The sequence below is a fragment of the Bradyrhizobium sp. ORS 285 genome (genome assembly GCF_900176205.1).
GTDB lineage: Bacteria > Pseudomonadota > Alphaproteobacteria > Rhizobiales > Xanthobacteraceae > Bradyrhizobium.
The window spans coordinates 4530415-4587079 of the sequence record NZ_LT859959.1; the positions used below are offsets into that span (position 1 = coordinate 4530415).

Below are 56665 nucleotides of genomic sequence, written 5' to 3' on the forward strand. Positions count from 1 at the left end.
CAGCGAGCCCGGCTGCACCAGGCCGCCCAGGCGGAAGCGCTTGCCCGGCCCGACGTGCTTCTCCGCGACCATGGTCGGCGTCGAGAAGAACACGATGGAGTCGCGCAGCGCGTTGAGCACCAGCCCGGCTGCGACCGCGAGCACGAACAGCGCCCCGCCGATGATCGTCAAACGCCTCTGCTTGCGTGTCATCCCACTATCCCGTTCGCGGCAGACGCGCCGCTTCTCATCCATCCAGCCCGAAGGTCTTCACGCCCTCGTTGAGCTGGCGCAACCGCTCGGCATCCTTCACGGCCTGCCGCGCATCCGATAACGCCGACTTGGCCTTGTCGAGATCACCCATCACGACATAAGCGCGCACCAGCCGCAGCCAGCCCTCGACGTCGTCGCCATTCTGCTTCAGCCGGGTGGCGAGACGATCGACCATGCCGCGGATCATCGCGTCGCGATCGTCAGCGCTCATGTCCTTGGCGGCGGCCATCGCCTCGTTCGGCAGCGCCGGCGCCTCGCCGCCGCCGACCCGGGCGAGTGCGGCCACCACCAGCGGCCGCCACGGCGCATCCGCCGGGCCCTTGCTCAGCATGGCGCGCCAGATGGTGGCGGCGTCGTCCTTGCGGCCGTCCTGCTCGGCGGCCAGGCCGAGATAATAATTGGCCTTGGGCTCGTCGGCGTCGAGCGCATGGCCGCGCTCGAACTCGGCCTTGGCCTCGGCCGTGACCACCCCGCCCGCCGCGGCCGTCATGACCTCGCCGAGGTCGGCGCGTTTGGCGGCGCCGTCGCCGGCATAGTTGATCATGTTGCGATAGGCGCGGATCGCGTCCTCGGTGCGGCCGAGCCGCGCCAGCACCGGGGCCAGCACCGTCCAGCCGCGGCCATCGGTCGGGTTCTTCTGCAGATGCTGCTCGACCTGCGACACCAGGTTTTCCAGCGGCTGCGAGCCGTCGGCCGGCTTGGCGCGGGCGGTGAGCGGAAAATCCGGCAATTGCGGCGAGCCGAGCGGCAGGTAGACCGCGAGCGCCACGATCGGCACGCCGATCAGCGCCAGCACCGCGGCCACCCGGCGCAGACCGACGCTCGGCTTGGCCGATGGCTCGTTCTCCTGGTCCGCGGCGGCAAGCAGCCGGCGGCCGATCTCGACCCTGGCAGCCTCGGCCTCGACCTTGCCGATCAGGCCGGTTTCGACGTCGCGCTCGATCTCAGCCAGCTGGTCCTTGTAGACGGCGGCTTCGCGGCCGTCCGAGGCGTTGCGCGCGCCGAGCCCGAGCGGCAGCAGCACGGCGAAGATCGCCGCGGCCGTCATCACGGCGAACACGAACCAGAGCGTCATCGACAGAGTTCCAGGCAGCGCCCACCGGCGGACGCGCGTTGCGCAGCTTTTAACCAGCACCGTTCCCGGCGGCAATTCACAATTGCCGCCCTGGTACCCCAGCCGCCCGCGCCGAAAAACTCAGGAGGATTACGTAATTAGCGGACCTCGAACTCGGCGCTCTTGGCGAGGTAGCTGCCATGGCCGTTGAGCGCCATCAGGAAATAGGTCCCCGGCCGAACCTCCTCGGTCAGCCGGATCCGGAGCGAGCCGGCCGGGACCGGCGAGGCGATGGTGGTGACGGGATCGGGCAGTTGCGTCCCGCTCGTCTTGTCGACGAGCACGACCTTGGCCTTGATCATGAGGTTGCGATAGGTCGCGCTGACCACGCGATTCTCGACTTCGACGAATCTGATGACGGAAATCATGGTCTTGATGAAAAAGATGGAACCGGCGGGAACCTATGCATGCCCCCGTGTGGGGTCAACCTAAAATTGCACAATCGAAAACGTCGACAGAATAGCAGAAAAACTCAGCCGGCGCGCGAGGATTTTCGCTCGCCGTTCATTGCATTCTCGGCCGCCCGGCTCATCAATTGGGCGTAGTCGTTGCCGAACAGAACATGGCAGAAGCGGATCGCCGCCGACACCTGGGACTGTCGATAGGCGCGTGCCCGAGCATCGCCCGAGCGCAGCGACTGCACCAGCGCTTCCGTAGCCTTTTCGACATATTGCTGCAGGTCGGTATAGGTCCGCAGCGTGACCTCGTTGATCGCGAGCTCGCTGGCATAGTTGCGGCACACCGCGACGAACTCGATCAGCGCCGCGACCTCCTCGACCTCGCTGGCATCGACGCCCGCGCCGGCCGGAATGTCCTTGTCGGCGCGCTGGCGCAGGATGCGGCGGGCCCGGCCCGGCACGCTGTCAATCTCAGATTGCAAGGCGTTGGAGATGTCGGCGCGGATGGCGGTGAGCTGCTTGCCCCAGTTCGACTCTGACCGCAGGTCGAGCTCGGTGCGCAGGCCTCGGACGCCGTCATGCAGCGTCTTCAACGTGTCGCCGAGATTGGAGAAATGCCCACGGCGAATGTCGGCGCGCAGCACCGAGGCCAGGTTCGCGAGATCGTTGAGCGCAATGGTGACGGCGACGCCGAATGGGGTCGCAGCCACGCGAATCTCATCGTCGGACGCCGCGATCTTGGTGGCCAGTCGGATGATCTGCCAGGGCGCCGCGAGCCGCTGCATCACCAGCGACAGCGCAAACGGCAGCATCGCTGGCGTCTGCAGCGACGGCACGTTGATGGCATCGGTCACCGAGGCGATCTGGGAGTCGCCGAGCGCGCGGATGATGCCGGGCAGCCGGCCGTTGAGGCCGTCGAGCGCCTCGCGATTCTGCAGCACCAGCGCGATCGGCAGCAGGTCCTCGATCACGCTGGGCGCACCGATGCGGGCGAGCAGGCGCTGGCGGTCGCCGGTCGCATTGGGACCGACCAGCTTCATCAAGGCCTCGGCGGCGGCGAGCTGCAGCTTGCGGGCGGCCATCTCGACCTCGCGCGAGCTGTCGCTGCCGGCCGACATCGCGGCCTCGAAGTCCGCATAGCGCTCGGGCGCGCCTTCGCGGCCGAGCCACTGCCAGACGGCCAGCAGCGAGGCGCGGCGGATCTGACCGGGCCGGAGAGAACCGGTGGAATCGGTGAGGAACGGCTCGAGCGGCCGGAACAGCCGGCGCGGGCCATCGCCGCTCTGGCGGCGCTCCTCGCGGGCCTGTGGACGGGCGACCTCCACCGCTGCTGGCGGACGAACCGGTTCGGCTGCAGGGGGCGGAGCGGCGGCGGGCGTTGCGGGACGCACCACCTTGCGCAACTGCTCGAGCACCATCGTGGCCACGGCCACATCCTGGCCGCGCTCGATCGCGCGCTCGAACTCGCGCATCAAGAGCGACTGCGCGCTCGGCGGCAGCTGCCCGAGATATTCCCTCAACCGTTCGTGAGCTGTCTGACCCATGCGCCGGCGTGCAAATTTCCACGGCGAGAGCGCACATCGCGCACCCCGGCCTCCACCATAGCGGCCGCGGTATTAAGAACACCTTTAGGATGGCGGAATTCGCCGGCCCGTTAAACGCCGGGCAAGACCAGCTCCGCCCGCAAGCCCCCGATCGGGGCATCGCCCAGGGTCAGGCGGCCACCATAGAGCGCAGCCAGATCGCTCACGATCGACAGGCCAAGCCCGGACCCGGGCTTCGACTCGTCCAGCCGCTGACCGCGCCGCAACACCTGAGCGCGTTCGGCCGCCGACAGGCCGCGACCGTCATCATCGACGACGATGCGGAGCATCGGGGAAGCCCCCGCCTGGGCCGGCGGCTGCACCGCGACCTCCACCGACACCCGCGACGCCGCCCATTTGCAGGCGTTGTCGACGAGATTGCCGACCATCTCTTCCAGGTCCTGGCGCTCGCCGCGAAACCGGGCCGCGGGGTCGGCGGTTGCCTCGACCGCGATGCTGCGCTCGCGGTAGATCTTTTCCATGGTGCGGCGCAGCGCCTCGATCGCCGGGGCGACCTCTGTCACCGTGGACACGATGGTGACGCGCGCCGCAATCCGCGCCCGCTCGAGATGATGGGCGACCTGGTCGCGCATCACGTCCGCCTGCTCCATCACCTTCGCCGCGAACGGATCGGCCGCATGGGTGGTCGCTTCGTTGACGATGACCGACAGCGGCGTCTTGATGGCATGGGCGAGATTACCGACATGGGTCCGCGCCCGCTCAACAATCTCGCGATTGGCGTCGATCAGCGCATTTGTCTCCCGCGCCAGCGGCGCGATCTCGACCGGAAACTCGCCTTCGAGGCGCTCGGCCCGGCCGGAGCGGATATCGGCAATCGATTCGGAGATGCGCTTCAACGGCGCCAGACCATAATTGACCTGGAAGACCGTGGTGAGCAGCAGCACGATGCCGAGCGCGGTGAAGGTGCCGCCGAGGTAATAGTCGAAGCTGCGGGTCTCGTCGAAAATCTCCGAGGCATCGCCCGCGACGCTGACAAGGAATTTGCCGTCGGAGCCGAGATCGACGGGGCGCTCGACCATGCGCAGATCCTGATTCTCCGGTCCCTCGACATAGCCGATCCGGATACCAGCGGCGGTCAGGTCGATCCCCTGCTCTTCCAGCTTGGGCAGCTTCTTGTCCCAGAGCGAGCGCGAGGCTCGCACCTCCGGCTTCTCGGTATCGGTACGGGTGATCTGCCAATACCAACCGGACAGCGGCAGCTCGAACAAGGGCTCGCCGAGCGACTGGAATTGCCGGTCCGGCGGGTCGTCCGGCGTCGCCACCTCGGCAATCAGCGTCCGGAGATAGAGATTGAGCCGGCGATCGAAGGCGCGCTCGGTCGCATTGCGATAGACCGAGGACAGCACGATGCCGGTTATGGCGAGGATGACCACGAGCCACGCGGTCGCGGACAGGAACAACCGGGTGGCAAGTGAACTTTGGCGCATGACCGCAAATTAGCGAAACGGCCGGCGCCCGGCCACCTCTATGGCGGGCGCCGGTTCGGATCAGGCGCCGGCGGCCGGCGGCGGGGTCAGGAGATAGCCGAGGCCGCGCACGGTCTGAATGACGTCGCAGTCGAGCTTCTTCCTGATTCGGCCGACGAACACCTCGATGGTGTTCGAGTCGCGGTCGAAGTCCTGGTCGTAGAGATGCTCGACCAGCTCGCTGCGCGACACCACGCGGCCGGAATGATGCATCAGGTAGGACAGCAGGCGGTATTCGTGTGAGGTCATCTTGACGGGATTGCCCGACACGCTGACCTTACCCGTGCGGGTATCGAGCGTCACCGGGCCGCAGGTCAGCTCACTCTGGGCATGGCCGGCCGAGCGGCGCAGCAGCGCGCGGATGCGGGCCAGCACCTCCTCGAGGTGGAACGGCTTGGCGACGTAGTCGTCGGCGCCGGCGTCGAAGCCTTGCACCTTGTCGCTCCAGCGGTCCCGGGCGGTCAGGATCAGGACCGGCATCGCACGGCCGTTGCGCCGCCACGCCTCCAATACCGAGATGCCGTCCATCTTGGGCAGGCCGATATCCAGCACGACGGCGTCGTACGGCTCGCTGTCGCCCAGATAGTGCCCCTCCTCCCCATCGAACGCACGGTCCACGACGTAGCCGGCGTCGCTCAGGGCCGTGGTGAGCTGACGGTTGAGATCCGGATCGTCCTCGACAACGAGCAGACGCACGCTTGCCTCCAAAGCTGAACTGCACGATTTCTGCCCTCAAGATGAACCGGAAGGCCGTGAACCGCGCATGAACGGAACCCGACCGACGGGGTTACTTTTTGGTCATCTCGGTCGGGGCCGCCGGCAAGGGCCGACAGAATTGAGGCGGATATAAGCTCTGGGACACCACGATGAAAAGCCCGGCCATGGGGATGGCCGGGCTTGGCTTGCGTGCGAAGCGATGGACGCCGGCCGCGCGTCACGCGGCCCGTCAACAATCTCGATGCGGCTCTCAGGTGTGGAAGAACACGAACCACACGAGGCCGAGGACCAGGAGCGCCAGTCCGGTGGAGATGGCCAGCATGGCCAGGACTGACGGGCCGGGTTCACCCTGCCGCGCTTCGGTGGGATTTTCGACGATCTGCGACCCTCGTCTTGTTGCCATGGCGCCCTCAGCTCGCTGCTACGATCTCGAACGCGGTATCGCGTTCTCTCATTTGCTGATTGGCAACGTCGCCCCCCGAACGATGTTCCGGCCCGGCCCCCTGCTGCGACCAGTTAACGCCGCTCTCAGAATCTGCAGGCCAGCTTGTTGAATCCGGGGGCTGCGATGTTATCCTCGCGGCTGTCAGCGACAACTACGTCCGCAGCGGCCCGGTTCGGGAGAGTCCGCCCGTCAGTTTGCAGTTGAGTGGAGTTGAGACATGGCCCCGCGCGCCAATTGGAAGGGTTTTCTGCGGCTGTCGCTCGTGACCTGCCCGGTCGCGCTCTATCCGGCGACGTCGGAGTCCGAGAAGGTCTCCTTCAACCAGATTAACCGCAAGACCGGCCATCGCATCAAATACAGCCGGGTCGACGCCGAGACCGGTGAGGAAGTGGCCAACGAGGACATCGTCAAGGGCTACAAGGTCGACACCGACACCTACATCGAAGTCACCAAGGACGAGCTCGAGGACATCGCGCTGGAATCGACCCACACGATCGAGATCGACGAGTTCGTCCCGTGCACCGACATCGACAGCCGCTATCTGATCCGCCCCTATTATCTCGTGCCCGACGGCAAGGTCGGCCATGACGCCTTCGCCGTGATCCGCGAGACCATCCGCAGCATGGACAAGGTTGCGATCGGACGCGTGGTGCTGACCAATCGCGAGCACATCATTGCGCTGGAGCCGCTCGGCAAGGGCCTGATGGGCACGCTGCTGCGCTACCCTTACGAGGTGCGCAACGAGGACGAATATTTCGACGACATCCAGGACGTGAAGATCACCGGCGACATGCTGGATCTTGCCAAGCACATCGTCGAGAAGAAATCGGCCGAATTCCAGCCGGAGAATTTCGAAGACCATTACGAGGCCGCGCTGGTCGAGCTGATCAACAAGAAGCGCAACGGCGTGACCATCACCGCCAAGGCCGCGCCGAAGTCGAGCGGCAACGTCATCAACCTGATGGATGCCCTGAAGCGCAGCCTGGCCAACGAGGGCGACAAGGCGCCCGCCGCGTCCGCCCCTGCTCCGAAGGCCAAGCCCAAGAAGGCGAAGAAGCGTGTCGAGGGCCAGCGCGAGATGCTGCTGCCGATCAGCGGCAAGAAGGCCAAGGACGAGCCGAAGAAGGCGGAGGAGCCGAAGAAGGCCGAGAAGCCGGTTCGGCCGACCGCGCGCTCGCGCAAGGCGAGCTGACACGCCGAGACGATCCCGTCGTCTTCGAAACACGCTGCACCGCTCTCCCAGTTCCCGGCGGGGGGCTGACGAGCGGGGGCTCGCGAACTTCCAGGTCCCCGCCCCCTCGACCTGGGCAGCCACCAGGCGACTCCGCCTCCCCATCATCTGCCATCTGCGAGCAGCAGCCGTCGTTGCCTAGCCCCCTGGAAACACCTGAGTCGATCAGCCATTTGCCATCATCAGACGCGGATTTGTGATCACCGCGACGCGGCATCGATGCTTGCGCAATGTGCACATGGCGCCTAGCTCTGCGGCGCGGGTGAATGATCAGACGCGTGTCGAATCGGTGCGTCTGGTCCGGATGGTGGAACGATCTTGGCGGAGTCGTTTCGGTTGCACCGACGCGGTGTGTCAGGGGGTGTGCATGTTTCAGCGCGATGAGAGACAGGATCAGGCGCGGCACGACTAGGGCATGGCGCGAGTTCAATTGTCCGAGCTCTCGGCGTTCGCGGCGGTCGCGGACACACTGAGCTTCACCAAGGCGGCCGCTCACATCGGCTGCTCGCTGCCGACCATCAGCCAGACGATCAAGGGTCTCGAGGAGCGGCTGGACGTCAGGCTGTTCAACCGGACGACGCGCAGCGTCGCACTGACCGAAGCCGGCGAGCGGCTGCTCGCGGAAATCCAGCCGGCTCTTGAGCGGGTGGATCAGGCGATCGAGAGCATCAACGCTTTCCGCGACAAGCCTGTGGGTACGCTCAGGCTAGCGGTATCGCGCGTGTTTGCCCTCAGAGGGCTTGGGCCGCTGATCAGGTCGTTCCTGACCGAATATCCGTCCATTCAACTCGAACTCGCCGTCGACGATACGAACAGCGACATCGTCCGCAATCGCTTCGATGCTGGTATCCGTTCCGGTCATCGGGTCGAACGCGACATGAAGGTGATCCGCGTGGTCGACGATTGCAATTTCATCGCCGTCGCCTCGCCGGACTATCTCGCCAGCCGTCCGGCGCCATCCAGCCCCGAAGAGCTTCAGACTCACAATTGCATCCGCCACCGCTTTCCCGCCGATGACACGTTGCAGCCGTGGATCTTCGACAAGGACGAGCAGCGGGCCGAGATCGCGGTGGACGGCTCGCTGATCGTCAACGATTTCGATCTGGCCCTGAATGCTGCGCTGGACGGCGTCGGCATCGCCTATCTGGTCGAGCCGATGGTGGATCCGCATCTGGCCGATGGACGCCTGGTGCGTCTGCTGCCGGACTGGAGCTACGCGACTCCAGGACTGTTTCTCTATCATCCGAGTCGACGGCAGCCGCCGATGCCGCTGCAGGTGTTTCTCGACTTCGTGAAGCGATGGCGAAACGACAGCATGCGCCAGGCGATGACGCCGATCACGAGATTCGGCGGCAGCGCACTTGTCGTACCAACGTCACATTGCCCCTCGGTTCAGATCGAATCGAGCCAGTGAGACCACGCGCAAGACGACTATTTCCGTGGGCAGCTCAGTGACTTGCCCACGCACGATGATGTGCGCAGCACCACCCCCGGGATTGTTCGGGATTCCCATCTACCCTATTCACGAATAACGTCATTAACAAATTGCCACCGAGAGGCCAGAAGGGTGGCGTGATCGCGTCGAAGCGCGTGCGAACCAACGGCACGTTAACGACGATGGAGCGGAACCCGAGCAAACGAGCAACTTTCATCAAATTGAAATGGGCTCGTGGACAATTCGTTCACGCGATCCGAGAGCCGAGCGTATCGGTGTGGGGACTTTAAGTCTGGCGACGCCAGAGGCGACACGCGGGGGGCCGTGTGGGCGCCGATCAACCGGAGACATAGAATGAAGACGATGAGGGGCCTGCTTCTCGGGACGGGAGCAGTGATTTTGTCAGCCGCGGCGGCTCAGGCCGCAGATCTTCCGATCAAGGCCAAGGCCGTCGAGTATGTGAAGGTGTGCTCGCTGTACGGCACGGGCTTCTACTACATCCCCGGCACCGACACCTGCATCAAGCTGGGTGGTTATGTGCGCGCGGAAACCGCGATGTGGACCAACAGCAATTATGGCGGCGCCTATTCCGCCCAGGCCGGCGCGGACAATCGCCTCAGCAACCGGCTTCAGACCCGCGCACGCCAGGACCTGAACATCGATACGCGCACCGCGACCGAGTACGGCGTGGTCCGTACCTATTTCGACGCGGTGTTGACCTGGACGTCGGGCACCTATGCCGGCGTCGGCAACGGCGGCACCCAGTATAACACCGGCGCGGCCAGCACGACCCCGCTGACCTCCGTCAACGGTCTCAGCAATGACGGCATTTCGGGCGGCTCGCTCGGCGTATACTACGCCTTCATTCAGTTCGCCGGCTTCACCATGGGCAAGGCGGTGTCGACCTTCGACGCGCCCTGGACCAACTACCCCGGCAACAATTTCGACGGTCTGGTCGGCGGCAGTGGCTCCAACAACGGCGTCAACCAGTTCACCTACACCGCCGATTTCGGCCAGGGCATCACGGCGGCGATCTCCGCCGAGGACCAGAGCCAGTTCTTCACCAGCAACATCTGGAACACGTCCGGCATCACCTCGTCCGGCGTGCTGGGCGGCGCCTATGGCACGAACAGCATCGGCGGCAACGTGGCGCCCGACATCATCGGCATGGTGCGCATCGATCAGGCCTGGGGCCTGTTCCAGGCGTCGTTCGCTGCGCATGACAACCACGCCGGCTACTACTCTCCGGGCGTCGAGACCGCCGGTCATCCGTCGGACAAATGGGGCTGGGCCGGCCAGCTGTCGCTGTCGATCAAGAACATCCCGACCGGTCCGGGCGACGTCCTGAACCTGCAGGCGGTCTATACCGACGGCGCGAGCCGCTACAACTTCCAGAGCTTGGCTTCGACGTCCTACTCGATGTACGGCAGCACCGGCGTCGCCGGCGCCTACCAGAGCATCGGCTTCGCCGGCGTGGCCGATGCCGTGTTCGGCAACGGCACCGGCCTGTCGACCGTGCAGACCTGGGGCATGCGCGGTGCCTTCACCCATAATTGGGATCCGCACTGGAACACGGCGCTGTACGGCGCCTATGCCCAGGTTCGCTACGGTCAGACGGGTTCGGACCTGATCTGCACCCGCATCGCCGCGACCGGATTGCTCACAGCGGGCTCGACCTGCAACCCCGACTTCAACCTGTCGCAGATCGGCCTGATCACGCGCTGGGTGCCGGTCAAGAACCTCACCTTCTCGGCCGACGTGACCTACAGCCATCTCGACCAGAAGTTCTCGGGAACGGCGAACGCTCCGACCATCGCGAGCACCGCGAAGCCGGCCGCGATCTACCAGCTCAAGGACCAGGACACCGTGAGCATGCTGCTGCGCGCCCAGCGTAACTTCTGACGCTGGACGACCGAACCTCCGAACAGGCCACGAGCTTCCGGCGATGCCCCGCCGGAAGCTCGTGCTTCAAACGGACGGGAGTTCGATGGAACCAAGACATTGATCGAATAAAGAGGTCGATCGCATCAGGAGATATGAGCAGGCGCGTGCGTTCCGGCAGCGAGGCGATTACTTGATCGAGCTGTTGATCGACGTGAACTTGCTGCTGAGACCAGATCCCAGGCCGTTCACGGCCGCCAGGATCACGATGCTCAGGCCGCCGGCAATGATGGCGTATTCGATCGAGGTCGCGCCGGCCTGATCTTTGAGAAAGCTCGCAATCAACTGCCGCATCTACCACTCCGGTCGGGCTCGATCATCTGATGCGCCGGAAGGGCGCGCCAAGGCCGGGACGGACGCCCCGCGGAAACCCTGCGTGATCGGCTTGAAAAATCGGTTAACCCGATCGGAGAGCCGCGGCGTCCGGATATCGAGGCGCGAGGCCAAGGCGAGTTCGCGCCTGCGTTGTCGCGGCATCGTCAAAAGACATCACAAGCATTTGACGTTATTGCGCTTTTGTTTTTTGCTCGCCGGCTCTTCGCGATCCCCGGACGCATTCGCTGCTTCCGAATTCTCATCCGATACATTTAGAAAAAATTCGGCCTGTCCGGCGGATGCACTGGCATGATCTGGGTCAACGGTCGTGGCGGCCGCCCGCATAGGGTTTATCCTGATCACCATGACCGCCGCATCAGATCCCGCCCGCCCCCAGCTCAAGATCCGCAGCGTCGCGCTCGATACCGGGCGCGAGAACGTCGTCGTGATCTCACGGCGCTCGCGCGCGCTGCGGCCAGAGGTGTTCAGCGGCTTTTCCCGCGTCGAGCTGCGCTGCAATTCACGCACCCTGCTCGCCACCCTGCTGATCACCGATGACGACGCCCTGGTCGGGCCCGACGAGATCGGCCTGTCGGAGCCGGCGCTGCGGCGTTTCGCCGAGCCGACCGGCACGCTCGCCACGGTGTCGCCGGCGACCCCGCCCGAGAGCCTGGAATCCGTCCGCGCCAAGATTCGCGGCGAGACCTTGAGCGATCAGGCGATCGCGGCGGTGATCGACGACCTCGCCCACTACCGCTACTCGGACATGGAGATCGCGGCCTTCCTGATCGGCTCGGCGAGCTTCATGAGCTCGGGCGAGCTGCTGGCGCTGACGCGCGCGATGGCCAATGCCGGCACCCAGCTGAAATGGCCTGAGCCCGTGGTGGTCGACAAGCACTGCATCGGCGGCATTCCCGGCAACCGCACCTCCATGGTGGTGGTGCCGATCGTCGCCGCCCATGGCCTGACCATCCCGAAGACCTCGTCGCGCGCGATCACCTCGCCGGCCGGCACCGCCGACACGATGGAGGTGCTGGCGCGGGTCAATGTCGGCGCCGAGGAGATGAAATCGATCGTCGCGGCCTGCAATGGCTGCGTGATCTGGGGCGGCCACGTCAATCTGTCGCCGGCCGACGACATCCTGATCTCGGTCGAGCGGCCGCTCAGCCTCGACACCCGCGAGCAGATGGTCGCCTCGATCCTCTCCAAGAAGCTCGCCGCCGGCTCGACGCATCTCCTGCTCGACCTGCCGGTCGGGCCGACGGCCAAGCTCACCAGCGGCGCGGAAGCGATGCGGCTGCGCAAGTTGTTCGAGTTCGTCGGCGACCGTTTCGGCCTCAAGGTCGAGGTGATCACGACCGACGGCCGCCAGCCGATCGGCAACGGCATCGGCCCGGTGCTGGAGGCGCGCGACGTGATGGCCGTGTTGGGCAACGAGCCCACGGCGCCGGCCGACCTGCGCGAGAAGTCGCTGCGGCTCGCCGCGCATCTGCTCGAATATGATCCGAAGCTGCGCGGCGGCGCCGGCTATGCAAGGGCGCGCGAGCTGCTCGACAGCGGCGCGGCGCTGAAGCAGATGCTGAAGATCATCGATGCGCAGGGGCCGTCCGAGTGCCGCAGCGAGCTCGGCGATCTCGCCTTCGACGTCAGGGCCGAGCACGACGGCATCGTGTCCGCGATCGACTGCCTGCGGCTCAACCGTCTGGCCCGCACGGCCGGCGCGCCGGTCAACAAAGGCTCCGGCATCAGGCTGTTCAAGAAGATAGGCGACCGCGTCGAGCAAGGTGAGCCACTCTACCGCGTGTTCACCTGCGATCCGTCGGAGCATGATCTCGCTGCGGCGGCCGCTGCCGCCAACCACGGCTACGCATTCGCAGACGGCCGGCCGTGACGAGCCATTGTCGTAGCGCTCCCCATTCCCTGGAGATTGCCGCATGAGTGTCAGCCTTCGCTTCTGCGGCGCCGCGCATACCGTGACCGGCTCCTGCTATCTGGTCCGGACCGACCAGGGCCAGATCCTGATCGATTGCGGCCTGTTCCAGGGCCAGAAGACGCTGAAGGAGCTCAACTACGGCGACTTCCCGTTTCGCCCCCACGACATCGATGCCGTGCTGCTGACGCATGCGCATATCGACCATAGCGGCCTGCTGCCGAAGCTGGTGCGGATGGGTTTCGACGGCAAGATCTTCGCCACGCGCGGCACCATCGATCTGTGCTCCTGGATGCTGCCCGACGCCGGCAACATCCAAGAACAGGAGGTGCTGGCGCTGAACCGCCGCAACATCGCGCGCGGCCGCGACGAGGTCAGCCCGATCTACACCCAGGCCGACGCAATCGCCTCGCTGCAATATTTTCAAGCGGTGCCCTATGAGACCTGGACAGACATCATCCCCGGCGTGCGCGCCCGCTATTGGAATGCCGGGCACCTGCTAGGCTCCGCCTCGATCGAGATCGAATTCGTCGGACAAAGCACCAGCGGCGCGCCGCTGCGCCTGCTCGCCTCAGGCGACGTCGGCCCCGACGCCAAGCTGCTGCAGCCCGACCCGAAGGCGCCGGAGGGCTTCGACTACGTGATCTCGGAAGCCACCTATGGCGACCGCATCCGCGAGCCGATCACGCCGGAGCAACGCCGGAGTCGTTTGGCCGGCGAGGTGCGCGACGCCTCAGCAGCCAGGGGCGCGCTGCTGATCCCGGCCTTCGCGGTCGAGCGGACGCAGGAGCTGATCGTCGATCTCGTCGGGCTGATGGAGCAAGGCGAGATTCCAGCGGCGCCGATCTTCCTGGACTCGCCGCTCGCCATCCACGCCACCGAGGTGTTTCGCGCGCACACCGAGAGCCTCGACGGCGGCAGCGCTGTCGGCCGCCTGCTGTCCTCGCCGCATCTGCGCTTCACCGAGACTGTCGACGAGAGCAAGGCGATCGCCAAGCTGACCGGCTTTCACATCATCATCGCCGCCAGCGGCATGTGCGACGCCGGGCGCATCCGTCATCATCTCAAGCGCTGGCTGTGGAATAACCGCGCCACCGTGCTGCTGGTCGGCTACCAGGCCAACGGCACGCTCGGCCGCTTCCTGCAGGACGGCGTCAAGGCGGTGCGCATCCAGGGCGAGGAGATCAAGGTCGGCGCCCGCATCCGCATGATCGACGATTACTCCGGCCACGCCGACGGCGCCGAGATCGCGCGCTGGATCGCGGCACGCCGTCCAATCGCGCGCGGACTCTTTTTGTCCCATGGCGAGGAGGCGGCGATCGCCGCATTGGCGACGCGCGTCGGCGAGCGGATCGTGCCGTCGGCCAAGGTGTTCTCGCCCCTGCTCGACGACGTCTATGAGTTGACCAACGCGGTGCCGACGCTGCTCGACGTCGCCCGTAGGCGCCGGCTCGCGCCGGAGGCCGTTACCCGGCTCGATTGGCACAACGACATGTCGGGCCTGCTGCTCGACATCCATGCGCGCATCGAGCAGGCCGCCGATGACCGCGCCCGCGGCGTCATCATCCGCCGCCTCAGGCGGGCGCTGGAGGAGTGAGGCTCCGCACGGCGGCGTGAAGACGGGGGCAGAAGCTTCGTCGTCGAACGGTCACAGTTCGATCGCACCCTCGTCCGATCAGACAAACATTGATCGACAAGCGAGCCGCGAGCACGGCTGCCGAAAAAGACGCCATCTGAGCTTGTGAATAGGAAACGGCACAACGCGCAGACGGCTGGTCTCCGGGAACTATTCTGTTACGCTCGACGGGTGGTTCACGACAACGGCACGATCCGGGTGAACCCGGCGCAGGTGGGGAAACGGGGGCTCTCACATGCATCAACCATCGAAATGGTGGACGGGACTGATTGCTGTCGCCGTGCTCTGGCTGGCGGCGGTAAGCTTCAAGACCGCAAGTGTCGAAGATGATATTGCACCGCGAGCGCGCGCCGCCGTCGCGGCAGCCGCACCCGATACCGCCGCGGCGCTGAAGGTCTCGGTCGCCGGCCGCGACGTTCGCATCGAGGGGCCCGAGTTCAGCGCCGACCAGTCGGAGCGGCTGGGTGACGCGGCGGCCGTTAACGGCGTCCGCCTGGTCGATGACAGCTACGACAAGCTGCCGACACCCAAACCCTATGCTTTCCGCGCCGCACGCAACGGCAACCAGCTCGTGCTCGAAGGCGGCGTGCCGACGCCGGCGGTCCGTCAGGCCGTGCTCGGCGCGGCCCGCGCGGCCGGTGGCGGCGAGGTTGTCGATCGGCTGGGCTATGCCCTGGGTGCTCCGGTCAACTTTGCCGCCATCGCAGGCCATGGCCTGGCCCAAGCCGCCAAGCTCAATGGGGGTGCCTTCTCGCTCGCGGACAAGTCCTATTCGATCGCGGGCACGGCCGCCTCGTCTGATGTCTATGAGACGGCTATTGCCGCGACGCGGCAGCTGCCGAGCGGCGCGGTGCTCGACAAGGTCGCGATCCTGCCGCCGGAGGCGAAGCCCTTCATCTGGAGCGCGGTGCGGGATGACAAAGCGGTCGTGATGTCCGGCGTCGTGCCGACCGACGACGTCAGGCGCGCGCTCGAGGGGACTGCTGCCAAGGCCTGGCCGGGGTCGTCGGTGATCCATCAGATGCAGATCGCGCGCGGCGCGCCATCCGGGGATTTCAGCGCCTACACGGCTTACGCGCTCGCCGAGCTGGCGCGGCTGAGCACGGGCCGCGTCGTCATCTCAGACGCCACCTACACGATCACCGGCGAGGCGCCCTCCTCTGCCGCCTACGACGAGGCCATCGCCGGCGTCGGCAAGCTGCCGGCCGGGCTGACGCTCGCCAAGGCGGACATCCTGCCGCCGGAGATGAAGCCGTATCGTTGGACGGCCGAGTTCGACGGCACCGGCGTGAGCCTTGCGGGTCTCGCGCCCAGCGCAGCCAGTCGCGAGGTCGTCATGGGCGCGGCGACCGGTCAGTTCGACGGCAAGCCGATCAAGAGCGCCATCGGCATCGCGCGCGGCGCCCCCGACGGCGACGTCGCCAAGGTCGGTGCCAGCCTGCTACAACAGCTCGCCAAGCTCTCGGGCGGCCGCGCCGAGATCAACGACACGCAGGTCTCGATCAGCGGCGTCGGGCTCGCCAATGTCACCGGCGCTGCGGTCCGCGAGCAACTGGCCGGCGCGCTGCCTGCGCCGTTCACGCTTGCCGCCGTCGACGTGCGCGACGGCCCGGTGTCGCCTTACGCCTTCAGTCTGCAGAAGCAGGACGGCCGCGTCCGGCTGAGCGGCTATGTGCCCGACGATGCGGCACGCCGCGATCTCATTAGTGCGGCCAGCTCGGCCTTCGTCACCGAGACGGTCGAGGATAGTTTGAAGGTCGCCGACGGCGCGCCGAAGGATTTCGTCAAGTCGCTGACGGCGACATTCCCGGCCCTGGCGCGGCTGTGGTCCGGCTCGCTGACGGCGAAGGACGCGACCCTTTCGGTCGACGCGCTCGCCATCTACGACAAGTCAGCCGATCAGGTGCGCAAAGAGCTTGCCGACGCGAGCGGCAATCTCAAGCTCGACGAGGTCAAGATCGGGGTCAAGCCGGAGAGCCCGCCGCTTCCCCTGGCCGAATGCCAGCCGGCGTTCGAGGGCCTGCTCGCCAAGGGCCGCATCCGCTTTGCGACCGGCAGCGCCGAGCTCAGCCGCGAGTCGCTGGCGCTGCTCGACCACATCGTCGACGTGGCGCAGCGCTGCAAGGAGGCGGAGATCGCGATCGAAGGCCATACCGACAATGTCGGCGACGAAGCTGACAATATCGACCTCTCGAAGCGGCGCGCGGCGGCGGTGGTGAGCTACATCAGCGAGGCCGGCATCGACACGTCGCGTATGACTTCGGAAGGCTACGGCCAGAACCGACCGGTCGCCTCCAACGACAGCGCGGAAGGCCGCGCGCAGAACCGCCGCATCGAATTCGTCGTGAAGTGAGGCTTACATCATGATGTACGACCTGACGACGTTCTTCTTCTGGATCCTGCTCGCCATCATCATCGGCGGCTTCGTCGGCTGGCGTACCTGGTCGGATGCGAAGCAACCGGACTGGATGAGAACGTGGCTGTTGCCGGCCATTCTGGCCTTCCTCATCGGCGCACTGATGGCGATGCTGAGCGTGCTGCCCGGCCGCGCCGGGCTGTGGCTCGAGGTCGCGCTGCTGATGGTCGGGGGTTACGTCGTCGGCTGCCTCGTCGGCGGACAGCTGAAGGAGTATGTCGGGATCGGTGACTCCAGCGCGATGTCCCCGGGCGGCCCGGGCAACGTCGCCGCGTTCACGGCACCTGCCCCCGCCCGTCCGTGGGCGGACAGCCCGTCGCCCGCCGCCCAGGCCGCAGCCCAAGTCGAAGCCGATCGCCTGGCTGCGGAGGCCGCAGCGAAGGCGGAGGCCGACCGGCTCGCTGCTGAAGCTGCCGCGAAGGCCGAAGCCGACCGCCTCGCCGCTGAGGCTGCTGCAAAGGCAGAGGCCGACCGTCTTGCTGCCGAAGCTGCTGCGAAGGCGGAGGCCGATCGGCTTGCCGCCGAGGCTGCTGCGAAGGCAGAAGCCGACCGGCTTGCTGCCGAGGTTGCCGCAAAAGCCGAGGCCGACCGGCTTGCCGCCGAGGCTGCTGCGAAGGCAGAAGCCGACCGGCTTGCTGCCGAGGTTGCCGCAAAGGCCGAAGCGGACCGTCTTGCCGCCGAAGCTGCTGCGAAGGCCGAGGCCGATCGTCTCGCCGCTGAGGCCGCCGCAAAAGCCGAAGCCGACCGTGCTGCTGCGGAAGCTGCGGCAAAGGCGGAAGCTGAACGCCTTGCCGCCGAGGCCGTCGCGAAGGCCGAGGCGGAGGCTGCACGCCTGGCCGCGGAGGCCACGGCCAAAGCCGAAGCGGATCGCCTGGCTGCCGAAGCGGCCGCCAAGGTCGAGGCCGAGCGTCTCGCCGCAGACGCCGCAGCCAGCGCGGAGGCCGATCGCCTCGCCGCCGAGGTCGCCGCGTCGGCGGCAGAACCTGCCCCGGACAACAGCAATGGCGCCGGTGGTGATGGCCGGCCCCCGGCCCTGCCTGCTCCCGATGGCGCGGCCGATGATCTCAAGCTCATCAAGGGCATCGGACCGAAGAACGAGGCCATCCTCAACGACATCGGCGTGCATCATTTCAGCCAGATCGCCGAGTGGTCGCCGGCGCATGCCGAGTGGGTCGGCCACCACATGGCCTTCCCCGGCCGCATCGAGCGCGAGCACTGGATCGCGCAGGCCAAGCTGCTCGCTGCCGGCCTCGACACCGCGCATTCGACCGCGGTGAAATCCGGCGCGATCACCATCGACGACCAGGCCGACGCGCCGCTGAGCGAAGACGAGGCCCGCTACCTCCTGGCCCACCTGCCGGCGCTGATGCCGCCGGTCGAGAACGAGGACGCCCACGCCGGCAGCCGGCCGCTCGGCCTCGCCGCGCCCCGTGGCGGACAGGCCGACGACCTCAAGCTGATCAAGGGCATCGGCAAGCAGAACGAGGCGCGGCTGCATGGCCTCGGCATCTGGCACTTCGATCAGGTCGCTGCCTGGACAAACGAGCACGCCAAATGGGTGGGCTCGTATCTGGCCTTTGCAGGCCGGATCGAGCGCGAGCAATGGATCTCGCAGGCGAAGGAGCTGGCCAGCGGCGGAACGACGGAGTTCTCCAGGCGCGCCGAAGCAGGCCTGGTGAAATCGTCGCTCGACGACGGCTCACGTGGGCAGGACAACATCGAGGTGGTGCAGCCGCGCGAGTAGGACGACCATCAGCCAAGTCCCAGCGCGCTGGCAGCTACGGCGCCCTCTCCCCTTGCGGGAGAGGGCATGCAAGGTCGCTGTGCAAGCTCGGTTGGGTGAGGGGTATCTTTCGGCGAACGCTACTCGCGGAGAGAACCCCTCACCCAAGCGCGCATGTGGACAGGCCGTACATGCCCTCTCCCGCAAGGGGAGAGGGCGCAATCGCTGGCACCGCGCTCACCCTCCGATGTACAGCGAGTAGCAGACAGCGCACGGTCTGTAGGGTGGGCAAAGGCGCTGCCGTGCGCTCTCCTCACGGGAAGTCGCGGTGGCGCCGTGCCCACCGTCTTGCCGCTTGCCGTGCTGGACAATGGTGGGCACGGCGCGCGACAGCAAGACTCAAACATCCGCCCTGCCCGGCGCCTTTGCCCACCCTACGCCTCTACTCAGCCAGCTCCACCGGCTCGTTGCGCGACGGGCCGGCCAGCGGGCGCTCCTCCATCAGGATCATGCACACCGAGGCGCAGGCCAGCATGAGCGTGGCCGCAGCATAGACGAAGCGGAAGGCGTGGATCATGTCGGCCTCCGCAATACCGCTGACGGCGCCGTGGGCGCCCTCGGCGAGCGAGATGTCGGCGCCGAGCACCATCAACAGGATGGCGCTGAAGGCTGCCACCGTGAACGAGGACATCATCGAGCGGAAGAAGTTCATGGCGCCGGTGATGGTGCCGATCTGCGAGCGGTCGACCGCGTTCTGCAGCGACACCACTGAGATCGGAAACGCGGTGCCGAGGCCGATGCCGAACACCGACAGCAGCACCATCAAGACCCACAGCGACGGGGTCGTCACCGTCATGACAGCGGCGGCGATCGTGCCGATCAACGTCCCGACAATGGCGACGCGCTTGTAATGCTTGACGCGCGCCATCGTACGGCCGGCGATCGCAGCACCAAAGGTCGAGATCGCCGCGATCGGGATGAGGCCGAGGCCGGCCTGGCTCGGCGTCAGGTGATAGACCAGCTCATAGTAGAGCGGCAGGTGCACGGTCAGGCCGATCAGTGCGCCCAGCGCGCAGCCGCTCGCGAGCATGCCATAGGGCACGACGGTGCCGCCCATCAGCGACAACGGCAGGAACGGCTCGTCGGCCCGCTTGGCGTGCCAGACGAAGGCGAGGCCCAGAGCCACGGCGCTGCCGATCATCGCCAGGATGGTCGGCGACAGCCAGGCCAGCTTATGGCCGCCCCAGGTCAGCACCAGCATGAACACGACGGCGGAAGCCATCAGCAAGAGCCCGCCGGCCCAGTCGACCTTGCGCAGCCGGTGATAGACCGGCAGCCGGCCCATCTTGGGCAGCAGCAGCGCCAGCGCCGCGATTGCCAGGGGAACGTTGATCCAGAAGATCATCGACCAGTGCAGGTGATCGGCAAAGAACCCGCCGATCACCGGACCCAACAGCCCCGCCAGCAGCCAGACGCCGCTGAAATAGGCCTGGTACTGGCCGCGCTCGCGCGGGCTGACCACGTCGGAAATCACGGTCTGCACGACCGGCATGATGCCGCCGCCGCCGAGGCCCTGCAGGCCGCGGGCAAGGATCAGCACCGGCATGTTCGGCGCGAGCGCGCAGACCACCGAGCCGACCACGAAAAGGCTGAGCGCGGTGATGATCATCGAGCGCCGGCCATAGATGTCGCACAGCGTGCCGAACACTGGCGCGACGGCGGTCGAGGCCAGCAGATAGGCCGTGATCACCCAGGAGAGATTGGTCACATCCTGGAACTCGCGGCCGATGGTCGGCAGCGCGGTCGCGACGATGGTCTGGTCGAGCGCGGCCAGGAACATCGTCAGCAGCAGGCTCATCAGGATGGTGCGGACCTCGGCCTGCGTCAGCGGCACCTGGGCCGCGAGCGGCGGCGCATCTTCGATCGCCTGCACCTGCGGCGGGATCGCCGGCAGCTCGGCTGCGAGCTCCTCGGGCAAGGATGGGGACGCGGCAGGGTAATGGCTCTGCCGATCAAACTTGTTCATGGGGATAAATTGCTACGCCGCGCGCGGCCAACGCCGCGCAGATTCGCCAGATAGCGAACTACTTAAGGCATAATTTTCCCTTGCGGCAGCGGGCCGTGCGCATGGGTGTATCCCGACAGCACGGGACTGGTCGCACCATCGTGACTTGCTGCGCGTGCGAAGTGATCGCGCCTATTTTGGCCGGCGCTTGAGCTTGGCGCGCTTGGGCAGCAGCACCGGCCATTGCACGATGTGATCCTCGAGCTGGTCGTCGGGAACGTCGTCCTCGGTGCCCTCGACCCGGCCGCGCACGGACACGCCGGCTTCATGCACCGTCTGAGGATCGCCCGAAATCAGCGGGTGCCACCAATAGAGGTCGCGTCCCTCCGCCGCCAGCCGGTAGCCGCAGCTCGGCGGCAGCCAGGTGATGGTACGGACATTCTCAGGCGTCAGGCGAACGCAGTCGGGCACCTGCTCGGAGCGGTTCGGGTAGTCCTTGCAGGCACATAGGCCGGCATCCAGAAGCTTGCAGGAAATGTGGGTGAAGTAGATGTCGCCGGTATCCTCGTCCTCGAGCTTCTCGAGGCAACAGCGCCCGCAGCCGTCGCACAGGCTTTCCCATTCCGCCTCCGACATCTCCTCCAAGGTCTTGGTTTTCCAGAACATTCCCTCCTGGCCCGAGGGACGTTTCAGCGGTGCGGTCATCGGGCGATTCCAAGGGGGCGCGGCGTGGCCGCCATCTAGGTGCCCGGCCCCTTCACGCGCAAGGGGCGCACGCGGCGGTTCATCAAGCACGTTAGCTTTGTGCATCAAATTGTGACGGGAACCCGTTGGTTTGTGCCACCTGCTCAGCTAGATATCGGCTACACAAGAGGCTTGAGTCACTCCGGCGGCGTGTGCAGGGCCATCCAGCCCGGTGCCTTGGGTTTGCCGCAACATACGCGCAAGACCCTTCGATGGCCCCCAGCCCCCATGCTGAGTGCTTTCGAAGCCCGCTGACACGCTTTCGAAACGACCAGGGTTCCCGTGCGGCAGATCATTCCAGACGATTGGAAGAAGCGGATCAACAATTTCCGCCTGGATCTCGACGCCCGATTCGATTCGGCGCTGTTCTCCTCGCTGCGCGGCACCCGCGAACTCTACGAGCGCTACTCGGCGTTCATGGACCGCTTCTATGTCGGCGGCTGGAAGCGCTGGGTGTTCGTCGAGCCGCTGTCGGAGGCGGCCACCATCGGCCTCGGCGGCCTGGTGCTGATGCTGGCGCTGGCCATCCCGGCGTTCCGGGAGACCGCCGACGAGGACTGGCTGAAGAAGTCCGATCTCGCGGTCACCTTCCTCGACCGTTACGGCAACCCGATCGGCAGCCGCGGCATCAAGCACAACGACTCGATCCCGCTGGAAGACTTCCCGGACAATCTGATCAAGGCGACGCTCGCGACCGAGGACCGCCGCTTCTACGACCATTTCGGCATCGACTTCCCCGGCCTCGCGCGTGCGCTCGTGACCAACGCCCAGGCCGGCGGCGTCCGCCAGGGCGGCTCCTCGATCAGCCAGCAGCTCGCCAAGAACCTGTTCCTGTCGAACGAGCGCACCATCGAGCGCAAGGTCAACGAGGCGTTCCTGGCGATCTGGCTCGAAACCCGCCTGACCAAGAACGAGATCCTCAAGCTGTATCTCGACCGCGCCTATATGGGCGGCGGCACCTTCGGCGTCGACGGCGCGGCGCATTTCTACTTCAACAAGTCGGTGCGCGACATCAACCTGTCGGAAGCCGCGATGCTGGCCGGCCTGTTCAAGGCGCCGACCAAGTTCGCCCCGCACATCAACCTGCCCGCCGCCCGCGCCCGCGCCAACGTCGTGCTCGACAATCTGGTCGATGCCGGCTTCATGACCGAGGGCCAGGTGTTCGGCGCCCGCCGCAACCCGGCCTTCGCCGTCGACCGTCGCGACGAAAGCTCGCCGAACTACTTCCTCGACTATGCCTTCGACGAGATGCGCAAGCTGGTCGACACGTTCCCGAAGTCCTATACCGAGCGCGTGTTCGTGGTGCGGACCTCGATCGACATGACCGTGCAGCACGCCGCCGACGAGGCGATCGAGAACCAGCTGCGCCAGTTCGGCCGCGACTATCACGCGACCCAGGCCGCGACCGTGGTGTCCGATCTCGACGGCGGTATTCGCGCCATGGTCGGCGGCCGCGACTACGGCGCGAGCCAGTTCAACCGCGCCACCGACGCCTACCGCCAGCCGGGCTCGTCGTTCAAGCCTTATGTCTACACCACCGCCCTGCTCAACGGCTTCAAGCCGACCTCGATTGTGGTCGACGGCCCGGTCTGCATCGGCAATTGGTGCCCGCAGAACTATGGCCACTCCTATTCCGGCTCGGTGACGCTGACCCAGGCCATCACGCGCTCGATCAACGTCGTGCCGGTGAAGCTGTCGATCGCGCTCGGCGGCAAGGACGGCCCCAAGGCCGGCCGCGCCAAGATCGTAGAGGTCGCCCGCCGCTTCGGCCTCAAGGCGCCGCTGCCGGACACGCCGTCGATGCCGATCGGCTCGGACGAGGTGACGGTGCTGGAGCATGCCGTGGCCTACGCGACCTTCCCGAACAAGGGCAGGTCGGTGACGCCGCATTCCGTGCTGGAGGTGCGCACCGGCGCCGGCGATTTGGTGTGGCGCTGGGACCGCGACGGGCCGAAGCCGAAGCAGGCGATCCCCGCCTCCGTTGCCGCCGACATGGCGGGCATGATGAGCCACGTCGTCAGCGAGGGCACCGCGCGCCGCGCCGCGCTCGACGGCATTCCGACTGCCGGCAAGACCGGCACCACCAATGCCTATCGTGACGCCTGGTTCGTCGGTTACACCGGCAACTTCACCTGCGCGGTCTGGTACGGCAATGACGATTATTCGCCGACCAACCGCATGACCGGCGGCTCGCTGCCGGCGCAGACCTGGCACGACATCATGGTCGCCGCGCATCAGGGCGTCGAGGTCAAGGAGCTGCCCGGCGTCGGCATGGGCGAGAAGCTGCCGCCGCAGCCGCCGTCCGCGGCGATGGCGCAGGCTGGCCAGCCGAAGACGCTGGAGATCAAGCCCGGTCCGCCGCCGATCCTGACGCGCCGCGGCGCCGAGGTGCTGGTGCAGGTGGAGAAGATGCTGGACGATGCCGCGCGCGTCGCCGAGAAGGCTGCGCCTGCCGATCCGAAGAAGCCCGGCAAGCCGGTGTCGTCGAGTGCGCTGGCGTTTCCCGAGAATTATGCCACGGCCACCGCCGACAGCGTGACCACCCCTGCCTTGCGCAAGAACTGACGACAGCGAATTCCCGTGCGGCTGCTCTTCATCACCTTGCTCGCGCTGCTGATCGCCACCGGCGTCGGCGTCGGCGCGACCTGGATCACCACCACCCGCGGCACCGAGTTCGGCACGCTGACGATCGGCGCCTGGACCGCGCGTCCGAAGACCGGCACCGCCGATGTCGACCCCTATGCGCGCGCCACCATCACCCGCAACGGCGAGCTGCCGATCGGCACCGGCGACGGCGTCGCCTTCACCGCCACCAAGGACGACAAGAACAAGCCGCTCGACGGCCGCTGCGACATCCTCGTCAGCGGCGTGACGCCACCGGCGCGCTTCTGGACGATCACGCTGTACGACCGCAAAGGCCATCTCGTCGCCAACACGCTGCAACGCTACGGCTTCACCAGCCAGGAGCTGGTGCGCGGCGCCGACGGCTCGTTCGAAATCCGGGTCGCCGCGCGCTCGCGCGCCGGCAATTGGCTGCCGACCGGCGGCATCGAGCGCTATTCGCTGATGCTGCGGTTGTACGACACTCCCGTCGGCGTCGCGACGCGCACCCAGCGCGATGCGCCGATGCCCGCGATCACCACCGTGGGCTGCCCGTCATGATCCGGCTGCTGTTCACGATTCTGGTCGGCGTGCTGCTCGGCGGCGTCGTCCATCTCGTCAGCGTGCTGGCCCTGCCCCGCATCTCGACGCAGGACGCCTATTCGCGCCTGACGCCGATGACCAAGCTCAACGCAGTCACGCCGCTGCCGCTCGCCGATCCCAACAACTCGCCGATGCCGTTCATGGACCCGGCTTTCGCGATGGCGATCTGCCGCTACGACCTCTCAGACGGGCCGATCAAGCTGACGGTGCCGGTGAGCCAAGCTTACACGTCGGTCTCGTTCTACACGCGCAACGAGATCGCCTATTACGCCATCAACGACCGCTCCGCGGGCAAGCGCGTCATCGAGCTCGACCTGATGACCGAAGCCCAGCACGAAGATCTGCCCGAGGACGAGGAGGTCACCGCGGCCGACCGGCTGATCATCGATTCGCCGACGACCACGGGGCTCATCGTGTTGAAGGCGCTCGCGGCCGAACCCGGCCTCATGCCCCAGGCGCAGGCCTCCCTTGCGTCGGCCACCTGCGGCGTGCAGGCGGAGGCGCCCGCCAAGGCTGAAAAGCCGCGCGGCAAGCGCTGAATGGTACGTCGCTAAGCGGACCTTCGATCAATTCAACAACGCGCTCTTCATCCTTCGTGGCATAGTGTTCATCGCGCTCCGTTGCTATGACGGTTCAGGACGGCGAAGTTTCGCTTATCAGCAGGTCATGCCCCTCGAAATCGAACGAAAGTTTCTCGTCAGGACCGACGCCTGGCGGGCTCAGGCGACGCACAGTGAACACCTTCGCGACGGACTCGTCGCGCGTCAGGACGGCCTCAAGGTTCGCGTGCGCTGCTACGGCAATCGAACGACGCTCTGCGTGAAGAGTGGCCGGCGCGGGCTGTCGCGCGAAGAGTTCGAATACGACATCCCGCGCGATCATGCGGAGGCGATCTTCGCGCATTGCGAGGGGCGCATCATGGAGAAGACGCGCCACTACGTGCCGGGGGACAGCGGCATCTGGGAGGTCGACGTCTACCATGGCGAACTCGACGGCATCATCATCGCCGAGATCGAGCTACTGAGCGAAACGACCGTCGTGACGTTGCCCGACTGGGTCGGCGACGAAGTCACGGGCGATCCCCGCTACAGCAAGGCCAACCTGCTGAGCGAGCGTCTGCGCGCCGCCAAGGTCCGGGAGCTGCGCCGCGCCTGCGTTGCAGGGCCTTAACCGGCACCAAGGCCGCCGAGCCTTGACCCCTGTCAAACCGCCGTCGAGAGGCCCAGCTTAAACAGCGCGGGACTTGAAGGGTGCGGGACTTGCGGTCTGAACGATCGCGCACGGAGTTGGCAGGATGAGTTCATCGCAAGTGATGTCGCAGGCGCTGCGCGCCAAGATCATGTCGGCGGATGATGCCGCCGCGCTGGTCAAGCCGGGCAGCCATGTCGGCATGAGCGGCTTCACCGGCTCGGGTTACCCGAAGGCCGTGCCGCTGGCGCTGGCCCGCCGCATCGAGGCGGCGCATGGGCGCGGCGAGCCGTTCCGCATCGGCGTATGGACGGGCGCCTCGACCGCCCCCGAGCTCGATGGCGCGCTCGCGAAGGCCAACGGCATCGATCTGCGCCTGCCCTATCAGTCCGATCCGATCACCCGCCAGCGCATCAATGCCGGCAGCATCGACTACATCGACCTGCATCTCAGCCATGTCGCGCAGTTCGTGTGGTTCGGCTTTCTTGGTCACCTCGACGTCGCCGTCATCGAATGCTCCGGCATCATGCCCGACGGGCGGCTGATCCCATCGACCTCGATCGGCAACAACAAGACCTGGCTCGATCTGGCGGACCGCGTCATCATCGAGGTCAATTCGTGGATGAACCCGGCGCTGCTCGGCATGCACGACGTCTATTACGGCACTCGCCTGCCGCCGCATCGCAAGCCGATTCCGATCGTGTCGCCGGGCGACCGCATCGGCGAGACCACCTATCGCTGCGATCCGGACAAGGTGATCGCGGTCGTCGAGACCCATGCGCCGGACCGCAACACGACCTTCGCCGCGCCCGACGAAGTCTCCAACGCGATCGCCGGACACATCCTCGAGTTCTTCGCGCACGAGGTGAAACAGGGCCGCCTGCCGCGCAACCTGCTGCCGCTGCAATCCGGCGTCGGCAATGTCGCCAACGCCGTGATGGCCGGGCTCGATGAAGGCCCCTTCCCGCATCTGACCGCCTACACAGAAGTCCTGCAGGACGGCATGCTCAATCTGATCCGCTCCGGCCGGATGGATCTGGCATCCGCGACGGCGCTGTCACTGAGCTCGGAGGCCGCGATCGAGTTCAACCGCGAGATCGAGTTCCTGCGCGACCGCATCGTGCTGCGGCCGCAGGAGATCTCCAACCATCCCGAGGTGATCCGGCGGCTCGGCGTGATCGCGATGAACGGCATGATCGAGGCCGACATCTACGGCAACGTCAATTCCACGCATGTCCGCGGCAGCAGCATCATGAACGGCATCGGCGGCTCCGGCGACTTCGCGCGCAACGCCTATCTGTCGATCTTCATGACGCCGTCGACCGCCAAGAACGGGACCATCTCCTGCATCGTGCCGATGGTGACGCATGTCGACCACACCGAGCACGACGTGCAGATCCTGGTCACCGAGCGCGGCCTCGCCGATTTGCGCGGCCTGTCGCCGAAGCAGCGCGCCCGCGTCATCATCGAGAACACCGCGCATCCGCGCTTCCGGCCGGCGCTCGACGATTATTTCGAGCGCGCCTGCCGCGACGCCACCGGCAAGCACACGCCGCATCTGCTCGAGGAGGCGTTCCGCCTGCTCAGGCCGGAATGACGGTCGCGAGGCCGGCGATCATCCCCGCGTCGTCAGCGGCCGCTGGATGTAGGGACGCGCCGCCACCGGCGGATTGGCGGTCTGGGCGGCCAGCTCGCTGATCAGCCGATCGGCCTCGGCGGCCATTCCGTCGGGCGCCTGCAGCACCAGGCGCTCCAGCGCCCAGCGATAGGACGAGACGCGCTGCTCCAGGCAGATCTGCACCCACTGCACGATCAGCGAGTTCTCCTGCATGCGCGCGACCGCATCGGCCTTCTCGCGCGGCGACAGCTCGGTCATGTACTTCATGCTGGCGTCGCGCTTGCGGTCGAGATCGATGACGCGGATGGCGGAGGCAAAGAACGGCTCGAAGCGCGTGAGGTCGTCGCGGACGTCGTCGGTCAGTTGCGCATAGCGCGAAGCATGCGACCGATGCGGCTCGTCGATCAAGGCGCGGCCATAGGCGGTGCGATCGAACACGACCTTCTGCCGCCAGGGTGACGCCGAGGGCTGATAGTCGCCGAACACGGCCTTCCAGGCGGGGCGCGAATGCGGCGGCTCGATCAGCGGATAAGCGAGATCGCGCAACTGACGCTCGCTGTCTGTCAGTTGGAACTGCGATGGCGCGACGCCCACGCTGGCGGTGGCTTCCGCTCCGATCCATTTGTGCATGTCGTCGTTGCGCATGTCGGCGCGGGTACGGCCGAAATCGCCGCCGCTGCAGGCGCAGAGCAGACTGCTGGAAAGAATGAGTGCGACGGCCGGAGCGGCTCGCCGGACCCGAACCATCACGTCCGGCATTCCCATTCCCCTGATGTCAGCGGCGACGCCGGCGTCGGCTCGGAGCGGTGCCCTCGCGGGGATCGCGATCGTCGGTCGTGCTCTCGCGCTCGATCCGAACGACGGGGAGAATCAGGATCGTTCCCATGCCCTCCTGCGGCGCGCCGGTCACGGCAGGCCGCGCACGACGCGCAATGTCCGCCGGAAATTCAATGATGGTCGCCATGTCTACTCTCTTTCGTGCCCGAAGTTCTTACCCCCCAAAACTCCCCGTTGCCCGAACTTCGCAGGCAAGAGAGCACGCAAAACTGACGATCAAGAATGCCCGCCGCACTAACAGGCGACGCGGCATCCAACGCGGCGAAGATCAGGCCGGCGGCGTGACGAGGCCAAGGCGAGATCATCGAACGGGTCGATTAAGATCAGGACGTGGTTAAGAGGATCTTAATGCGGTGCGATGGAACACGGATCGCGTGCAGACGTCGCGCAAATGGCACGCGGGCGTTGCGCCTTTGTCTCACCGGGAAAATTCGGCCGATCTTCACCGATTGTTTTCCTTAACGGCCCATTAAAACAACTGCGGTCTAATCGGCGCAACGATTGCCGAAGTTGCGTACCCGACATGACCAGATCATCGCTGTTTCCCGGCTTCGACGGGCTGTTGACGCTCTCGCGTCGCGAAGGCGTCGACATCAAGCCGACCTTGCTGCGCGTGCTGACCGACCTCTATGTCCAGGCGAGCACGCATTCGGCCGATGAGGAGCGGCAATTCGTCGAGCTGGTGTCGCGGCTCATCGATGATGTCGACGATACGACCCGCGCGGCCGTTCGTGCGCGTCTTGCGATCTATCCGGGCACGCCGATCGAGATCCTGAGAAGGCTCGGGCTGCGTCCTGCGCAGGATGAAGCGATGCTGCCGCTCGCCGGTTTGATTCCGCCTGCCCTTCGCCCCCAAGCGCCAGCACGCGACGAGGCTGTGCCTGCAGGGCTCGCGATGCAGCCGAAAGACGCGGCCGAGCTCAGCGAGATGTTCCTGCGCGCCGCTTCGAAGGAGCGCATTACGATCCTGGAGAACCTCGCCACCGCGCCGCTGAAGCCAGCCGCGCCGATCCCGCAGCATCGCGCCCGCCACGCGATCGAAGCGCTGGAGATGGCCGCCTTCAACGCCGACGTCGAGACCTTCACGATGGAGCTCGGTGAAAGCCTGATCCTGCCCGCGCGCATCACCCATGAGGTGATGAACGATTCAGGCGGAGAGCCGCTCGCCTGCGCCGCGAAGGCGCTGGGCATGCCCGCGCCGGTGTTCGAGCGCGTGCTGCTGTTCTTGAAGCCCGAGATGGGCCAGTCCGTGCAGACCGTGTTCAGGCTGTCGCGCTTCTACGAGCGCCTGAGCGAGCGCGCGGCGTTGGTCATGCTGGCGGCGTGGCGCGGCTCGGCCGTCGCAGCCATGCGGGCCAAGCATCGGGCGACGCTGTACGACGATGAGCGGCAGCATGTGCGGGGCGGCGGTGCGCGGACTGGCACGCTTGCGCCGGCCAAGCCGATCGTGCGCACGGGAACGGACGGCTTCAAACGCTGAACTCGCGCTAACGCTGCTCCGGTGCGAGATCCAGGAAATGGCGACCCTGCTTGTCCTCGGTCTCGACGATCCAGGCGTCGGGATCGAAACGCAGTTCCTTGCGCAGCCGTTCGTCGACCTCGAACTCCGGCATCGGCTGCGGCGAGGCGGCAACGAACAGGCGTTCGATCGGCCGGCTGTCGTCGTAGACCGTCTGCGGCGCGGGAACGTAGAGCTGAGCCGTGCGATCCATCAGCGCGACTTTGATGAAGACGGCGCCCGCCTCCTCCGCACCGCGATGGCTGATCGCGCCGAACACCCCGGCCGACTGGCAGCGGCGCAGATAGGCGCTGACCCAGATGCTCGTCTTCAACCGCATGATGGTTCGGCCAGGTGAATGCGTACCGCGATGCGCAGCCGCCGGCCTGCTCTATTCGATCGGATGCCCGATGACAATTGCCAGCTCGCGCACCAGGCGATCGGACACCTGGCCCGTCACCGGCAGCTTGCGCTCGCGTTCGAACTTCTGGATCGCTGTCTGCGTGTCGGAGCCGATCATGCCGGTCGGCTTCAGCTGGCCATAGCCATATTCGGTCAGCGCGCGCTGAACCGCCGCGACACGGCGGGCATTGCCGCCCTGCTGCGTCGGCTGCGGCCGCGGGATGTTGCCCTGACCGCCGCTGACGGATCGGACGAGATCAGCCAGGGGATCGGCGTATTTCTGATCCGGCCGTGCATCAACCGTTCGCTGATCGGGCACCTTCGGCTCGGTCGCGCGGGCCTCGGGCGGCCGGGTCTCGATCACCTTCGGATCGAACGGAGAGATCGCCTCCGCCGGCCTCGGGCGCGGCATCGGATTGGAACTGGTCAGCACCGGCGGAATGGTCACGATGGAACCGAACATCGGCGCCGGATGCGGCCCCGATTGCAGGAACACGGCGTTGACGATGATCGCGCTGGCGGCTGCGCAGGCCAAAAGACCGGCCAGGAGATCCTTGGGGCTGTAGAGCATCGCGCGCATCAGAAAGCCGCGCTCGTCGGCAGCTTCGACCACCGCGGCAGCGGCAGCAGCACGCTTGCGACGGCGCGGCGGCGCCGAATCATCCTCTGCAACTCGTCTAGGCACTCTTCTTCACCTGAATCACCTGCCCGGCCTGGGCGGACCGCGAGGGCGAGAGCGGCGTGACAGTGGCGCCAGTGCTCGCCTCGGCGACGCAATTGATCGGCAGCGCGATCGTGACCGTCGTTCCCTCGTCGAGCTTGCTTTCTATCGACATTTCGCCGCCGTGCAAGTTCACGAGGCTCTTGACGATCGACAGCCCGAGTCCGGTTCCCTCGTGACGACGCTGGTAAGTCTTGCCCGCCTGGAAGAACGGATCGCCGATGCGCTTCAGATCGTCGGCGGCAATGCCGACGCCGGTGTCGGTGATTCGCAACAGCAGGTTCGCGCCGTCAACGCCGGCGGACACCGCGACACGTCCACCGCGCTCGGTGAACTTGATGGCGTTGGAGACGAGGTTGATCACGATCTGCTTGAAGGCGCGCGGATCACCGGTGATGAGCGGCAGATCGTGCGGCGCATCTGCCGACAGATCGACGCCGTTTTCCCGCGCCCGCAGCGCCAGCAGATTGCAGCAATTGAACAGCGCGGCACGCGGCGCGAAGGGCTCCGGCGTCAGCTCGAAATTGCCGGACTCCATCTTCGACATGTCGAGGATGCCGTTCACGACCGACAACAGATGCTGGCCGGAATCATTGATCAGCTGCGCGTATTCGCGCCGCCTTGCGGCGTTGAGCACGAGCACCTGCTCCTGCATCAGCATTTCCGAGAAGCCGATGATGGCGTTGAGCGGCGTACGCAGCTCATGGCTCATGGTCGCGAGGAATCGCGTCTTGGCCGCGTCGGCGCGCTCGGCTGCGCTCCGCGCCAACTCAAGCGCCTGCTCCTGCAGTTTGCGATCAGTGACGTCGCGCATGACCGCGACCACCTCATGCTCCGATCCGGCCGGCGTCTGGGCGGCGTAGTCGAGCGGTCGGCAGCGCATCTCGACCCAGATGAAATCAGTGCCGTGATGAGAGCCACGGCCCTCGCCGGGCGCATCGCGCCGCAGCCGAAATTCGACGCTCGAAGCTTCGCTGCCGCCGGCCGCCTGCGACAGCGCCGTGAGATAGGCCGGCCGGTCGGCGACGTGAACGCGCTCGAACAGGCCGTGACCATGGAGTTGCGCGACCGGCGTGCCGAGCAGCGTCTCCGCCGCGGGCGAGATGAACATGACGGCGCCGTTGCGGCGATGACGCGAGATCACATCGCTCATGTTGCGCGCGAGCAGCCGATAGCGCTCTTCCTCCATCGACAGCAGCGTCACGCTGGTGCGTGCGAGCGTATCGGCGGCGAAGGCGAGCACGGCCGCATAGAGCGTGGCCGAGGCAACGCCGAAGGCGAGCAGCGCGGTCCGCAAGGCGGGATTGGTCTCGGGCTTCGGCAGCCAGCCGAGATGGCCGATCAGGATCAACAGCAGCGCACAAGACAGCGCGAGCGCTGCCGAGAACACGACGACGCGGCGCGAGGCCGAGAACGCAGCCTCGAGAGGCACGACGATCAGCCACACCGCGGCAAAGGATTCGATGCCGCCGGTCTCGATCGACACCGCCATGATCAGCGCCGACAGCGCCAGCGACGACAGCGCGCAGGCGCTCTCGTAGCGTCCTGTGCGCGACAGATACCAGGACAGCAGAATGGGTGCGATCAGCCAGGCAAGCGCGCCGACCTCGAGCGCGCTCGGTGCGCCGCGCATCGCGAGATAGGCGGGAAACACGGCGAACGCGGCGAGGCTGCCCAGCAGCCGCGGCGCGATGAAGGCGCGATGGCGCGCGCGCGTCATCGCATCAGTTCGAGCCGATGGATGCAGCAACGCATCAAGACAATCGCGGATGATACTCAACACACTCACGGCTCTCGCGCCTCGGCCTGTCGGTCGTTCTCAACAAAGAGAGAGAACGCGCCGGGACGCCCCCTGTCGTCGAAGGCCACCGTGTCAGACTCGCATTAAGCGAACGCTAAGGGCCAGACTGCGGCAGGCCCGGCATTCGGGCGGGATGGTGAATGCATCGTTTCAGGCCGCGCCTGCGGTTGCGAAAGCGCGGCAATCTACAGCCGGTTGCACGCTGGATGCAGTTCGCGCCAACCAAAAATTTACGCCGAAAAAAGTTCGGGTGTCCGCTTTGCTAATTCTCAACCAATTAAGCCCAAAGCAAGCAGTCGCGACATAGAGCAAGAGAGCTGCGATCCCGGTTATCGCGATTGAGGACGGACGCGGGATCATCAGCACGGTCGGGGTTGCGTGATGTTCTTTCTGCTTCGCATGGCATTCTGGCTCGGGCTCGTGCTGGTGCTGCTGCCGCGCGAGAAGAGTCCTGACACCGACAAGCTGCCGCAGATCAACGCGCAGGAAGCCGTGCAGGCTGCGACCGCGGCCGTCTCCGACATGAGTCAGTTCTGCAAGCGCCAGCCGCAGGCCTGCGAGGTCGGTGGCCAGGCCGCCACCGTGATCGGCCACCGCGCCGAGGAAGGCGCGCGCAAGATCTATCAGATCATCACGGACAAGCCAGAGACAGCCGAGAAGCCGAGCGCCGCCGACAAGTTCATCGGTCCGGTGAAGCCGGCCAGCCTCGACAAGCGCCGCAACGACCATACCGGCTCGATCGACGCCGCAATCCCCGAGCAGGTTCCCGCCAACGAGGCTCCTGCCGACACGCTCTCCGCGGACGACCTCAGCACCGAGTGGCATCTGCCGCCGACGCCCTGATGGCCGGAACCGGCTGTCGCTTTCGTCGCGCCGAACGCCTATATGAGGGGCTCGGACGGGACTGAAGAGCATCATGACGATCGACGAAATCCGCGACAATTTCGCCCTGCTGGACGACTGGGACGACCGCTACCGCTATGTGATCGAGCTCGGCCGCACCTTGGCGCCGATGCCGGAGGACGAGCACTCCGCCGCCAACAAGGTGCAGGGCTGCGCGAGCCAGGTCTGGCTGTCCAAACATCCTGATCACAGCGGCGCCGTTCCGGTGCTGAACTATCTCGGCGACAGCGACGCGCACATCGTGCGCGGCCTGATCGCGATCCTGCTGACGCTGTATTCCGGGCGCACGCCGCAGGAGATCCTGACCATCGATGCGCCTGCCCTGTTCGACGAGCTCGGGTTCCGCGAGCACCTCACGCCGCAGCGTTCCAACGGCCTGCGCTCGATGGTCGAACGCATCCGCTCGGACGCCCGCGAGGCGCTCGCAGCGGCGTCCTGACCTTGTCAGCTACTTCTCGCGCTCGGGACGCTGCTGACCCAGGCCCATCTTCTTCGCGAGCTGCGAACGTGTCACCGCGTAGTTCGGTGCCACCATGGGGTAGTCGGGCGGCAGGTTCCATTTGTCCCGATATTGCTCCGGCGTCATGTTGTACTGCGTGCGCAGGTGCCGGCGCAGCGACTTGAAGCGCTTGCCGTCCTCGAGACAGACCAGATAGTCCGGGTGAATCGACTTCTTCACCGGCACCGCGGGCCGCGCCGGCTCAGGCGCCGGCTCGCTGCGTCCGGCCGCCACGCGGGTCAGCGCCGCATGCACCTGGCTGATCAGCGAGGGGATCTCGGCCGCCGGCGTCGGATTGTTGCTGAGATAGGCCGACACGATGTCGGCCGTCAGATCGATAAAGCTCTTACCGGCCCCTTCGGTCATCGACCTTCTACCCCCCGCCGCTGTCGCGCACTGACTTTCACTCGCAAGTATCACCCATGCGAGTGCCCCGCGTCGTCTGTCAATTCTCCAAGCAATATGGGCGAATGACTGGCAAAATGACAATAAGGTGAGGACTTCTTCTTGAGAAGTCTGTCCTCGCCTCAGTACTGTGTCCGATATGCCAGTCTAAGCACCCTGACGTGCCTCAGGCGCGCCCTTCCAGATGGGTGCGCAGCTCGTCGATCGAGGCGAATCGCATCATGCCCTCGGGCATCTGTGCTTCGATCGAGCCGTCGGAATAGAGCGAGTACGCCATTCCGTCGACCACGCCCGACTTGATGATGCTCGCGGCCGGGGCCTCCGTTTCCTGCGGCTCAGGCACCGGTGCAGGCTCGGGCTCCACGAAGGCCGGCGCAGCGCGCGTCAGACGGCGGGGGAATGGCGGCCGCAGGGATTCTGAGGCGCGCGTCCGCTCGGGCCGCGACCAGTTGTCGTCAAGAGCTGGAGGCGAAGGCTCCGGCGCGGGCTCATCGATGGGCGTCGCCGGCGGCTCGCTGAGCGGCGGCGAACTGAAATCCGTCGGCATCGGCTCTGCGGGGCGCTTGTCCGCACGCTCCCGCTCGCGTCGCGAGCTCGAGGCGAACAGCAGGTTGCGCCTGGGCCGCTCGGCGGGCTGCGCCGGCGGCTCGTCCGCCTCCTCCTCCACACTCGCCGCGCGCAGGGTCGCTGACAGGGACGACGACATCGGAGGCGGCGGCCTCGGGGCAGACGACAATGGCCCCGAAAGGTCAGGCATCCTTGGCCTCGGCCGCGGCGAACCGCCCTCGCGCCACATATCCTCGGACGGCGGCACTGGCGGCGTGTCGAGCTCAGGCTTGGTCATCGCGCCCGGGAGCTGCAGGGGCCGGACCTCGGTCTCGGAGGGATTGCGCGTCCGCAGCCGATGAGAAATCACCTTCAGCTCGCTCAGGACCGCCGAGAGGCCGAACAGGATGAGCCCGCTGCAGACGCCGAGGGTGCCCGACAGGATCAGCGTGTTGCCGAGACTGAACTCCTTGACCGGAATTCCCCAGGCGATCGCTCCAAGCCCAGCCAGCACGGCCAGGGCCCCAGCGGCCAACAAAGCATTCATCATTCGAACCTATCCCCTAATGCGTCGGTTCCGGACGGCGTCCCGACCGATATCACACTAGCTAGCAGCGGTTGCCCCGCGTCCCCGGCTCGTTCTAGTCGAAATCCGCGACAATTTGCAGCAGAACTTCGGCTGGACCGTCGTCTCACCCCGATCGAGGGGCATCGCGCGCCACGATAGCGCCACATTCCGCCCCGCCCAACCCACGGAACCCGCTCAGGTTCCTCCGGGTTTGTCCCGAGGCCGGTGGTTCAGGACGCGTTCATGTCGCTGTGCCAATATGGCGCCAAGCAGCCGAAATTCGGGCTCCTGCTGCACTGCGATGGAAGCGTGACGTTCATATTTCCAACACCTCGGAAACCGGGACGCGCTATACGCAGGCGGGGAACACAGCCTGAAGCGCGGAAGCGGGGTCGTTAGGGGACGCCGGGTCACACTCAGCCATGACATCGATAACCACTTCGGTCCTCGAGACGCCGACGCGGCGGACCCTCGAGCGGACTTGTGACGATCTTGCCATGTTCGCGCTCGCCGCCGTCGCGGTGGTGGCCGGACTGACATTCCGCGATTATGGCCTCGGCTGGGATGACTACACCCACGCCGAATACGCCGATCTGTTGCTGCGCATGTATGGTTCCGGTTTCAGGGACCAGGCGGCACTGTCGTTCGCCAATCTCTATATGTACGGCGGCGGGTTCGACATGGTTGCAGCCCTGCTGCACAAGATCTTGCCGCTGGAGCTGTTCGAGACGCGCCGGTTGGTCGGCGCGATCGTCGGGCTGATCGGTCTCGGTGTGACCTGGCGCTTGGCGCGCCGGATCGGCGGCGCCGTGGCGGGTCTTGCCGCCCTGCTGCTGCTGGCTCTGTGCCCGATCTTCTACGGCCACATGTTCATGAACCCGAAGGACGCGCCCTTCGCGGTTGCCATGGTCGTGCTGCTGATGGGACTCGTGCGCTTGGCCGACGAGTACCCCTACCCCTCGCCGCGCACCATCCTGGTCCTTGGCCTGGGTGCCGGCTTCTCGATCGGCTCGCGCATCCTCGGCGGCATGGCGGTGGTCTACGCCATGGTCGGCTTCATGCCGTTGTTCATCGAGGAGTACCGCACGCAAGGCGCCCGCGAGGCGGTTCGTCGCTTCGCCAGCGTGCTCTACATGCTGATCCCCGGCCTGATCCTCGGCTACCTGATCATGGGCCTGATCTGGCCGTGGTCGATCATCGAGCCGGCCAATCCGTTCCGGGCGCTGACCTATTTCTCCCACTTCTTCGAGAAGCCGTGGAAGGAGATGTTCGACGGCGCGCTGGTCTCGGTGCCGGACATGCCGTGGTCCTATCTGCCGACGCTGTTCGCCCTGCAGCTACCGGAACTGATGATCGCGCTGTTCGTGGCCGGCGTGGTGGCCACGCTGATGTCGCTGTCGCGGCCGGACATGCCGGCGCGGCAGAAGAGCATCCTGTTGATGCTGACCCTGGCAGCGACGCTGCCGATCCTGATCGCAATCGTCAAACGCCCTGCCCTCTACAACGGCATCCGCCACTTCGTGTTCGTGATCCCGCCGATGGCGCTGCTCGGCGGCGTCGCCTTCGCGTGGCTGTTGTCCTGGCTCAACAATGACGAGCGCCGCAGCTGGCAGCCAGTGGCGATCGCCGCCTTCTGCTTCGGCCTGCTGCTGCCGCTCGCCGAGATGATCCGGCTGCATCCCTATCAATACACCCACTTCAACTACATCGCCGGCACGGTGCGCGAAGCCGACACCCGCTTCATGCTCGACTATTGGGGCTTGGCGCTGAAGCAGGCCTCGGACGGGCTCAAGGAACAGCTCGACGAGCGCCAGGAGGTGCCGCCGATCGGGCACAAATGGAAGGTCGCCGTCTGCGGTCCGCAACGCCCTGCCCAGGTCGCGCTCGGCCCGGACTTCACCATCGGCTGGGACAGCCATGCGGCGGACTTCGCGATGACGCTCGGCGAGTTCTACTGCAAGGGACTGACCGCCCCCGTGATGGTCGAGATCAAGCGCGACGACGTCGTGTTCGCCCGGGTCTACGACATCCGCGGCCGCAGCATCTCCAGCCTGCTCTCGATCCCGGCGCCGTGAGGCGCCAGCTCAGCCAAACGACATGACTGCCCTCCCGGCTCCGCGCCTTGCCGAGCCGGGAGAGGCCGCTTAGGCTCCGATCAACCCTGAGAGATCGGAGAATGCCATGTCGCCAGCCGAAGCGCGTCTGAAGGAAGTGCCGTCGAACATGACGGAGGCGGAGTGGTCGCAGCGGGTCAACCTCGCCGCCGCCTACCGCCTGGTCGCGATGTTCGGCTGGGACGACCTGGTCGACACCCACATCTCGGCCCGCGTGCCCGGCCCCGAGCATCACTTCCTGATCAACCCCTACGGCCTGCTGTTCGAAGAGATCACCGCCTCCAGCCTGATCAAGGTCGACCTCTACGGCAACCAGCTCTCCGAGAGCGAGTACAGCATCAACCCCGCCGGCTTCACCATCCATTCGGCGATCCACGAGGTGCGCGAGGACGCCGGCTGCGTCATCCATCTGCACACGCTGGACGGCGTCGCGGTGTCGAGCTGCGCCGACGGCCTGCTGCCCGCGAACCAGATCGCGCAATACGTCACCCACGACCTCGCTTATCACGACTACGAAGGCGTCGCGCTGGACCATGACGAGCGGCCGCGGCTGCAGCGCGACCTCGGCACCAAGCACCACATGCTGCTGCGCAATCACGGCACGCTGACCGTCGGCCGCTCGGTCGCCTCGGCGTTCGAGCGCATGTATCACCTCGAGCGCGCCTGCTCGATCCAGGTCCGCACCCGCACGCTGGGTCCGTTGGCCTATCCGGTCCGCGACGAGGTCATCGACAAGAACGCGAAGCTGTTCGACAACGAGGAGCGCGTGGAGCTCCGTTCCAATCAGCTGGTCTGGCCGCCGCTGCTGCGCCGGCTCGATCGGGTCAATCCGGGCTACCGGAATTGATCGTCGCGTGCTGATCGGCTATAATGAGCCATCACCCTCTACGCTATTTGGAATGAAACGCCGCCCAATTCCGGGCGGCGTTTTCTATGGGTCCGTCAGCAGCACACCGACCGAGCAGAGCCCCGTCGTTCCGGCAGGCTGTGCAGTTGCTGCAGCTCCTCGGCCAGCCGGCGCTCGACGAACCGCCGCTCATGCTCGGCGAGCCGGGTCGCCAGCAGCTTGCGATAGCGCCGCACATTCGCTTCGCGGGAGAACCGCAGCCGGGCGGCGGGGCGCATCCGGCCTGCAATCCCGGGCGCGTTATCGGCCGCAGCGCCATCGGCCTCGACATCGACCCGCGGAACGATGCGCATCGCGGCACCGCCGCGCGGGCGCGGCGGCTGATCCTCGCGATCGAGCTGGCGCAGCGCGCCGAGAATGTCCGACAGACGGAGCGGCCTGGCAAGGCCCGGGATCTTGCGCAGGCCGGGCTGCGACTCCACGGCGTACATGTCCGACGCCCAGGATGACAGGATCAGCCGCTTCTCGGCGCGCGACAATTTCGCGTCGTTCAACAGATCCGTCGGGGACGCGTAATGCGAGACCGGATGGAAACCGGTACCGCCCGCGGTGATCGAAACACGGTGCTCGCTCATGGCGTGTCTCCTTCACTCCTTTCCACAAGACACAGATAGTGCATCGACGCGGGCGATGCGCCCGCGTCGCGGGCCACAAAAGTCAGGCCGCCCTCGGCTGCGCGATCTGCTCGACGGGCGCCGTGCCGATGGCGATCCGCCGCGGCTTCATCGCCTCGGGGATCTCGCGCACCAGCTCGATCCGCAGCAGGCCGTTGTCGAACGAGGCGTTCGTCACCTGCACATAGTCGGCAAGATTGAACTGCCGCTTGAAGGGCCGCGACGAAATGCCCTGATACAGGTACTCGCGGGTTTCCTTGTCCGCCTTGCGGCCCTCCACCGTCAGCACATTGTGCTCGGCGGTGATGGTGAGCTCATCCGGCGCGAAGCCGGCCAGGGCCAGGGAGATCTGATAGCGGTCGTCGCCGATCCGCTCGATGTTGCAGGGGGGATAGTTGTCCTCGACGGCGCGCTGGGTCTCGTCGAGCAGGCTGAACAGCCGGTCGAAGCCGATGGTCGAACGCCACAGCGGGCTGAAATCATACGTCCTCATAGCCAAGTCCTCCTAGGAGCAAGATGGATACGAAGGAGCGCCGAGCCGATGCAGGACTACTTCTGAGAACCAGACAAGCGGTCGAACCAGACAAGCGGTCAGCGCCCAGATCATCGCCGGGCCCCGAGGGCACCCGGCGCCGCCGAAGCGGCGACAAACGACTTAGAAAAACGTCGGCCTGTTTCAAGAGCCTTCCGTCGATTTTTTTTGCCACGAGCCGGACGGTATCTCCAGGCGTCACGCTGCCACAGCCGACAGCCGCTGCAGCCGCATGGTTGCCTCGCGCAACACGCTGACCAGCCGCTCGCGCTCGCGCGGATCGATGTCGCCACGCGACAGCACCGCCTGGCAATGCGCGACGACGCGCTGCTCGCTTTCGATCAGAAACCGCGTCAGCCGCCTGGGATCAGCGACCGCCATGACGGCGGTCGGATTTGGTGGCGGATGATTGTACTGCCAGGCAGGCATAATCGCCCCCGCGAACGCGCTTTGCGCTGCACTGAGACGGGCGGCGCGACAGCGCCCCAACCGCACCTCCCGTCGACCGTCGGTCCGTCAGTCGACCGGTCGCGCTCTGGCGATTGTGGCCGGCTCTGGACGAATTGCGGTCGTAGCTCCGACTAATAGCCGCGTGTTGTGGCCGATCCACGGCCAGCGACGGCAGCAACTAACTTTCTTTTGAAGAGCCGTGACGGACGGCGCGTCCGGCAGTCCGTCACGGCTGAGAGCGATCAGTAGTCCATCGCCGGTGCGGCGGCGGCTTCCGCCTTCTTCGGCTTGTCGGCCACCAGCGCCTCGGTGGTGATCAAGAGCGAGGCGACCGAGGCTGCATCCTGCAGCGCGGTGCGCACCACCTTGGCCGGGTCGATCACGCCGGCCTGCACCAGGTCCTGGTACTCGCCGGTCGCGGCATTGAAGCCCCAGCTGTAGGTGTCCTTCTCCAGCAGCTTGCCGACCACCAGCGAGCCGTCGTCGCCGGCGTTCTGCACGATCTGCCGCACCGGCACCTGGATGGCGCGGCGGATGATGTCGACGCCGGCCTTCTGGTCGGGGTTCGCGGTCTTGATGCCGTCGAGCACCTTGGTGGCGCGCAGCAGCGCCACGCCGCCGCCAGGCAGGATGCCCTCCTCCACCGCCGCGCGTGTGGCGTGCAGCGCATCGTCGACGCGGTCCTTGCGCTCCTTGACCTCGACCTCGGTGGCGCCGCCGACGCGGATCACCGCGACGCCGCCCGCGAGCTTGGCCAGCCGCTCCTGCAGCTTCTCGCGGTCATAGTCGGAGGTGGTCTCCTCGATCTGCAGCTTGATCTGCTGCGCGCGGGCCTCGATGTCCTTCTTGGCGCCGGCGCCGTCGACGATGGTGGTGTTCTCCTTGTCGATCACGACCTTCTTGGCGCGGCCGAGCATCGACAAGGTCACGTTCTCCAGCTTGATGCCGAGATCCTCTGAGATCGTGGTGCCGCCGGTCAGGATCGCGATGTCCTCGAGCATGGCCTTGCGGCGATCGCCGAAGCCCGGCGCCTTGACGGCCGCAATCTTCAAGCCACCGCGCAGCTTGTTGACGACGAGCGTCGCCAGCGCCTCGCCCTCGACATCCTCGGCGACGATCAGCAACGGCTTGCCGGACTGCACTACGGCTTCCAGCAGCGGCAGCATGGTCTGCAGGCCGGACAGCTTCTTCTCGTGGATCAGGATGTAGGGATCCTCGAGTTCGACCCGCATCTTCTCGGAGTTGGTGACGAAATACGGCGAGACATAGCCGCGGTCGAACTGCATGCCCTCGACCACCTCCAGCTCGGTGTCGAGGCTCTTGGCCTCCTCCACCGTGATCACGCCCTCATTGCCGACCTTCTGCATGGCCTCGGCGAGGAAGCGGCCGATCTCGCTGTCGCCATTGGCCGAGATGGTGCCGACCTGGGCGATCTCGTCATTGCTGGTGATCTTCTTGGCGTGCGACTTCAAGTCCTTGACGATAGCGTCGACGGCGAGATCGATGCCGCGCTTGAGGTCCATCGGGTTCATGCCGGCGGCAACGGACTTCGCGCCTTCCTTCACGATGGCCTGGGCGAGGACGGTGGCGGTGGTGGTGCCGTCGCCGGCGAGATCGGCGGTCTTCGAGGCCACTTCGCGCACCATCTGCGCGCCCATGTTCTCGAACTTGTCCTCCAGCTCGATCTCCTTGGCGACCGTCACACCGTCCTTGGTGATGCGCGGCGCGCCGAACGATTTCTCGATCACAACGTTGCGGCCCTTGGGACCGAGCGTGACCTTGACGGCATTGGCGAGGATGTCGACGCCGCGCAGCATGCGGTCGCGCGCGTCGGTGGAAAACTTCACGTCCTTGGCAGCCATGTTCGTCGTCTCCTTTCTCGTATGACTGTCAGTTCCGAGGAATCACGCGGCCTTCTTGGCCGCGGCGGGCTTGTCGACAATGCCGAGCAGGTCGCTCTCCTTCATGATCAGGAGATCCTTGCCGTCGATCTTCACCTCGGTGCCCGACCACTTGCCGAACAGCACGCGGTCGCCCGCCTTGACGTCGAGCGGCACCAGTTGCCCCTGCTCATTCCGCGCCCCAGGCCCCGCGGCGACGATCTCGCCCTCCTGCGGCTTCTCCTTGGCGGTGTCGGGAATGATGATGCCGCCCTTGGTCTTCTCCTCGGCATCGATACGGCGCACGAGCACGCGGTCGTGCAATGGACGGAAATGCATGCACATCCTCCTTCACAAGATCAGCGATGTCATAGGCCTCGGGTCCCATGAGGCCCCCGGGCGAGCAACGACCTAGGAAAGCCGAACTTTTCGTTCAAGAGGGTCACGAAAAATTTTTGGCACTCGGTGGGAACGATTGCCAGGACGGCCCTTGACCGCGGCAGCCGTCCTGACCAGTTCTACGGGCGCCAAAATCCGCCCCCGTCCGTCGAGGAAAAAACGATGCAGATTCTGCGTTGTCTCCGGCCTTTGGTTCTGATGCCGGCGATCCTGCTCTCTCTCCTGGCTGCGCCTGCCCTCGCCCAGATCCCTGACCTCAAGCTCGGCCGCGTGCCGACGCTGGCGCCGCTGGTGAAGGAGGTCACGCCGGCCGTGGTCAACATCTCGGTCGAAGGCAAGGTCCGGCAGGACAACCCGCTCTATCAGGACCCACTGTTCCGCGACTTCTTCGATGTGCCGAAGCAGGTCGAGAAGCAGATCAGCGCCACCGGCTCCGGCGTGATCGTCGATGCTGCCAGGGGCTACGTGATGACGGCCAATCACGTCGTCGAGCATGTCACCACCGCCCAAATCCGCACCAAGGACGGCCGCAAATTCTCCGCCCGTCTGGTCGGACGCGATCCCGCCACCGACATCGCACTGCTCCAAATCAAGGACCCGACCGAGCTGAAAGCGATCGCAATGGGCGACAGCGATGCGCTGGAGGTCGGCGACTTCGTGATCGCGGTCGGCAATCCATTCGGCCTCGGCCAGACCGTCACCTCCGGCCTCGTCAGCGCGCTCGGCCGCACCGGTCTCGGCAAGCAGGGCTATGAGGATTTCATCCAGACCGATGCTGCGATCAATCCCGGCAATTCCGGCGGCGCTCTGATCAACCTGCGCGGCGAGTTGGTCGGCATCAACACCGCGATCATCTCGCCCGGAGGCGGCAATGTCGGCATCGGCTTCGCCGTGCCGATCAACATGGCGCGGCGGGTGATGGAGCAGCTGGTCGCCAACGGCCGCGTCGATCGCGGACGCATCGGTGTCACCCTGCTCGATCTGGATTCGGCGGCGGACGGCCGCGTCGTCGGCGCGCGGGTCGCCGACGTGAGCGTGGGCTCGCCCGCGGAACGGGCAGGCCTGCGCAAGGGCGACATCATCGTGAAGGCCAACGACATGCCCGTGCGCAGCGCGACGCAGGTGCGCAATCTCATCGGCCTGACGCCGGTCGGACAGCGCGTCCGCCTGGTGTTCGAGCGCGACCGCGCGCTCGGCAATGCGACGGTCGAGGTCGCTCCGATCGCGGAGGAGCGGGCGCGCATGCGCACGTCGGGTTGAGGATGGCTCGGCCCTCAGCCTGTACGACATCAATTCGAGTCAAATTTTACCGTCCATCAAGCATGCAGTCAGACGAGGATACCTCCCTAAAGGCCTGTTAAGTGCCGTGCCGCCTATTGCAACCCCGCGGAGGTATTGAAATGCGGGGTGATGGTCTGGCTTTCAGTTTGCCACGCTGGCGCGTGACGCGCTGGCTGGCAGACCCAGGATATCCGGTGTCACCGGACATCCGTCTGGCGTTGGCCGGCGAGCTCTATGGCTGCTGGTCAGTGTTCGCCGGGGGCGCCATCAACACCGTCGCCGTCGCGGCAGCGCTGGCGCTGCGCACACCCACCGCCCTCTTCGTCAGCTGGTTCGTGATGGAGGTAGTGATCTGCCTGTCGCGGCTGATCGTGATGATCATCTCCTACCGCCGCGCCCGCGCGCAGCTATCGACGCCGACCGACATCCACATCCTCCTGGCGGTGGCCTGGAGCGCGAGCGTCGGCTTCGGCGTCGGCATCAGCCTGGCCTCCGGCGACTGGATCGCGGCGTCACTCACCTGCATCTCCTCGGCGGCCATGGTCGGCGGCATCTGCTTCCGGAATTTCAGCGCACCGCGCCTGGTCGGCACCATGATCCTGTGCAGCATCGGCCCGGTCATCCCCGGCGTTGCCATCTCGCACGAGCCGCTGTTGTTTGTGATGTATCTGCAGATGCCGGTGTACTTCCTCGCCATGACAGGCGCGGCGTTCCGCCTGAACAAGATGCTTGTGGCGGTCATGCAGGCCAAGAGCGAGAGCGACGAGCAGGCGCGGCGAGATCCGCTCACAGGCTTGTCCAATCGCGCCGGCCTGATCGACGCTTTGCAAAGCCGTCTGTGCAGCAAGGTTCCCGGGCAGCAGAACTTCGCCGTGCTCTATCTCGATCTCGACGGCTTCAAGCCGGTCAATGACACCTTCGGCCATGCCACCGGCGATGAACTCCTGAAGATCGTCGGCCGCACGCTGCGCGAGATCGTGGCGCCGGCCGACGTCATCGCCCGGATCGGCGGCGACGAATTCGTCGTCCTCGCCACGGAGCCCGATATCGACCACGCGCTGGCGCTCGGCGAACGCCTCATCGAGGTCATGACAGCCCCCATCGCGCTGCCCGGCGGCGCGCGCGTCAACATCGGCATGAGCATCGGCATCGCGGCTGCGCCCGATCACGGCAGCGATCCGGAATCCCTGCTGTTCGCAGCGGATGCAGCGCTCTACGAAGCGAAATCGAGCGGCAAATCATGCTGGCGACTGGCCTCCACTGAGGCCAATCTCGCAGCACTGCGCAAGATCGCCAGCGGCGATCTCGTCGCGACGGGGGTCGCCAGCGCGGCGTGAGTTGCCTGCCCGAAGTCGTGATCTCTCCACACCGTCGTTCCGCGCTCGTGCATTCCGCGCGCCTCGGAATGACGGAGAGAGTAGTGTCTGCTACCGCGGCATCTCCGCGAGCGCCGCGAGGATGCGGGCCCAGGAACGGATGCCCTTGTGGTAGCTCTTGAGGTCGTACTTCTCGTTCGGCGAATGGATGTTGTCGTCGTCGAGGCCGAAGCCGACCAGGAGCGAGTCCAGGCCGAGCGTCTTCTTGAAATCGGTGACGATCGGGATCGAGGCGCCCGAGCCCATCAGGATGGTTTCCTTGCCCCACTCCTCGGTCAGCGCCTGCTTGGCGGCCGCGAGCGGCTTCATGGTCCAGTCGAGCGCAATCGCGGCACCGGCCGAATGGTCACCGAATTCCACCGAGCAGTCGGCGGGGATGCGCGCCGACACGTAGTCGCGGAATGCCTTGCGAATCCTGAGCGGATCCTGGCCCTCGACCAGACGGAACGAGACCTTCGCATGGGCGAGCGACGGGATCACCGTCTTGGAGCCTTCGCCGATATAGCCGCCCCAGATGCCGTTGATGTCGCAGGTCGGCCGCGACGAGATCTGCTCGATCAGCAGACGGTCCTTTTCGCCGGCCGGGATCGACAGTCCGATCGGCTTCAGAAAACTCTCCGGCGTCAGGTTCAGCTTCTTCCACTGCTCCAGGACCTCCGGCGGAACGTCCTTTACGCCATCGTAGAAGCCGGGAATGGTGATGCGGCCGTCCGCATCGAACAGCCCGCCGAGCACCTCGGTCAGCACGCGGATCGGATTGCGCGCACCGCCGCCGAACACGCCCGAATGCAGGTCGCGATTGGCGGCCTTGATCTTGATCTCTTCATACAGCAGGCCGCGCAACGAGGTGGTGATCGCCGGGGTGTTCGGGTCCCACATGCCGGTGTCGCACACCAGCGCGAAATCGGCCTTGAACTCGTCCTTGTTGGCTTCGAGGAACGGCACGAAATTCTTCGAGCCCACCTCCTCCTCGCCCTCGATCACGACGGTGATGTCGAGCGGCAGCGATCCCGTCACCTTCTTCCAGGCGCGGCAGGCCTCGACGAAGGTCATCAGCTGGCCCTTGTCGTCCTCGGCGCCACGCGCGACGATGATCTTGCGGCCATCGGCGTGATCGGTCACGACGGGCTCGAACGGCGGACGATGCCACAGCTCGAGCGGATCGACCGGCTGCACGTCGTAATGGCCGTAGAACAGGACATGCGGCTTGGCGGCACCGTGACCGTTGCTCTTGCCGACGACGGCCGGGTGGCCGGCGGTCGGCCGCACCTCGGTAGCGAAGCCGAGCGTCGCGAGATCCTTGGCGAGATGATCGGCGGCCTGCTTGCAATCCTCGGCGAACGCCGGGTCGGCCGAGATCGACTTGATGCGGATCAGCTGGAACAGCCGGTCCAGGCTGTTGTCGAAATCGCCATCGATGTGGTCGAGCACGGATTGAAGCTGCGCATTGGCCATGGCCAAGAGATCCCTTCGCTAGTGACGCGTGTTGGCTCGCTTGTAGCCCCGTTGCGCGGTCGGGACCAGCGTGATGCGGTGAGCATCACGCTGGCGATGCCGGCATGGCTCAGCGCCGCAGCAATCCGCCGAGCGCGCCGCGCACCAGGGAACGGCCGATCGAGCTGCCCAGCGAGCCGCCGACCTGCTTGCCGAGATCGGCGGCAATGCCGCCGACCACCTTGTCGGTCACCTGGCGGGCGACGGTGCGCGCGATCACCTGGGTGGTCGAGAGCTGGCCGCGCTTGACGTTGGTGCCGAAGATCGTCGCCGCGAGATTGCCTATCGTGCCGAGCACGCCGCCGGACGAGCCATCCGTGGTCGCCGCTTTGCCGGCGATCCGCTGCTGCAGGATTTCGTAAGCGGATTCGGCGTCGATCTCGGTATCGTACTTCCCCTTCACCGGGCTTGCCGCGATGATGGCCTTGCGCTCCTCCGGCGTGACCGGCCCGATCCGCGCCGACGGCGGCCGGATCAGCACGCGTTCCACCATCGCCGGCGTGCCGTTGCCTTCGAGGAACGACACCAGCGCCTCGCCCTTGCCGAGCTCGGTGATCACCTTGGCGGTGTCGAGCTTCGGATTGGGACGGAACGTATCGGCGGCGGCGGCCACCGCCTTCTGGTCGCGCGGCGTGAAAGCGCGCAGCGCATGCTGCAAGCGATTGCCCAATTGCCCGAGCACGCGATCGGGAACGTCGAGCGGGTTCTGCGTGACGAAGTACACGCCGACGCCCTTGGAACGAATGAGACGCACCACCTGCTCGATCTTGTCCAGCAGCGCTTTCGGCGCATCGTTGAACAACAGATGCGCCTCGTCGAAGAAGAACACGAGCTTCGGCTTGGCGACGTCGCCGACCTCCGGCAGTTCCTCAAACAGCTCCGACAGCATCCACAGCAGGAAGGTCGCGTAGAGGCGCGGATTCTGCAGCAGCTTGTCGGCGACGAGGATGTTGATCATGCCGCGGCCGTCGCGATCGGTCTTCATGAAGTCCGTCAAGGTCAGCGCCGGCTCGCCGAAGAACTTGGTGCCGCCCTGGTTCTCCAGCACGAGCAGCTGGCGCTGGATGGTGCCGACGGTGGCGCGGGTGACGTTGCCGAACGACTGCGCGGCTTTCCGTATCGGCGCCAGCGGATCAGCCTCCGCATCCGCGCCCTTCTTCGTATCCGGAATGATGGCATCGAGCAGCGCACGCAGATCCTTCATGTCGATCAGCGCGAGGCCGTTCTCATCAGCGACACGGAAGGCGACGTTGAGCACGCCTTCCTGAACGTCATTCAGGTCGAGCATGCGCGCGAGCAACAGCGGTCCCATCTCGGTGACGGTGGCGCGCACGGGATGCCCCTGCTCACCGAACACATCCCAAAATACCGTCGAGAACTGATCGGGCTGATAGGTCAGTCCGAGCTCCTGCGCGCGCTTGACGATGAAGTCCTTGGCCTCGCCGGTCTGCGAGATGCCGGAGAGATCGCCCTTGATGTCGGACGCGAAGACCGGAACGCCGGCGCGCGCAAAACCTTCGGCCATCACCTGCAGCGACACCGTCTTGCCGGTGCCGGTTGCGCCCGTCACGAGGCCATGGCGATTGGCGAGGGCAAGCGTCAACCAGGCCGGCTGCTCGCCGGCACCTACGAGAATCTTGTCGTCGGTATCAGCCAGTGATTTTCCGGATGGTGCCATGTTGATCCGTCTCTCGAGAATGATTGTTTCGCATCGCACGAGGTGCCGCGCATCGCGTGCAGGTAACATACTTTAGTTTCACCGGCTGGAACCAGCGCCAGGGTGCCTCACCTGCTTGCGAAGTCACCCTATCATCGGTGCAACGCGCAGGTTTGATCGGTAGATTCAATATCTGGTCTTGCATCGCTGCAACAGTTCATCGGCGATCGCGAATCGATTCGCGCACCCGGCCCGCTCGTCGCTTGTAATTCACGGATCGCCCGATCAAGATGAATTCAGCGAGGACGTCTGGCCGTGGGGGGCTGGACGACGACGGGGTTCACATGAACGAGCTGGTTGAGCCGCTGGCCAGAACGGCCGGCATCGATAGAGCCGTGGCTAAACAGCCAAGACCTCCTTCAAGACATCTTTTCATCCGTCATCGTCTTGCTCAGGTCCCTTGCAACGACAAGCGACAGCAGCGGTTCATCACTCGGCCCCTGCGGGCCAACGATTTTGCGGCAATCGAACGGCACGCCGTTGAACTTTCCGGGTTCATCCACGACCAAACCGGAACGGTCGAGACGATCACGATGCGGTTGGGCACGCGAGGCCTGAACCAGTTCGTTTGAAGCACCTTCGCGCGCCGAGTATCATGACATATCCGATCACCGAACTCGAAGGCATGACGACCTTCTGTGCCTCCAAGCTGAAAGCTTTGGGCATCCGCACCACCGACGCATTCCTCGAGGCTGCCCGCACCGTCAAGGGACGCAAGGCGCTCGCCGCCAAGACCGGGATCAGCGAACAGCAGTTGCTCGATTGGGCCAATGGCGCCGACTACATGCGCATTCCCGGCATGGGGAAAGCCAAGGTGTGCCTGGTCCGCGCCGCCGGCGTCACCACCGTTCGCGAGCTGGCGCATCGCAACCCTGCCCGACTGGCGCAGAACATCAAGGAAGTGAACACGCGACGGCAGCTGGTTCGCATCCTGCCCTCGGAGAAGTCCGTCGGCCAATTGATCGAGAAGGCACGCCGACTCGAGCCCAAGATCAGCTATTGAGCGGCCGCTGACTGGCTGCAACGGCCTTGTGCAGCGCGACACCTTGACTTGGGGGTGGCAACCGCGCAAAGCGGCGGCCATGAGCGCAATTTTGCCGCACCCTGCTAAGGACCTGGTCGCGAGCCACCCGCTGCTGCGGCCGTGGCTGGCGCGGCCTTTTCCCGCTGTCATGGGCATCCTGAACGTCACGCCGGATTCGTTCTCCGACGGCGGCCGCTTCAATGCGCCGGAACGTGCGATCGAGCAGGCCAAGGCCATGATCGCGTCGGGAGCCGACATCATCGATATCGGCGCCGAGTCGACCCGCCCCTACAAGGGCGCGGAGCCGGTGAGCGCCGACGAGGAGCTGGCGCGGCTGCGCCCAGTGTTGGCCGAGATCATCGCACTCGGCGTGCCCGTTTCGATCGACAGCATGAAATCGCAAGTTGCGGAATTTGCGCTCCAGGCAGGCGCGGCGATCGCCAACGATGTCTGGGGCCTGCAGCGCGATCCTGATATGGCCGAGGTGGTCGCGGCGCACGGCGCGCCGGTCGTGGTGATGCACAACCGCGAGGTCGTCGATCCGGACATCGACATCATCGACGACATGCTCCGCTTCTTCGCAGGCTCGCTCGATATCGCGGCGAAGGCCGGCATTCCCGCAGGGAATATCGTGCTCGATCCTGGGATCGGCTTCGGCAAGACGGCGCAGCAGAGCATGACGGCGCTCGCCAGGCTCGATGCCTTCATGCGCTTTGGGCTGCCGCTGCTGGTCGGCGCCTCGCGCAAACGCTTCATCAGCACCGTGGTCGCATCGGAGCCGCAAGAGCGGCTCGGCGGATCGATCGCGGCGCATCTGATCGCGGCTCGGCATGGCGCTGCGATCATCCGGGCGCATGACGTCGCCGAGACGGTTCAGGCCGTGCGCGTGGCAGCGGCAATCGAGGCTGAGGCATGACCGATACCATTTTCATCAAAGGCGTTCTCATTCATGCCCGTCACGGTGTGATGGAGCATGAGAGCGAGGTCGGCCAGCGCTTCGTGATCGATCTCGAGCTCTATACCGATCTGTCGGACTCCTCGCGCAGCGACCGGCTCGCCGACACCGTGTCCTATTCCGACGTGGTGGAGACGGCGACCGCCGCGTTCAAGGATACCAACTACCGGCTGCTCGAACGCGCCGCCGGCGCGGTGGCCGATGCGATCCTGGCAAGCTTCGCCCGCATCCGCGCCGTCAAGGTCACCGTGCACAAGCCGCATGCGCCGATCGCCGCGATCTTCGAGGATGTCGGCGTGGTGCTGACCCGCTCGCGGCATCCGTGACGGCCATGGCCAGCGCGCTGATCGCCCTCGGCGGCAATGTCGGCAACGTCAGGACGACCTTTGCGCAGGCCATTCCCGAGATCATCAGCCGCGCGCAAGGCAAGCTCGTCGCGCGCTCCCCCGACTACGTCACTCCGCCCTGGGGCGAGGAGCAGCAGCCCCCCTTCATCAACGCCTGCATCGCGATCGACACCGCCACCGCGCCACATCCCCTGCTCGCGGTCCTGCACGAGGTCGAGCGCATGTTCGGCCGCAATCGAGCGCAGGAGACGCGCTGGGGCCCGCGCACGCTCGACCTCGATCTCATCGCGTATGATGATGTCAGTATCGACACGCCCGATCTCACCTTGCCGCATCCGCGCCTGTTCGAACGCGGCTTCGTGCTGGTGCCGCTGGCGGAGATCGCCCCTGAGCGCCGGATTGCCGGCCGCCGGGTGGCCGACGCCCTGCTCGCCGTTTCGCGCGACGGAATCCAGCCGCTGCCCTCAGCCGAATAGCTGACATCCCCCGCGAAACAACCGTTTGGCTTGGCGGTCGCGACGTGGCATTTTGCGCCACAATAATCGCCATAACAGACGCTTCCGGGAGACACGGGCCGCATGACCACCGACACCGAACAGCTGCGATTGGCCGCCGATTTCGCGCCGGCCAGCGAGGCGGACTGGCGCAAGCTGGTCGATGGCGTGTTGAAGGGCGCGGCGTTCGAGAAGCTGGTCGGCAGGACCTATGACGGCCTGAAGATCCAGCCGATCTACCCGCGCGCCAAGGACGCGGCGCCTGTCGCCGGCCGCGCGCCGGCGGCGGCGTGGCAGATCATGCAGCGCGTCGATCATCCCGATGCGGCCAAGGCCAATGCGCAGGCGCTGCTCGACCTCGAGAATGGCGCGACCGGGCTGACGCTGGTGTTCGCCGGCGCCAATGCCGCGCACGGCTTCGGCCTCCCGGCCACAGCCGACGCGCTGGCGCGCGCGCTCGACGGCGTGCATCTGGACGCTGCGATTGCGATCGAATTGCAGGCCAGTAACGCCACTGCCACCGCGCTGCTCGCGGACTACGTCAAGCAGCGCGGCGTCAAGCCGGGCGCCTGCGACATCCGCTTCGGCCTCGATCCGATCGGCGATGCGGCCAGCCGCGGTGCCAGTTCGCATGATCAAAGCAAGCTCGCCGGTAGCGCCGTCGATCTCGTCAAGCAGTTGCAGAACGAAGGCTTCAAAGGCCCCTTCTTCGCCGCCGACGGCCGAGTGGTGCATGATGCCGGCGGATCGGAGGCGCAGGAGCTCGCCTTCGTGCTCGCCTCCGCCGTCGCCTATTTGCGCGCGCTCGAAGCGAGCGGCGTGGCGCTGGAGACCGCGCGCGACCTGATCTCCGCGCGCCTTGCCGCCGACACCGATCAGTTCCTTACCCTGGCGAAATTCCGCAGCCTGCGCCGGCTGTGGGCGCGCATCGAGCAGGCCTGCGGCCTCACGCCGAAGCCGCTCTTCATCTCTGGCGAGACGGCATGGCGCATGCTCACGCGGCGCGATCCCTATGTGAACATGCTGCGCGCTACGATCGCAACCTTCGCCGCCGGCCTCGGCGGTGCCAATGCGGTCACCGTCCTGCCGCACACCGCCGCACTCGGCCTGCCTGATACCTTCGCGCGCCGCGTCGCGCGCAACACGCAGCTCGTACTGCTGGAGGAAAGCAATCTCGCCCGCGTCGCCGACCCCGCAGCTGGTGCCGGCGGCATCGAGGCGCTGACATCAGAGCTTTGCACCACCGCCTGGGCGCTTTTCCAGGACATCGAGAACGCCGGCGGGGTGGTCGCTGCGCTGCAGTCCGGTCTCATCCAGAGCAAGGTCGCCGCGGTCAAGCAGGCGCGCGACGCCAACATCGCCAAGCGGCGCGACGTGCTGACCGGCGCCAGCGAGTTTCCGAATTTGAACGAGGCCGAGGTGGCCGTGGAGGCGGTCGCGCCTTCGGCTCCGCCGCCTGCGCCAAAGGCTGCGCTCACCTTCGCACCTCTCACGCCGATCCGTCTCGCTGACGCCTTCGAGAAGCTGCGCGACCGCTCCGATGCTCTGCTCAAGAGCAAGGGCCAGCGTCCCCAGGTGTTCCTCGCCAATCTCGGCACCGCCGCCGACTACACCGCGCGCGCGACCTTCGCCCGCAGCTTCTTCGAAGCCGGCGGCATTGCCGCAATCGATGGCCAGGGCGGCGCCGATCCGGCTGCGCTCGCGGAGGCCTACCGCGCTTCCGGCGCAGCGATCGTGTGTCTGTGCTCGTCGGACAAGGTCTATGCCGACGCCGCGGTTCCCGCCGCCAAAGCGCTGCAAGCGGCCGGCGCGCGACATATCTATCTCGCAGGCCGCGGCGGCGAGCAGGAGGCTGCGCTGCGCGAAGCCGGGATCGGCAGCTTCGTATTCGCAGGCGGTGACGCGCTGAAGACGCTCGAAGACGCCTACACGCATCTGGAGTGAGCATGACCGAGGCCAGCAAACCCGTCCTCACCGGCGGCTGCCAATGCGGCGCAATCCGCTACGCGCTGATGTCGGCGCCGACGCGCGTGAGCATCTGCCATTGCCGGATGTGCCAGAAGGCCTCGGGCGCGCCGTTCGCGTCCTTCGCCGACGTCAACCGCGAGAACTTCGCCTGGACCCGCGGCACGCCGGGAACGTTCCGCTCCTCTTCGATCGCCGACCGCTATTTCTGCCCCGCCTGCGGCACGCCGCTCGGCTTCGGCGGCATCGACGGGCCGCGGATCGAGATCATGACCGGCACCTTTGACCGGCCCGACCGCGTCGTGCCGACGCGGCAGTTCGGCTCGGAATCCCGGCTCGGCTGGGTGGTCGCGATCGCCAATCTGCCGAGCCAGACCACGCAGCAGAATTACGGACCGGACAAGATGGCACGCATCGTCAGCCATCAACATCCGGATCATGATTGAGCGCTGAACCGATGTGTGAGGATCGACCATGTTCAGCTGGCTGGCCGCACTCATCGAAACCGCGATCCACAGCCTCTGGACGCGCAGCATGACGGCGGATCCTCGCAATGATCCGGTCTACAAGACGAAGCTGAAAGAGCTCATCGAGAGAAACCGCAGGTTTGAGGACGCCCGGGAATGACCCGCATTCCGAATTTCGCCGACATCGCCTTTGAACCGACCGCCGCCCCCGCGCCCGTGGGCGCCGCCGAACCGTGGCTGACGCCCGAGGGCATTCCGGTCAAGCCCGCCTATGGCGAGGCCGATCTCGCCGGCATCGATTTCCTGGAGACGTGGCCGGGCACGGCGCCCTATCTGCGCGGCCCCTACCCGACCATGTATGTCAACCAGCCATGGACGGTCCGGCAATATGCCGGCTTCTCCACGGCCGAGGATTCCAACGCCTTCTACCGCCGCAACCTCGCGGCTGGTCAGAAAGGCCTTTCCGTCGCGTTCGATCTCGCCACCCATCGCGGCTATGATTCCGATCATCCGCGCGTCGGCGGCGACGTCGGCATGGCCGGCGTCGCCATCGATTCGATCTACGACATGCGCACCCTGTTCGCCGGCATCCCGCTCGACCAGATGAGCGTGTCGATGACCATGAACGGCGCGGTGCTGCCGATCCTCGCTTTGTTCGTCGTTGCGGCGGAAGAGCAAGGCGTGTCGCCGGAGAAGCTGTCGGGCACCATTCAGAACGACATTCTGAAAGAGTTCATGGTGCGCAACACCTACATCTATCCGCCGTCGCCCTCGATGCGGATCATCTCCGACATCTTCGCCTTCACCTCGCAGCGGATGCCGAAGTTCAACTCGATCTCCATCTCCGGCTATCACATGCAGGAGGCCGGCGCGACGCAGGACCTCGAGCTCGCCTATACGCTCGCCGACGGCGTCGAGTACCTGCGCGCCGGCATCGCCGCGGGCCTCGACGTCGACCGCTTCGCCCCTCGCCTGTCGTTCTTCTGGGCGATCGGCATTAACTTCTTCATGGAGGTCGCCAAGCTCCGCGCGGCGCGACTCTTGTGGGCCAAGCTCCTGAAGCCGTTCAATCCCAAGGACCCGCGCTCGCTGTCGCTGCGCACCCACAGCCAGACCTCGGGCTGGTCGCTGACCGCGCAGGACGTCTACAACAACGTGGTGCGCACCGCCGTCGAGGCGATGGCCGCGACGCAAGGGCACACACAGTCGCTGCACACCAATGCGCTCGACGAGGCGCTGGCGCTGCCGACCGACTTCTCCGCCCGCATCGCCCGCAACACGCAGCTCTTCCTGCAACAGGAGAGCGGCACCACCCGCATCATCGACCCCTGGGGCGGCTCCTATTACGTCGAGCGCCTCACCCGCGATCTCGCCGCCAAGGCCTGGGGCCATATCCAGGAGATCGAGGAGCTCGGCGGCATGGCCAAGGCGATCGAGGCCGGCGTGCCGAAGCTGCGCATCGAGGAGGCCTCGGCCAAGACCCAGGCGCGTATCGACACCGGCCGCCAGTCGGTGATCGGCGTCAACAAGTACAAGCCGACCGACGAGCCGCCGCTCGACGTGCTCAAGGTCGACAATTCCACCGTGCGCCGGCTGCAGATCGACAAGCTGTCGCGGCTGAAATCCGAGCGCAAGCAGGCCGAGGTCGATGCCGCGTTGGCGGCGCTGACGCGCTCGGCCGGTGACGGTAACGGCAATCTGCTGGCACTCGCCATCGAGGCCGCGCGCGCCAAGGCCACGGTCGGCGAGATCTCCGACGCGCTGGAGAAAGTGTTCGGCCGCCACCGTGCCGAGATCAAGTCCATCACCGGCGTCTACAAGCGGGAGATCGCCGCCATGTCCGGCAAAGCCGAGAAGCTGCAGGCGCTGATCGAGTCCTTCGAGGAAGCGGAAGGCCGCAGGCCGCGCATCCTCGTCGCCAAGATCGGCCAGGACGGCCACGACCGCGGCCAGAAGGTGATCGCGTCGGCCTTCGCCGACATCGGATTCGACGTCGACATCGGGCCGCTGTTCGCCACTGCCGATGAGGCCGCGCGGCAGGCAGTCGAGAACGACGTCCACATCCTCGGCGTCTCTTCGCTGGCGGCCGCGCATCTCACCGCGGTGCCGGAGCTGAAGGCCGCACTGAAGAAGCAGGGCCGCGAGGACATCATGATCATCGTCGGCGGCGTGGTGCCGCCGCAGGATTACGACGCGCTGTACAAGTCCGGCGCCGAGGCGATCTTCCCGCCGGGCACCGTGATCGCCGACGCCGCCGAGGAGCTGATCCACAAGCTCAACGCGCGGCTCGGGCACAGCGAGGCGGCGGAGTAGGCTTTCCGCGTTTGGAAGCGTTTGTGTAGGCGCGCGGTCACCTGATCGCGCGCCGATCTGTTTGCCGTCATGAACCTCAGCGATCTCCCGCGATACGCATCTTCATCCACCGGATTTGAATGACCATGCCCCGTTCATCGCTCTGCATTGCCGCCCTCCTCGGCCTGCTTGCCGCGTCCCCCGTCATCGCCGCCGAGCCGAAGCCGGACGCCACCATCAACAGCAAGGCGATCGAGGCCAACGTCACGCTCGATGCCCAGATCAAGCAGGACGCGGCGCTATCAGCCTATTGCCTCGCCGACGGCAAGAAGTGGATCGACAAGAACGCGGCCGATGCCGCCAAGGAAAGGAAAGAAGACCCGCAGCTGTTCCGCGACCGCAAATGGTCATTCGAACGAAAATACTCCGTCCGCTCCGTCGTCGTCGACCGCTATGTCAGCGTGCTCAGGGACGACTACATGGACACCAATGGCGCGCATCCCAACAGCGACGTGAACACCATCCTGTGGGACAAGACCGCAGCCAAGCCGATCAGCATCCGCCCGTTCTTCACCGAGACCGCTGACAACGGCCCGGCGATGAAGGCGATGCTGGCGGCTCTCATCACCTCGCTCAAGGCCGAAAAGAAGAAGCGCGATGCGACGGAAACGGCGACAGCCGAATGGTTCAAGGAGCTGGAGCCGAAGCTCCTGAAGATCGGCGCAGTGACGCTCGCTCCTTCCACGGATGCCGGCAAGAGCTCCGGCCTGACCTTCCATTATCCGCCCTATGCCG

General features: G+C 66.0%; 54 protein-coding genes (2 of these 54 running past the window's edge). 29 read left to right on the forward strand and 25 right to left on the reverse strand.

Annotation, left to right across the window (positions count from 1 at the left end; translation table 11 throughout):
* The 7 genes from ccmE to BRAD285_RS35850 form a co-directional block, all read right to left on the reverse strand.
* On the reverse strand, positions 1 to 192 hold the 5' end (the start) of the coding sequence (ccmE, locus tag BRAD285_RS20515; RefSeq protein ID WP_006614542.1) for a cytochrome c maturation protein CcmE. It extends 327 nt beyond the left edge of the window; the window shows 192 of its 519 coding nt (coding positions 1-192); its start codon is at positions 190 to 192; its stop codon lies off the left edge, out of view.
* Between the two features lie 34 nt (positions 193 to 226).
* Positions 227 to 1327 carry a c-type cytochrome biogenesis protein CcmI gene (ccmI, locus tag BRAD285_RS20520; protein ID WP_006614543.1) on the reverse strand — a complete coding sequence of 367 codons (1101 nt, stop codon included), beginning with the start codon at positions 1325 to 1327 and terminating at the stop codon, positions 227 to 229.
* 137 nt (positions 1328 to 1464) lie between these two features.
* Positions 1465 to 1734: a hypothetical protein gene (locus BRAD285_RS20525; RefSeq protein ID WP_006614544.1), complete on the reverse strand. Its 270-nt coding sequence runs from the start codon at positions 1732 to 1734 to the stop codon at positions 1465 to 1467.
* Between the two features lie 104 nt (positions 1735 to 1838).
* Positions 1839 to 3308, reverse strand: coding sequence for a hypothetical protein (locus BRAD285_RS20530; protein WP_006614545.1), 1470 nt, complete (start codon positions 3306 to 3308; stop codon positions 1839 to 1841).
* A gap of 110 nt (positions 3309 to 3418) precedes the next feature.
* Positions 3419 to 4795, reverse strand: coding sequence for a sensor histidine kinase (locus tag BRAD285_RS20535; RefSeq protein ID WP_006614546.1), 1377 nt, complete (start codon positions 4793 to 4795; stop codon positions 3419 to 3421).
* A 60-nt stretch (positions 4796 to 4855) separates the two neighbouring features.
* Positions 4856 to 5530: a response regulator transcription factor gene (locus tag BRAD285_RS20540; RefSeq protein WP_006614547.1), complete on the reverse strand. Its 675-nt coding sequence runs from the start codon at positions 5528 to 5530 to the stop codon at positions 4856 to 4858.
* A gap of 271 nt (positions 5531 to 5801) precedes the next feature.
* Positions 5802 to 5954, reverse strand: a complete 153-nt coding sequence (locus BRAD285_RS35850; RefSeq protein WP_172889796.1) for a hypothetical protein — start codon at positions 5952 to 5954, stop codon at positions 5802 to 5804.
* A 259-nt stretch (positions 5955 to 6213) separates the two neighbouring features.
* Between BRAD285_RS35850 and BRAD285_RS20545 the strand changes: the two genes are divergently transcribed.
* From BRAD285_RS20545 to BRAD285_RS20555, 3 genes are all read left to right on the forward strand, one after another.
* Positions 6214 to 7188 carry a Ku protein gene (locus tag BRAD285_RS20545; RefSeq protein ID WP_006614548.1) on the forward strand — a complete coding sequence of 325 codons (975 nt, stop codon included), beginning with the start codon at positions 6214 to 6216 and terminating at the stop codon, positions 7186 to 7188.
* 454 nt (positions 7189 to 7642) lie between these two features.
* A complete protein-coding gene (locus BRAD285_RS20550) occupies positions 7643 to 8641 on the forward strand; it encodes a LysR family transcriptional regulator (RefSeq protein WP_006614549.1) in 999 nt (332 codons plus the stop codon).
* Between the two features lie 375 nt (positions 8642 to 9016).
* On the forward strand, positions 9017 to 10564 hold the full coding sequence (locus BRAD285_RS20555) for a porin (protein ID WP_006614550.1): 1548 nt from the start codon (positions 9017 to 9019) through the stop codon (positions 10562 to 10564).
* Between the two features lie 168 nt (positions 10565 to 10732).
* On the opposite strand, the gene BRAD285_RS20560 is transcribed toward BRAD285_RS20555, so the two are convergent.
* Complete coding sequence (locus BRAD285_RS20560) at positions 10733 to 10897, reverse strand: Flp family type IVb pilin (RefSeq protein WP_035648307.1); 165 nt, start codon at positions 10895 to 10897, stop codon at positions 10733 to 10735.
* Positions 10898 to 11092: 195 nt separating this feature from the next.
* On the reverse strand, positions 11093 to 11263 hold the full coding sequence (locus tag BRAD285_RS35455; RefSeq protein WP_157681688.1) for a hypothetical protein: 171 nt from the start codon (positions 11261 to 11263) through the stop codon (positions 11093 to 11095).
* A 19-nt stretch (positions 11264 to 11282) separates the two neighbouring features.
* Here BRAD285_RS35455 and BRAD285_RS20565 point away from each other — a divergent pair, with 19 nt between their 5' ends.
* The 4 genes from BRAD285_RS20565 (at position 11283) to BRAD285_RS20580 (ending at position 18644) form a co-directional block, all read left to right on the forward strand.
* Positions 11283 to 12809 carry a thymidine phosphorylase family protein gene (locus tag BRAD285_RS20565; protein WP_083846460.1) on the forward strand — a complete coding sequence of 509 codons (1527 nt, stop codon included), beginning with the start codon at positions 11283 to 11285 and terminating at the stop codon, positions 12807 to 12809.
* Positions 12810 to 12852: 43 nt separating this feature from the next.
* Positions 12853 to 14445, forward strand: coding sequence for an MBL fold metallo-hydrolase (locus tag BRAD285_RS20570; protein ID WP_006614552.1), 1593 nt, complete (start codon positions 12853 to 12855; stop codon positions 14443 to 14445).
* Positions 14446 to 14719: 274 nt separating this feature from the next.
* Positions 14720 to 16837: an OmpA family protein gene (locus BRAD285_RS20575; RefSeq protein ID WP_006614553.1), complete on the forward strand. Its 2118-nt coding sequence runs from the start codon at positions 14720 to 14722 to the stop codon at positions 16835 to 16837.
* Between the two features lie 10 nt (positions 16838 to 16847).
* Positions 16848 to 18644: a hypothetical protein gene (locus BRAD285_RS20580; RefSeq protein WP_006614554.1), complete on the forward strand. Its 1797-nt coding sequence runs from the start codon at positions 16848 to 16850 to the stop codon at positions 18642 to 18644.
* Positions 18645 to 19065: 421 nt separating this feature from the next.
* On the opposite strand, the gene BRAD285_RS20585 is transcribed toward BRAD285_RS20580, so the two are convergent.
* Together BRAD285_RS20585 and BRAD285_RS20590 are read right to left on the reverse strand one after the other, a co-directional pair.
* Entirely contained in the window at positions 19066 to 20649 is a 1584-nt protein-coding gene (locus BRAD285_RS20585; RefSeq protein ID WP_006614555.1) for an MDR family MFS transporter, read from the reverse strand.
* A gap of 171 nt (positions 20650 to 20820) precedes the next feature.
* Positions 20821 to 21333: a YcgN family cysteine cluster protein gene (locus BRAD285_RS20590; protein WP_035648309.1), complete on the reverse strand. Its 513-nt coding sequence runs from the start codon at positions 21331 to 21333 to the stop codon at positions 20821 to 20823.
* Between the two features lie 321 nt (positions 21334 to 21654).
* Between BRAD285_RS20590 and BRAD285_RS20595 the strand changes: the two genes are divergently transcribed.
* The 5 genes from BRAD285_RS20595 to BRAD285_RS20615 all read left to right on the forward strand — a co-directional run bounded on the left by BRAD285_RS20595 (position 21655) and on the right by BRAD285_RS20615 (position 27361).
* A complete protein-coding gene (locus tag BRAD285_RS20595; protein WP_006614557.1) occupies positions 21655 to 23937 on the forward strand; it encodes a transglycosylase domain-containing protein in 2283 nt (760 codons plus the stop codon).
* 15 nt (positions 23938 to 23952) lie between these two features.
* Entirely contained in the window at positions 23953 to 24534 is a 582-nt protein-coding gene (locus BRAD285_RS20600; RefSeq protein WP_006614558.1) for a DUF1214 domain-containing protein, read from the forward strand.
* Positions 24531 to 25115 carry a DUF1254 domain-containing protein gene (locus tag BRAD285_RS20605; RefSeq protein WP_006614559.1) on the forward strand — a complete coding sequence of 195 codons (585 nt, stop codon included), beginning with the start codon at positions 24531 to 24533 and terminating at the stop codon, positions 25113 to 25115. Before BRAD285_RS20600 ends, BRAD285_RS20605 begins: the two co-directional genes overlap by 4 nt.
* 127 nt (positions 25116 to 25242) lie before the next feature.
* Entirely contained in the window at positions 25243 to 25746 is a 504-nt protein-coding gene (locus BRAD285_RS20610; protein WP_006614560.1) for a CYTH domain-containing protein, read from the forward strand.
* A 124-nt stretch (positions 25747 to 25870) separates the two neighbouring features.
* Positions 25871 to 27361 (forward strand): acetyl-CoA hydrolase/transferase family protein, encoded by a 1491-nt coding sequence (locus tag BRAD285_RS20615; RefSeq protein ID WP_006614561.1) that lies wholly within the window; start codon positions 25871 to 25873, stop codon positions 27359 to 27361.
* Positions 27362 to 27379: 18 nt separating this feature from the next.
* Here the strand turns inward: BRAD285_RS20615 and BRAD285_RS20620 are convergent, their stop codons facing one another.
* On the reverse strand, positions 27380 to 28129 hold the full coding sequence (locus BRAD285_RS20620; protein WP_006614562.1) for a hypothetical protein: 750 nt from the start codon (positions 28127 to 28129) through the stop codon (positions 27380 to 27382).
* A gap of 28 nt (positions 28130 to 28157) precedes the next feature.
* Entirely contained in the window at positions 28158 to 28346 is a 189-nt protein-coding gene (locus BRAD285_RS20625) for a hypothetical protein (protein WP_006614563.1), read from the reverse strand.
* Between the two features lie 396 nt (positions 28347 to 28742).
* Here BRAD285_RS20625 and BRAD285_RS20630 point away from each other — a divergent pair, with 396 nt between their 5' ends.
* Entirely contained in the window at positions 28743 to 29699 is a 957-nt protein-coding gene (locus BRAD285_RS20630; RefSeq protein WP_006614564.1) for a DUF2336 domain-containing protein, read from the forward strand.
* A gap of 7 nt (positions 29700 to 29706) precedes the next feature.
* On the opposite strand, the gene BRAD285_RS20635 is transcribed toward BRAD285_RS20630, so the two are convergent.
* Genes BRAD285_RS20635 through BRAD285_RS20645 form a run of 3 tightly spaced genes read right to left on the reverse strand, consistent with a single transcriptional unit; the run spans position 29707 to position 32560 of the window.
* Positions 29707 to 30057, reverse strand: coding sequence for a DUF1491 family protein (locus tag BRAD285_RS20635; RefSeq protein ID WP_006614565.1), 351 nt, complete (start codon positions 30055 to 30057; stop codon positions 29707 to 29709).
* A 51-nt stretch (positions 30058 to 30108) separates the two neighbouring features.
* Positions 30109 to 30804 carry a peptidoglycan-binding domain-containing protein gene (locus BRAD285_RS20640; protein WP_006614566.1) on the reverse strand — a complete coding sequence of 232 codons (696 nt, stop codon included), beginning with the start codon at positions 30802 to 30804 and terminating at the stop codon, positions 30109 to 30111.
* Entirely contained in the window at positions 30797 to 32560 is a 1764-nt protein-coding gene (locus BRAD285_RS20645; RefSeq protein ID WP_244422355.1) for an ATP-binding protein, read from the reverse strand. The genes BRAD285_RS20640 and BRAD285_RS20645 overlap by 8 nt, the downstream gene beginning before the upstream one ends.
* 462 nt (positions 32561 to 33022) lie before the next feature.
* Here BRAD285_RS20645 and BRAD285_RS20650 point away from each other — a divergent pair, with 462 nt between their 5' ends.
* Together BRAD285_RS20650 and BRAD285_RS20655 are read left to right on the forward strand one after the other, a co-directional pair.
* The gene (locus BRAD285_RS20650) at positions 33023 to 33484 is read left to right on the forward strand and encodes a DUF5330 domain-containing protein (protein ID WP_006614568.1); all 462 of its coding nucleotides are present in this window, start codon (positions 33023 to 33025) and stop codon (positions 33482 to 33484) included.
* Between the two features lie 73 nt (positions 33485 to 33557).
* Positions 33558 to 33983: a SufE family protein gene (locus BRAD285_RS20655; protein WP_006614569.1), complete on the forward strand. Its 426-nt coding sequence runs from the start codon at positions 33558 to 33560 to the stop codon at positions 33981 to 33983.
* A 9-nt stretch (positions 33984 to 33992) separates the two neighbouring features.
* On the opposite strand, the gene BRAD285_RS20660 is transcribed toward BRAD285_RS20655, so the two are convergent.
* Both BRAD285_RS20660 and BRAD285_RS20665 read right to left on the reverse strand, forming a co-directional pair.
* Positions 33993 to 34409, reverse strand: coding sequence for a MucR family transcriptional regulator (locus BRAD285_RS20660; protein ID WP_006614570.1), 417 nt, complete (start codon positions 34407 to 34409; stop codon positions 33993 to 33995).
* 205 nt (positions 34410 to 34614) lie between these two features.
* Positions 34615 to 35544, reverse strand: coding sequence for a hypothetical protein (locus BRAD285_RS20665; RefSeq protein ID WP_006614571.1), 930 nt, complete (start codon positions 35542 to 35544; stop codon positions 34615 to 34617).
* A gap of 440 nt (positions 35545 to 35984) precedes the next feature.
* Here BRAD285_RS20665 and BRAD285_RS20670 point away from each other — a divergent pair, with 440 nt between their 5' ends.
* Entirely contained in the window at positions 35985 to 37637 is a 1653-nt protein-coding gene (locus BRAD285_RS20670) for a glycosyltransferase family 39 protein (RefSeq protein WP_006614572.1), read from the forward strand.
* A 106-nt stretch (positions 37638 to 37743) separates the two neighbouring features.
* Positions 37744 to 38523: a class II aldolase/adducin family protein gene (locus tag BRAD285_RS20675; RefSeq protein WP_006614573.1), complete on the forward strand. Its 780-nt coding sequence runs from the start codon at positions 37744 to 37746 to the stop codon at positions 38521 to 38523.
* A 95-nt stretch (positions 38524 to 38618) separates the two neighbouring features.
* On the opposite strand, the gene BRAD285_RS20680 is transcribed toward BRAD285_RS20675, so the two are convergent.
* From BRAD285_RS20680 to groES, 5 genes are all read right to left on the reverse strand, one after another.
* Positions 38619 to 39158, reverse strand: a complete 540-nt coding sequence (locus tag BRAD285_RS20680; protein WP_006614574.1) for a hypothetical protein — start codon at positions 39156 to 39158, stop codon at positions 38619 to 38621.
* An 82-nt stretch (positions 39159 to 39240) separates the two neighbouring features.
* On the reverse strand, positions 39241 to 39690 hold the full coding sequence (locus tag BRAD285_RS20685; RefSeq protein ID WP_006614575.1) for an Hsp20 family protein: 450 nt from the start codon (positions 39688 to 39690) through the stop codon (positions 39241 to 39243).
* Positions 39691 to 39927: 237 nt separating this feature from the next.
* Positions 39928 to 40158, reverse strand: coding sequence for a hypothetical protein (locus BRAD285_RS20690; RefSeq protein WP_006614576.1), 231 nt, complete (start codon positions 40156 to 40158; stop codon positions 39928 to 39930).
* 263 nt (positions 40159 to 40421) lie between these two features.
* Positions 40422 to 42041, reverse strand: a complete 1620-nt coding sequence (gene groL / locus BRAD285_RS20695) for a chaperonin GroEL (protein ID WP_006614577.1) — start codon at positions 42039 to 42041, stop codon at positions 40422 to 40424.
* A 42-nt stretch (positions 42042 to 42083) separates the two neighbouring features.
* Positions 42084 to 42398, reverse strand: coding sequence for a co-chaperone GroES (gene groES / locus BRAD285_RS20700; protein ID WP_006614578.1), 315 nt, complete (start codon positions 42396 to 42398; stop codon positions 42084 to 42086).
* Positions 42399 to 42620: 222 nt separating this feature from the next.
* On the opposite strand from groES, the gene BRAD285_RS20705 reads away from it, so the two are divergent.
* Positions 42621 to 43718: a trypsin-like peptidase domain-containing protein gene (locus BRAD285_RS20705; protein WP_006614579.1), complete on the forward strand. Its 1098-nt coding sequence runs from the start codon at positions 42621 to 42623 to the stop codon at positions 43716 to 43718.
* 140 nt (positions 43719 to 43858) lie between these two features.
* Positions 43859 to 45076 carry a GGDEF domain-containing protein gene (locus tag BRAD285_RS20710; protein ID WP_006614580.1) on the forward strand — a complete coding sequence of 406 codons (1218 nt, stop codon included), beginning with the start codon at positions 43859 to 43861 and terminating at the stop codon, positions 45074 to 45076.
* Positions 45077 to 45166: 90 nt separating this feature from the next.
* Here BRAD285_RS20710 and BRAD285_RS20715 read toward each other — a convergent pair whose 3' ends face one another.
* The gene (locus BRAD285_RS20715) at positions 45167 to 46570 is read right to left on the reverse strand and encodes a M20/M25/M40 family metallo-hydrolase (protein ID WP_006614581.1); all 1404 of its coding nucleotides are present in this window, start codon (positions 46568 to 46570) and stop codon (positions 45167 to 45169) included.
* 109 nt (positions 46571 to 46679) lie between these two features.
* Entirely contained in the window at positions 46680 to 48287 is a 1608-nt protein-coding gene (locus tag BRAD285_RS20720; protein ID WP_006614582.1) for a helicase HerA-like domain-containing protein, read from the reverse strand.
* 323 nt (positions 48288 to 48610) lie between these two features.
* Here BRAD285_RS20720 and BRAD285_RS20725 point away from each other — a divergent pair, with 323 nt between their 5' ends.
* The 10 genes from BRAD285_RS20725 to BRAD285_RS20765 form a co-directional block, all read left to right on the forward strand.
* Positions 48611 to 48898, forward strand: coding sequence for a hypothetical protein (locus BRAD285_RS20725; RefSeq protein ID WP_139020701.1), 288 nt, complete (start codon positions 48611 to 48613; stop codon positions 48896 to 48898).
* Positions 48899 to 48921: 23 nt separating this feature from the next.
* Positions 48922 to 49329, forward strand: a complete 408-nt coding sequence (locus BRAD285_RS20730) for a DUF4332 domain-containing protein (RefSeq protein WP_006614583.1) — start codon at positions 48922 to 48924, stop codon at positions 49327 to 49329.
* A gap of 79 nt (positions 49330 to 49408) precedes the next feature.
* Complete coding sequence (gene folP / locus BRAD285_RS20735; RefSeq protein WP_006614584.1) at positions 49409 to 50266, forward strand: dihydropteroate synthase; 858 nt, start codon at positions 49409 to 49411, stop codon at positions 50264 to 50266.
* Positions 50263 to 50631: a dihydroneopterin aldolase gene (gene folB, locus BRAD285_RS20740; RefSeq protein WP_006614585.1), complete on the forward strand. Its 369-nt coding sequence runs from the start codon at positions 50263 to 50265 to the stop codon at positions 50629 to 50631. Before folP ends, folB begins: the two co-directional genes overlap by 4 nt.
* A 5-nt stretch (positions 50632 to 50636) precedes the next feature.
* Positions 50637 to 51128: a 2-amino-4-hydroxy-6-hydroxymethyldihydropteridine diphosphokinase gene (gene folK, locus BRAD285_RS20745; protein ID WP_006614586.1), complete on the forward strand. Its 492-nt coding sequence runs from the start codon at positions 50637 to 50639 to the stop codon at positions 51126 to 51128.
* 102 nt (positions 51129 to 51230) lie between these two features.
* On the forward strand, positions 51231 to 53090 hold the full coding sequence (locus BRAD285_RS20750) for a methylmalonyl-CoA mutase subunit beta (RefSeq protein WP_006614587.1): 1860 nt from the start codon (positions 51231 to 51233) through the stop codon (positions 53088 to 53090).
* Positions 53091 to 53092: 2 nt separating this feature from the next.
* Positions 53093 to 53557: a GFA family protein gene (locus tag BRAD285_RS20755; protein WP_006614588.1), complete on the forward strand. Its 465-nt coding sequence runs from the start codon at positions 53093 to 53095 to the stop codon at positions 53555 to 53557.
* Positions 53558 to 53585: 28 nt separating this feature from the next.
* Complete coding sequence (locus BRAD285_RS35460; protein ID WP_157681689.1) at positions 53586 to 53738, forward strand: hypothetical protein; 153 nt, start codon at positions 53586 to 53588, stop codon at positions 53736 to 53738.
* Positions 53735 to 55891 (forward strand): methylmalonyl-CoA mutase, encoded by a 2157-nt coding sequence (gene scpA, locus BRAD285_RS20760; RefSeq protein WP_006614589.1) that lies wholly within the window; start codon positions 53735 to 53737, stop codon positions 55889 to 55891. The genes BRAD285_RS35460 and scpA overlap by 4 nt, the downstream gene beginning before the upstream one ends.
* Before the next feature lie 125 nt (positions 55892 to 56016).
* Positions 56017 to 56665, forward strand: partial view of a DUF3298 and DUF4163 domain-containing protein gene (locus tag BRAD285_RS20765; protein WP_006614590.1) — the 5' portion only. It continues 128 nt past the right edge of the window; 649 of the gene's 777 nt are visible here — the first part of the coding sequence; it begins with the start codon at positions 56017 to 56019; the stop codon falls past the right edge of the window.

Bases quoted from the DNA above. Each gene is read 5' to 3' on its own strand.
- ccmI (WP_006614543.1), bottom strand. From the start codon at position 1,327: ATGACGCTCTGGTTCGTGTTCGCCGTGATGACGGCCGCGGCGATCTTC.
- BRAD285_RS20525 (WP_006614544.1), bottom strand. From the start codon at position 1,734: ATGATTTCCGTCATCAGATTCGTCGAAGTCGAGAATCGCGTGGTCAGC.
- BRAD285_RS20530 (WP_006614545.1), bottom strand. From the start codon at position 3,308: ATGGGTCAGACAGCTCACGAACGGTTGAGGGAATATCTCGGGCAGCTG.
- BRAD285_RS20535 (WP_006614546.1), bottom strand. From the start codon at position 4,795: ATGCGCCAAAGTTCACTTGCCACCCGGTTGTTCCTGTCCGCGACCGCG.
- BRAD285_RS35850 (WP_172889796.1), bottom strand. From the start codon at position 5,954: ATGGCAACAAGACGAGGGTCGCAGATCGTCGAAAATCCCACCGAAGCG.
- BRAD285_RS20545 (WP_006614548.1), top strand. From the start codon at position 6,214: ATGGCCCCGCGCGCCAATTGGAAGGGTTTTCTGCGGCTGTCGCTCGTG.
- BRAD285_RS20550 (WP_006614549.1), top strand. From the start codon at position 7,643: ATGGCGCGAGTTCAATTGTCCGAGCTCTCGGCGTTCGCGGCGGTCGCG.
- BRAD285_RS20555 (WP_006614550.1), top strand. From the start codon at position 9,017: ATGAAGACGATGAGGGGCCTGCTTCTCGGGACGGGAGCAGTGATTTTG.
- BRAD285_RS20560 (WP_035648307.1), bottom strand. From the start codon at position 10,897: ATGCGGCAGTTGATTGCGAGCTTTCTCAAAGATCAGGCCGGCGCGACC.
- BRAD285_RS35455 (WP_157681688.1), bottom strand. From the start codon at position 11,263: ATGCGGGCGGCCGCCACGACCGTTGACCCAGATCATGCCAGTGCATCC.
- BRAD285_RS20565 (WP_083846460.1), top strand. From the start codon at position 11,283: ATGACCGCCGCATCAGATCCCGCCCGCCCCCAGCTCAAGATCCGCAGC.
- BRAD285_RS20570 (WP_006614552.1), top strand. From the start codon at position 12,853: ATGAGTGTCAGCCTTCGCTTCTGCGGCGCCGCGCATACCGTGACCGGC.
- BRAD285_RS20575 (WP_006614553.1), top strand. From the start codon at position 14,720: ATGCATCAACCATCGAAATGGTGGACGGGACTGATTGCTGTCGCCGTG.
- BRAD285_RS20580 (WP_006614554.1), top strand. From the start codon at position 16,848: ATGATGTACGACCTGACGACGTTCTTCTTCTGGATCCTGCTCGCCATC.
- BRAD285_RS20585 (WP_006614555.1), bottom strand. From the start codon at position 20,649: ATGAACAAGTTTGATCGGCAGAGCCATTACCCTGCCGCGTCCCCATCC.
- BRAD285_RS20590 (WP_035648309.1), bottom strand. From the start codon at position 21,333: ATGACCGCACCGCTGAAACGTCCCTCGGGCCAGGAGGGAATGTTCTGG.
- BRAD285_RS20605 (WP_006614559.1), top strand. From the start codon at position 24,531: ATGATCCGGCTGCTGTTCACGATTCTGGTCGGCGTGCTGCTCGGCGGC.
- BRAD285_RS20610 (WP_006614560.1), top strand. From the start codon at position 25,243: ATGCCCCTCGAAATCGAACGAAAGTTTCTCGTCAGGACCGACGCCTGG.
- BRAD285_RS20615 (WP_006614561.1), top strand. From the start codon at position 25,871: ATGAGTTCATCGCAAGTGATGTCGCAGGCGCTGCGCGCCAAGATCATG.
- BRAD285_RS20620 (WP_006614562.1), bottom strand. From the start codon at position 28,129: ATGGTTCGGGTCCGGCGAGCCGCTCCGGCCGTCGCACTCATTCTTTCC.
- BRAD285_RS20625 (WP_006614563.1), bottom strand. From the start codon at position 28,346: ATGGCGACCATCATTGAATTTCCGGCGGACATTGCGCGTCGTGCGCGG.
- BRAD285_RS20630 (WP_006614564.1), top strand. From the start codon at position 28,743: ATGACCAGATCATCGCTGTTTCCCGGCTTCGACGGGCTGTTGACGCTC.
- BRAD285_RS20635 (WP_006614565.1), bottom strand. From the start codon at position 30,057: ATGCGGTTGAAGACGAGCATCTGGGTCAGCGCCTATCTGCGCCGCTGC.
- BRAD285_RS20645 (WP_244422355.1), bottom strand. From the start codon at position 32,560: ATGACGCGCGCGCGCCATCGCGCCTTCATCGCGCCGCGGCTGCTGGGC.
- BRAD285_RS20650 (WP_006614568.1), top strand. From the start codon at position 33,023: ATGTTCTTTCTGCTTCGCATGGCATTCTGGCTCGGGCTCGTGCTGGTG.
- BRAD285_RS20655 (WP_006614569.1), top strand. From the start codon at position 33,558: ATGACGATCGACGAAATCCGCGACAATTTCGCCCTGCTGGACGACTGG.
- BRAD285_RS20660 (WP_006614570.1), bottom strand. From the start codon at position 34,409: ATGACCGAAGGGGCCGGTAAGAGCTTTATCGATCTGACGGCCGACATC.
- BRAD285_RS20665 (WP_006614571.1), bottom strand. From the start codon at position 35,544: ATGATGAATGCTTTGTTGGCCGCTGGGGCCCTGGCCGTGCTGGCTGGG.
- BRAD285_RS20670 (WP_006614572.1), top strand. From the start codon at position 35,985: ATGACATCGATAACCACTTCGGTCCTCGAGACGCCGACGCGGCGGACC.
- BRAD285_RS20675 (WP_006614573.1), top strand. From the start codon at position 37,744: ATGTCGCCAGCCGAAGCGCGTCTGAAGGAAGTGCCGTCGAACATGACG.
- BRAD285_RS20680 (WP_006614574.1), bottom strand. From the start codon at position 39,158: ATGAGCGAGCACCGTGTTTCGATCACCGCGGGCGGTACCGGTTTCCAT.
- BRAD285_RS20685 (WP_006614575.1), bottom strand. From the start codon at position 39,690: ATGAGGACGTATGATTTCAGCCCGCTGTGGCGTTCGACCATCGGCTTC.
- BRAD285_RS20690 (WP_006614576.1), bottom strand. From the start codon at position 40,158: ATGCCTGCCTGGCAGTACAATCATCCGCCACCAAATCCGACCGCCGTC.
- groL (WP_006614577.1), bottom strand. From the start codon at position 42,041: ATGGCTGCCAAGGACGTGAAGTTTTCCACCGACGCGCGCGACCGCATG.
- groES (WP_006614578.1), bottom strand. From the start codon at position 42,398: ATGCATTTCCGTCCATTGCACGACCGCGTGCTCGTGCGCCGTATCGAT.
- BRAD285_RS20705 (WP_006614579.1), top strand. From the start codon at position 42,621: ATGCAGATTCTGCGTTGTCTCCGGCCTTTGGTTCTGATGCCGGCGATC.
- BRAD285_RS20710 (WP_006614580.1), top strand. From the start codon at position 43,859: ATGCGGGGTGATGGTCTGGCTTTCAGTTTGCCACGCTGGCGCGTGACG.
- BRAD285_RS20715 (WP_006614581.1), bottom strand. From the start codon at position 46,570: ATGGCCAATGCGCAGCTTCAATCCGTGCTCGACCACATCGATGGCGAT.
- BRAD285_RS20720 (WP_006614582.1), bottom strand. From the start codon at position 48,287: ATGGCACCATCCGGAAAATCACTGGCTGATACCGACGACAAGATTCTC.
- BRAD285_RS20725 (WP_139020701.1), top strand. From the start codon at position 48,611: ATGAACGAGCTGGTTGAGCCGCTGGCCAGAACGGCCGGCATCGATAGA.
- BRAD285_RS20730 (WP_006614583.1), top strand. From the start codon at position 48,922: ATGACATATCCGATCACCGAACTCGAAGGCATGACGACCTTCTGTGCC.
- folP (WP_006614584.1), top strand. From the start codon at position 49,409: ATGAGCGCAATTTTGCCGCACCCTGCTAAGGACCTGGTCGCGAGCCAC.
- folB (WP_006614585.1), top strand. From the start codon at position 50,263: ATGACCGATACCATTTTCATCAAAGGCGTTCTCATTCATGCCCGTCAC.
- folK (WP_006614586.1), top strand. From the start codon at position 50,637: ATGGCCAGCGCGCTGATCGCCCTCGGCGGCAATGTCGGCAACGTCAGG.
- BRAD285_RS20750 (WP_006614587.1), top strand. From the start codon at position 51,231: ATGACCACCGACACCGAACAGCTGCGATTGGCCGCCGATTTCGCGCCG.
- BRAD285_RS20755 (WP_006614588.1), top strand. From the start codon at position 53,093: ATGACCGAGGCCAGCAAACCCGTCCTCACCGGCGGCTGCCAATGCGGC.
- BRAD285_RS35460 (WP_157681689.1), top strand. From the start codon at position 53,586: ATGTTCAGCTGGCTGGCCGCACTCATCGAAACCGCGATCCACAGCCTC.
- scpA (WP_006614589.1), top strand. From the start codon at position 53,735: ATGACCCGCATTCCGAATTTCGCCGACATCGCCTTTGAACCGACCGCC.